Below are 52,772 nucleotides of genomic sequence, written 5' to 3'. Positions count from 1 at the left end.
GAGCGGGCGAACCTGGCCGGGCACCTGTCGGTGCTCGAGGCCGCGCGCCATGCTGAGGGCTTCGAGCACCTGGTCTACGCCTCCTCCTCCAGCGTCTACGGCGACCGGCCGGGGGCGGGCGAGGGCTTCACCGAGGACGATGCGGCGGCCGAGCCGGTCTCGCTCTACGCGGCCACCAAGCGGGCGGGGGAGCTGATGAGCTTCTCCTATGCGAAGCTCTACGGCCTGCCGCAGACGGGCCTTCGGTTCTTCACCGTCTACGGTCCGTGGGGCCGGCCGGACATGGCCTACTTCTCCTTCACCCGGAAGATCCTCGCCGGCGAGCCGATCGAGGTCTACGGCCAGGGCCGGATGGCCCGCGACTTCACCTATGTGGACGACATCGTCGACGGGATCGTCGGCGCGCTGGACCGCCCGCCCGAGCCGGGCGTCAACCGCATCCTCAACATCGGCGACTCCCGGCCGGTCGGGCTGATGGACATGATCGCCACCCTCGAGACGGCGCTGGGCCGCGAGGCGGAGAAGATCCTCCGCCCGATGCAGCCGGGCGACGTGACGACGACGTACGCGGACGTCTCAAAGCTCGCGGCGCTGACCGGCTACGCGCCCAAGGTGCCGATCGAGGAGGGGCTGCCGCGGTTCGTCGAGTGGTACCGGGGGTTCTACGGCGCTTAGGCGCTCGTTCGGTTGTCCCGCGGCGAACAACTCCCGTCATCCCGGGCGGCCTGCAAGGCCGATCCGGGACCCAGACTCGCGGCTGTGAGGCTGGGTCCCGGCTCTCCGGCCCGCTGGCGCGGTCCTCCGGCCGGGATGACGGTCAGAGCAATTCCTCGATCGCCTTCCTGGCCGCCTCGGCCATGCCCGGGCGGCGCAGGGCGAAGGCGATGTTGGCGCGGAGCAGGCCGATGGGGTCGCCGCAGTCGTAGGTGGTCCCGTCGTACTCCAGGGCGTGGAAGGCCTGCTGCGCCATCAGCCGGACCATGGCGTCGGTGAGCTGGATCTCGCCGCCGGCGCCCTTCTCCTGGTCGGCCAGCAGCTGGAAGATCTGCGGCTGCAGGATGTAGCGGCCGGAGATGAAGAGGTTGGACGGCTCGGTCCCCGGCGCAGGCTTCTCCACCATGCCGGTCATCTTGTTCAGCCGGCCCTCGCGGCCCTCAAGAGCCACGATGCCGTACTTGTGGGCCTCGCCCTCGGGGGCGGGCTCGACCACGACGATGTTGCCGCCGACATCGTCGTGGGCGGCCACCGCCTGGGCCAGCGCCGGGGGATCGGCGGCCATCAGCATGTCGGGCAGGATCACGGCGAACGGCTCATCGCCCACCAGGTCCCTCGCGCACCAGACGGCGTGGCCGAGACCCAGCGGCGCCATCTGGCGCACGAAGCTCATCTCGCCGGGGCGGGGCAGGTCCGCCCGCACCTCGGCCAGGATCTCGGTCTTGCCCTTGGCCTCGAGCTGGCTCTCCAGCTCCGGGTTGTGGTCGAAGTACTCCTCGATGGCCCCCTGGCCGCGGCCGACGACGAAGATCAGGTGCTCGATCCCGGCGGCCCGGGCCTCGGCCACGATGTAGGACAGGATCGGCCGGTCGAAGACGTTCAGCAGGTTCTTCGGGGTCGCCTTGGCCGCGGGCAGGATGCGTGTCCCGAGCCCCGCCACCGGCAGGACCGCCTTTCGAACCTTCCTCGTCATCCGCATCTCCGTCTCGCCCGCCACGCGCTCAAAGCCCCGCCCGGCCGGGTTCGTCAAGCCGGCGGGGCGGGGCCGCAGCCGTAACGCCCAAGGCAAGGCCAAGCTCCCGGGCGCTGTTACGGAAAAGTGTGATCACAACTTCGGGAACAGCGAGAGGTGCGCTAGAGTTGGCGTGCGTCGGGGGGATCCTCCAGGGGAGCCTGATCCTAATGAAGCTACGTATCCTCACTTCGGCCGCGGTCGCGGCGGTTCTGGTCACGTCCTTGTCGGCCTGCCAACGCAACGAAGCCGAAGAAGGCACTGCTGCTGACACGGCCACGACGGCGCCGACCGACACGATGACCACTACGCCGCCGCCGGCCGATCCCATGGCGACGACCCCGCCGGCGACCACCACGCCGACGGATCCGACCATGACGACGCCGCCGGCCGACACGACCACCACCCCGCCGGCCACGGGCACGACGACGCCGCCGGCGACCACGCCGTAACGCGCGTTCTTGAAGGCGGCGGCCCTTCGCGGGGCCGCCGCTATTCCACGGTGACGGACTTGGCCAGGTTGCGCGGCTGATCGACGTCCGCGCCCTTCTGCACGGCCACGTGGTAGGCCAGCAGCTGGATCGGCGCGGCGAACACCAAGGGCGCGATCAGCGGGTCGGCGGTCGGCGCGACGATGGTCCGCGCCCCCTTGGGCGCGTTGCGCGCGCCCGCCTCGTCGGTGATCAGGATGATCTTCCCGCCGCGCGCGGCGACCTCGCTCATGTTCGAGATGGTCTTCTCGAACAGGTGGTCGGTGGGGGCGATGACGATCACCGGCGTGCCCTGGTCGATCAGGGCGATGGGGCCGTGCTTCAGCTCGCCGGCGGCGTAGCCCTCGGCGTGGATGTAGCTGATCTCCTTCAGCTTCAGGGCCGCTTCCAGGGCCAGCGGGAACATCGCCCCGCGCCCGAAGTAGAGCACGTCCCGGGCGGCGGCGAGTTCGGGCGCCAGCGCCCGTACGGCCTCCTCCACCTGGATCGAGTCGGCGATCAGCCGCGGCGCCTCCATCAGGATCTTGGTCAGCCGCCTCTCCTCGGCCGCATCGATGCAGCCGCGCGCGACCGCGGCGCTGATCGCCAGGGCGGTCAGGGCCGAGACCTGCGAGGTGAAGGCCTTGGTGGAGGCGACGCCGATCTCGGGGCCCGCATGGGTCGGCCACAGCACGTCGGCCTCGCGGGCCATGGTGCTCTCGTGCACGTTGACCACGGCCGCGGTCTTCAGCCCCTGCGCCTTGCACCAGCGCAGGGCGGCGAGCGTGTCGGCCGTCTCGCCCGACTGGGAGATGGCCACGCCCAACGTGCCCGGCGTCACCGCCGGCTCGCGGTAGCGGAACTCGGAGGCGGCCTCGACGTCGGTGGGCAGCTTCGCCAGCCGCTCGAACAGGTAGCGGCCGATCTGGCCGGCGTACCCGGCGGTGCCGCAGGCGACGATCTGCAGCCGGTCGACCTTGGCGAAGTCGACGCCGCCCGGGGTGTGGGTGTGGTCGGTGACCGGGTCGACATAGGCCGACAGGGTGTGCTGGCAGGCCTCCGGCTGGTCGTGGATCTCCTTCTCCATGAAGTGCCGGTAGTTGCCCTTCTCCATCAGGGCGACGGAGGCGGCGACGGTCTGGACCTGGCGGCTCACCGGCGCGCCGGCGGCGTCGAAGATCTGCGCGCCGTCGTGGGTCAGGGCCACGAAGTCGCCGTCCTCGAGGTAGGCGACGCGGTTGGTGAAGGGGCCGACCGCCAGGGCGTCGCTGCCCAGGTACATCTCGCCCTTGCCGTAGCCGACCACCAGGGGCGGCCCGTGGCGGGCGCCCAGCATCAGGCCGTGCTCGCCCTCGATCAGCGCCACGATGGCGTAGGCGCCGGTGAGCCGGCCGAGCGTCGCCTTCATCGCTTCGATGGGCGGCAAGGTCTCCAGGTGCTCGTCCAGCAGGTGGGCGACGACCTCTGTGTCGGTCTCGCTGGCGAAGGTCCGGCCCTTGGCGGTGAGTTCGGCCTTCAGCTCGGCGAAGTTCTCGATGATGCCGTTGTGGACCAGCGTCACCCGGCCGGCCGCGTGCGGGTGGGCGTTGCCCTCGGTCGGGGCGCCGTGGGTCGCCCAGCGGGTGTGGCCGATGCCGACCTCGGCGGCCAGGGGCTCGGCCGCGATCACCTCCTCGAGGTTGCGCAGCTTGCCGGCCGCGCGCCGCCGCTCGATCCGGCCGTCCATGTGGCCGGCGATCCCCGCGGAGTCGTAGCCGCGGTATTCGAGACGTTTCAGGCTCTCGATGAGACGGCCCTGGACGGCCGATTTGCCCACGATGCCGATGATGCCGCACATGCGCGATGCGTCCTTTGACCTGCGGGCCTGCTCAACTAATCTCCGCCCGCGCCGCCTTTAGCATTCGCAAATCCGGCGTCGACTAAATCTGGGTTTCGCATCGTTTCTCCCTGAAGGACCGGCATGAGCAAACGCGCCTACTTCGGCACCGACGGCATCCGCGGACAGGCGAATCGGCACCCGATGACCGCCGAGGTGGCTCTGCGCGTCGGGATGGCCGCGGGCAAGCTGTTCATGAGCCAGGACGAGCGTCGCCACCTGGTGGTGATCGGCAAGGACACGCGGCTCTCCGGCTACATGATCGAGCCGGCCCTGGTCGCCGGCTTCACCAGCGTCGGTATGGACGTGCGCCTGTTCGGGCCGCTGCCGACCCCGGCGGTGGCGATGATGACCCGCAGCCTGCGGGCCGACCTGGGCGTGATGATCAGCGCCTCGCACAACGGCTTCGAGGACAACGGCATCAAGCTGTTCGGCCCCGACGGCTACAAGCTCTCCGACGAGCGCGAGCTGGAGATCGAGGCCCTGATGGACCAGGGCCTGGAGGAGGGCCTGGCCGGCCCCCGCGGCCTCGGCCGCGTGCAACGGATCGACGATTCCCAGGCCCGCTACATCGAGATCGCCAAGGCGAGCTTCCCGCGGCGCATGAGCCTGGCGGGCCTGCGCGTGGTGATCGATTGCGCCAACGGCGCGGCCTACAAGGTCGCCCCCGAGGTGCTCTACGAGCTCGGCGCCGAGGTGATCCGCGTCGGGGTCGAGCCCAACGGCTTCAACATCAACGAGGAATGCGGCTCGACCCATCCCGAGGCCATGGTCGCGATGGTGCGCAAGTACCGCGCCGACCTGGGGATCGCCCTCGACGGCGACGCCGACCGGCTGGTGCTCTGCGACGAGCGCGGCGTGGTCGTCGACGGCGACCAGATCATGGCCCTGATCGCCGACCACTGGGCGGCCCGCGGCCGGCTCGCGGGCGGCGGCGTGGTGGCCACCATCATGTCCAACCTCGGCCTGGAGCGGTTCCTGGCGCAGCGCGGCCTGAAGCTGGAGCGCACGCCGGTCGGCGACCGCTCGGTGATGATGCGGATGCGCGAGGGCGGCTTCAACGTCGGCGGCGAGCAGTCCGGCCACATCATCCTGTCGGACATCTGCACCACCGGCGACGGCCTGGTCGCGGCCCTGCAGGTGCTGGCGGTGCTTAAGGAGACCGGCAAGCCGATGAGCGCCTTGGCCCGCCAGTTCGAGCCGGTGCCGCAGAGGCTGGAGAATGTCCGCTTCGCCGGCGGCAAGCCGCTGGAGAGCGAGCAGGTGCAGGGCGTCATCGCCCAGGCGACCGAGCGCCTGAACGGCTCCGGCCGCCTCGTCGTGCGCGCCTCCGGCACCGAGCCGCTGATCCGCATCATGGCCGAGGGCGACGACGAGAAGCTGGTGAACCAGGTCGTCCGCGAGGTCGCCGGGGCGGTGAAGAAGGCCGCGGCCTGAGTCCGGCCAAGGTCAGGCCGTGGTCGGCTCCAGGAACCGCGCCGGCATGTCCTCGCGGTAGGGATAGTACTGGAACCAGGGCCGCGCCTCGTCGATCGCCCGGCCCACGGACGGCCGGGCAAGCAGGCGCTCGAAGTAGGCGGCCAGGTGCGGGCGCTCGGCCGGGAAGGGTTCCACGATCGCCGCATAGAACAGGGCCGGTGCGGCGGCGCAGTCGGCCAGGCTGAAGGCCTCGCCCGCCGGCCAGTCGCGGCCGGCCATCCGCGCGTCGATCATGCCGTAGGCCATCTGCAGCGTGGCGCGGGCCTCCTGGACCCCGTGAGGATCGCGCACCCCCTCCGGCCGCAGCCGGTCAGCGACGATCTTCTGCATCGGCGTCATGACGTAGTTGTCGAACAGCCGGTCCCAGAGCCGGGCGTCCAGGCGCGCGTCGGCGTCCTCCGGCAGCAGCCGCGCCGGCCCCGCCGAGCGGGCGTCGACGTATTCGAGCATCACGGTGGTCTCCGGGATCACGCGCCCGGCCCCCGTGTCCTCCAGCAGCGGAATCTTGGCCGTGGGCCACAGCGCCGCGAAGGCCGCACGGTCGGCGGGATCTCCCAGGTTGGCCATCCGCGGCTCGAAGGCGGTCCCCAGCTCGTAAAGCCCGATCAGGACCTTCCAGCAGTAGGAGGACAGGGGGTGCAGGTGCAGGACCAGGCTCACGGGACCCTCGTGTGGTTGCGAAATGCAATCATGAGGTCTTCGGCCGGGCGCCGCAAGGCCTGGGCCGAAGTGACACCTTCGTGAGCGCCGGCGGCCCGGGATCCAAATGGCTACCCAACCCTTAAGAGTCGTGACAATCTTGTAATGTTCGCGCCGCTCGACCGGCGCGGATGCAACGAGACCATGGGAGTGAAACATGCGGGCATCCGCGGCAGGCTCCGGCCATCGCGCCCCCAGCCAGGCGCTCAGCGCGCTGATTCTGCTGGCGTTCGTGATGCTGCTGGCGATCGGCTTCTGGGCCGGCGCCGTCTGGATCGGCCAGTCCCTGATCGCGCTGGCGGTCTAGGAGCTAGGGCCGTCCGACGCTCACGTAGGTGAAGCCGCGGACACGCATGTCCTCGGGCCGGTAGACGTTGCGCAGGTCGATCATCAGCGGCTGGTTCATGAGCAGCTTCAGCCGGTCCAGGTCCAGGGCGCGGAACTGGTCCCATTCGGTGATCAGCACCAGGGCGTCGGCCCCGGCCGCGACCGCGTAGGGGTCTTCCTTCAGATCGATGTCCCGCAGCAGCTGGCGCGCCTCGGTCGCGCCGGCCGGATCGAACGCCTGCACCTTCGCCCCCATGGCCTGCAGGGCCGGCACGATGTCGAGGGACGGGGCGTCGCGCATGTCGTCGGTGTTGGGCTTGAAGGTCAGGCCGAGCACGCCGACCGTCTTGCCCTTCAGGTCGCCTCCCATGGCGGTCATGATCTTGCGGGCCATGGCCTTCTTGCGCTGATCGTTGACCCGCACCGTGGTTTCGATCAGCTCGACGGGCGAGCCGTAGTCGGTGGCCGTGCGCACCAGGGCCAGGGTGTCCTTCGGGAAGCAGGAGCCGCCGTAGCCGGGGCCGGCGTGCAGGAACTTGCCGCCGATCCGGTTGTCCAGGCCGATGCCGCGGGCCACGTGCTGGACGTCGCCGCCGACCGCCTCGCACAGGTCCGCCATCTCGTTGATGAAGGTGATCTTCATGGCCAGGAAGGCGTTGGCCGCATATTTGGTCAGCTCGGAGGTGCGCCGGCTGGTGAAGACGATCGGCGTCTCGTTCAGATAGAGCGGCCGGTAGAGCTCGCGCATGATCTCCCGGGCCCGGTCGTCGTCGGTCCCGACCACCACCCGGTCCGGCCGCTTGAAGTCCTCGATGGCCGCGCCCTCGCGCAGGAACTCCGGGTTGGAGACCACGGCGAAGTCGGCGTCGGGGCGCTTGGCGCGCAGGATCTTCTCGATCTCGTCGCCGGTGCCGACCGGAACGGTCGATTTGGTGACCACCACCGTGAAGCCGTTCATCAGCCCGGCGATCTCCTCGGCCGCGGCGTAGACGTAGGAGAGGTCCGCGTGGCCGTCGCCGCGCCGCGAGGGCGTGCCCACGGCGATGAACACCGCGTCCGCCTTCTTCACCGCCTCGGCCGCCTCGGTGTCGAAGAACAGTCGTCCGGCCTTGACGTTCTGGGCGACCAGGGTGTCGAGGCCGGGCTCGTAGATCGGGATGCCGCCGCTCTTGAGCTGCTCGATCTTGGCGCCGTCCTTGTCGATGCAGGTGACGACGTGGCCGAAGTCGGCGAAGCAGGCGCCGGACACCAGGCCCACATAGCCGGTCCCGATCATGGCGACGTGCATGGATGCTCCCGTGCGGAGGGTTTCAAGGCGCAGCTTTGAGCACGGCCGGCGGGCGGCGCCAACCGGCTGGCGGCGTTAGATTTCCTGGTTGTAGGCGCCGACTTCCGGGCGCTTGGCCAGGCGGGGTTTGACCTCCTCGCGGAAGAGGGCGCGCATGTCGTCCTCCGAGCGGCTGCTCTCCACCACGACGACGATCTCGGGCTTGTTGGACGAGGCGCGCACCAGCACCCAGGAGCCGTCCTCCAGCGCCACGCGCACGCCGTTGACGGTGATCAGGTCGGTGATCTTGCGGCCGAGGATGGTCCCCCCGGCGGCCCTCAGTTGCTCGTACTCCTTCACGACGCCCTCCACGACGCCGTACTTCACCTCGTCCCCGCAGTGGGGCGACATGGTCAGCGAAGTGTAGGCGACGGGCAGCGCCCGCTTCAGCTCCGAGAGCTTCTTGCCGGGATTGCGGTCGAGCATGGCCAGGATGGCGGCGGCCGCCACCAGCCCGTCGTCGTAGCCGCGGCCGAACGGAGCGTTGAAGAAGAAGTGGCCGCTCTTCTCGAAGCCGGCCAGGGCGCCCAGTTCGGCGGTCTTGCGCTTGATGTAGCTGTGGCCGGTCTTCCAGTAGACCGTCTTGGCGCCGTTCGACTTCAGCACCTCGTCGGTGGAGAACAGGCCCGTCGACTTCACGTCGACGATGAAGGTCGCGTCCTTGTGCAAGGCCGACAGGTCCCTGGCCAGCATCAGGCCGATCTTGTCGGCGAAGATCTCCTCGCCCTCGTCGTCCACCACACCGCAGCGGTCGCCGTCGCCGTCGAAGCCCAGGGCCACGTCCGCGCCGGTCTCGCGCACCCGCTGGGCCATCGCCTGCAGCATCACGTGGTCTTCGGGGTTCGGGTTGTACTTGGGGAAGGTGTAGTCGAGCTGGGTGTCCATCTCGATGAGCTCGGCCACGCCCATGGCCCGCAGCGCCTGGGGCGCGAAGGCGCCGGCCGTGCCGTTGCCGCAGGCGGCGACCACCTTCAGCGGCCGGCTCAGCTTCACGCGCCCTGCGACATCGGCGATGTAGCGCTCGGCCACGCCCGGGACGCGCCGCAGGATCCCGCCTTCGCGTTCCTTCCAGGCGCCGGTGAGCACGATCTCCTTCAGCCGGCCCATCTCGTCCGGCCCGAAGGTCAGCGGCCGCTGGGCGCCCATCTTGACGCCGGTCCAGCCGTTCTCGTTGTGGCTGGCGGTGACCATGGCGACGCACGGCGCGTCCAGGTCGAACTGGGCGAAGTAGGCCATCGGGGAGACGGCCAGGCCGATGTCCAGCACCTCGCAGCCGGCCGAGACCAGGCCCAGCGTCAGGGCCTGTTTGATGGAGGCCGAATAGCTCCGGTAGTCGTGACCGACGACGATCTTCCGCTGGCCGAGTTCGTGGATGTAGGTCCCGAGCCCCAGGCCCAGCGCCTGGACGCCCAACAGGTTGATCTCCGGCCCGAACAGCCAGCGCGCGTCGTACTCGCGAAAGCCCGTGGGCTTGACCAGCGGCAGGTCCTCGTACGGCGCGGTGTTGGGAAGGAGGTCGGCGCGCGGGGCAGGGAACATCGGCACTCCGTCAGGCGTGGTCAGGGCTCCGTCATAAGCGGCTTGGCCCCCAAGAGCCAAACGAACGCTACAGCGCCGCTAAAGTTCGCCGGCCGGACGCCGCCACGTTCGTAGGCAACATTGATCGCAAAAGTGTCGCACTTCGAATTCGCACTTCGTTAGCCATGCCCGTCCGAAGTGGCCTTCGATGCGGGCCCGCGTCCGCACTTGGGGTGGGGAAGTTTGTGAATATTCTCAACAGCATCACCGTCTCGCGAAAGCTGGCGATGGCTTTCGGTGCGATGATCCTGACGCTGGTGATCGTGGCCGCCGTCGTCGTCTCGAATCTGCAGGTTGTGGAGGCGGCGCGCCGCGACAACGACCAGTCGCACCGGGCGATCGCGGCCATCGGGGCGGCGAACTTCTACACCCTGCGCCAGGAGAACAGCTTCCGCGGCCTGCTGCTCTCCGGCGACGCCTACTACTCCGAGCGGGTCCGCAAACACCGCGCCAGCCTGAAGGCGACCCTCGCCAAGCTGCGCGAGCTCGAGGCCGGCTCGCCCGAGGACCTGAAGCTGATCGACGACGCGGAGGCTGCCGCCGACATCTGGTGGCGCGACATCGTCGAGGCCGGCGAGCTGCTGGCGGCGGACCCGGCGACGCACGCCCAGGCGGTGGCCATGGTCAGCTCCGACGGCATCGCCGACACCAAGATCGCGCCGCTCGAGACGGCGCTGGAGACCCTGCAGAAGCGCGAGGACGCGCGGCTGGCCGAGCGGTCGGCGCGCATGGAAGCGGCCGCACTTCAGCTGAAGCTGGCCCTGGCGATCGGCCTGGCGGCCGCCGCGCTGCTGGGCCTTGTGGCCTGGTTCAGCCTGACCCGCGCGATCGCGGCGCCGGCCAAGGGGCTGACGGTGGCGATGCGCAAGCTGGCCGGCGGCGACAACACCGTCGAGATTCCGGCGACCGACCGGGGCGACGAGATCGGCCTGATGGCCAAGGCCGTCCTGACGTTCAAGGAAGCCGCCATCGAGAAGATCCGGCTGGAGGGCGAGGCGCGCCGGCAGCGCGACGCCGCCGAGGCCGAGCGCGCCAGCCGCCTGGAGGCCGAGGCCGCGGCGGCGCGCGAGCAGTCGGTGGTGGTCGACGCCCTGGCCGGCGGCCTGGAGCGGATGGCCGAGGGCGACCTGACGTTCCGCATCGCCGTTGAGTTCCCGGGCCAGTACGGCAAGCTGAAGGCCGACTTCAACGCCGCCATGGGCCAGCTGCAGAACGCCATGACGGGCGTCGTCCAGAGCGTGCTGGCGATCCGCAACGGCGCCGCCCAGATCTCCGAGGCCGCCGACAACCTCTCGCGCCGCACCGAGCACCAGGCCGCCAGCCTGGAAGAGACCGCCGCGGCGGTGAAGGAGATCGCCGGGACGGTGAAGCGCACCGCCGACGGGGCCAAGACCGCCGCCAATATCGTCGCCGAGGCCAAGGCCGCCGCCCAGGAGAGCGGCGGGGTGATGCAGGAGGCGACCGCCGCCATGGCCGCCATCGAGACTTCCTCGAGCTCCATCGGCCAGATCATCGGGGTCATCGACGAGATCGCCTTCCAGACCAACCTCCTGGCGCTGAACGCCGGGGTCGAGGCCGCCCGCGCCGGCGAGGCCGGGCGCGGCTTCGCGGTGGTCGCCTCGGAAGTGCGCGCGCTCGCCCAGCGGTCCGCCGACGCGGCCAAGGAGATCAAGTCGCTGATCAACAGCTCGGCCACCCAGGTGGGGACCGGGGTGGAGCTGGTCTCCCGCAGCGGCGAGGTGCTGGACCAGATCGTCGCCCGCATCGCCGAGATTCACGGCCTGGTGACCGAGATCGCCGCCTCCGCGCAGCAGCAGGCCTCGGGCGTCCAGGAGGTGAACCTGGCCGTCCAGCAGATGGACAGCGTCACCCAGCAGAACGCGGCCATGGTCGAGGAGAGCACCGCCGCCAGCCGCGCCATGGCCCAGGACACCGACCAGCTGGCGCGCATCGTCAGCCGGTTCAAGATCGAGGAACGCGCCGCGGCGAGCCGGCCGCAGCTCGAGGTGGTCGCGGCCCGTCGCGGCGCCGCCTGAGGCCTCGCTTTACCGCCAACCGCGGCGGCCGTAACCTCCTTCCCGAGGAGCGGCCGACACGGTGCGGAGCGGGCGACGGCGCAGGTTCTATGGCTCGGCCGGCGGGGAGCTGATCCACGGCCCGGTGCACCATGCCGCGTTCGAGGGGACGGCCGGCTACTCCCTGAAGTACTTCGAGGGGGCGCCGGCGCGGTTCTGGCGGACCGGGCGTCCGCTGCAGCTCGACGGCCTGGCGTTCGTGGTCGTCAACGCCGGCGAGCCCTACGCCTTCGAAGTGACCGATCCGGCCCGCACCCGCATCACCGCGGCCTTCTTCGCCGAGGCCGAGGTGCGCAGCGCCTGGGCCGGCGCCCTCACCCCCGAGGCGCGGCTGCTGGATGCGCCCGACACCGCCGCCTCGCCGGCGTTCTCCGACTTCCTTCACCGCCCCGGACCGGGGCTGGCGCGGGCGCTCGCCGCGCTGCGCGCCCGGCGCGACGCCGGCGCCCTGGAGGGCTCCCAGGTCGACGAGGTCCTGGCTGATCTGCTGTCGGTGGCGGTCGGCGCCGAGGCCGGGATCGCGCACTTGCGGATCGCGGGCCTGCGCAGCCGTCAGCGGGAGGAGCTGCTGCGGCGGCTGTCCCTGGCCCGACGCTTCATCGAGGCGCGGGCGGATGGCGAGCTCAGCCTCGACGAGATGGCCGCGGCCGCCAACCTCTCGAAATACCACTTCCTGCGCAGGTTCCGCGACGTGTTCGGGATGGCGCCCGGCGCCTATCATCGGCGGGTCCGGCTCGAGCGGGCGGCGGAGCGGCTGGCCCGCGGGGCGCCGAGCCTCACGAACCTGGCGCTGGACGCGGGCTATCGGGACCTGGCCGCCTTCTCGCGGGCCTTCCGCCGGCGGTTCGGCGTTCCGCCCAGCCAGTGGCGCGCGAAACCGCAATTGCGGACAAGCTGAGCCGCCGTCCGCGGGCCATCCTGGCGCCTCTCTGGAGGAGCCGATGCGCCGCCCACACCTTCTCGGCTTGACCGCTGCTGTCTCGCTGAGCGCCGGCCTCGCCCAGGCCGAGCCGCAGGCCGAACTGTTCGCCGCGATCCGCGCCGGCGACGCGGCCGGGGTCGAACGCCTGATCGGCGCCGATCCGGCCCTGCTGCGGGCGCGCGATGCGAGCGGCGCAACGCCCCTGGTGGCGGCCGCCTTCAAGCGCCTGGGGATCGGATTCCAGCGGCCGGAGGACAACCCGGTGTTCGCCCTGATCGCCCGGCGGATCAGCGAGCCCGACCTCGTCGAAGCCTGCCTGCTCGGCCGCCGGGCGCAGGTGGTCTCGGCGATCGCCGCGGACCCGCAGCTCGTCAAGACAGCCACGCCGAACGGCCGGACGCTCCTGCACTACGCCGCCTACGTCGGAGATGCGGCGCTGGTGGATGCGCTGGCGGACCGGGGCGCGGACCTCGATGCGCCGGCGGCCGGCGTCTTCCTCTCGCCGCCGATCGTCCAGGCCATCCTCGGCGGCCGGATGGCGACGCTGGAGCGGCTGATCGCCCGCGGGGCGAACGTCAACGCGCGCCTGGACGACGGGTCGACACCGCTGCACGAGGCGGCGCAGTTGGGGGAAGAGGCGATGGTCCGGGCGTTGATTCAAGCGGGCGCCGACCCGAAGGCGCTGCGCCGCGACGGCCGCTCGCCGCGCGACCTGGCCGCCGCGCGCGGCCATGCCCGCATCGCAGAGCTGCTGGACGGCCTGGGGTAGTCCGCTACATCACCCCGGCGCGGACCAGGTCGTGGATCTGCAGGAGGCCGACAGGGCGGCCCTCCTCGACGACGAACAGCACGGTCACGGCCGGCGGCGGGTCGCTCATCAGGGCCAGGGCCTCGGAGGCGAGCATGCTGGTCGGCGCGATCTTGCGGGGCCCACGGGTCATCACCTGCTCGACCGTGGCGGCGAGCAGGCCGTCCACGTGGCGGCGGATGTCGCCGTCGCTGATCACGCCCGAGAGCCGGCCCGCGGCGTCGGTGACCCCGATCACGCCCCAGTTCTTCTCGCTCATCACCTGCAGTGCGCGAGGCATCGGCGTGCCTTCGGCGACCAGCGGCAGTTCGTCGGCCCGGTGCATCAGGTCGCCGACGGTCTTCAGCATGGCGCCGAGCTTGCCGCCGGGGTGGAAGACGTGGAAATCGCTCGCCTTGAAGCCGCGCCGCTCCAGCAGCGCCACGGCCAGGGCGTCGCCGAGGGCGATCTGCAGGGTCGTCGAGGTGGTGGGGGCGGACAGCTCGGCCGTCGCCTCGGGCGCGTCCACCAGCTGCAGCACCACGTCGGCGGCCTTGCCCAGCGCGCTGTCGGGGCGCGCGGTCAGCGCGATCAGCGGGATGTGGAACCGCTTGGCGTACGCCAGGACGTCGGCGAGCTCGCGGTTCTCGCCCGATTTCGACAGGCACAGGATGGCGTCGTCGGCGCCGATCATGCCCAGGTCGCCGTGGCTGGCCTCGACCGCGTGGACGAAGATGGCCGGCGTTCCGGTGGAGGCGAAGGTGGCCGCGATCTTGCGCGCCACGTGGCCCGATTTGCCGATGCCGGTGCAGATGATCCGGCCCCTGGCGGCGAACAGGGCGTCGACGGCGGCCGAGAAGGCGCCGTCCAGCGCCTGGGCCTGCGCCCGCAGCGCGTCGGCCTCGGTCCCCAGGACCCGGCGCGCCACCGCGCCTGCGTCGAACCCGCTCATTCGGTCGGGGCCACGGCCTGGGCCTGGAGGTCGCTGACCGCCTGGCGGGCGCGCTCGGCCTCGGCCATGGCGGCCTCGTGCTGACGCCGGATCGCGGCCTGGACCTCCGGGCGCTGCTGGTAGGGGGTCTCGCCGAAGGGGCCGGGCGAGCGGGCGCCGAGACCCTGGGGCCAGACCATGGCCAGGCCGATCAGGCCGGCGGCCACCAGGCCGATCATCGGGAAGAACAGGCGGGAGAACATGGGCGGGATATAGCCGCTCCGCGTGCGTCGCACCAAGCCGGGCCTTGACCCCTGCGCCATCGGGCCCTAGGCCGCGAGGCCTCGAACCACCCCCGGAGGTCGCGAAGCCTTGCCCACCCTCGTCCTGCTCCGTCACGGCCAGAGCCAGTGGAACCTGGAAAACCGCTTCACCGGTTGGGTGGACGTGGACCTGACGCCCGAGGGCGAGGCCCAGGCGAAGAAGGGCGGCGAGCTGATCAAGGCCGCCGGCATCCACATCGACCGGGCCTACACCTCCGTGCTGACGCGCGCCATCCGCACGCTGTGGCTGGCGCTGCAGGCCGCCGGCCAGGTGTTCGTGCCTGTCGTCAACGACTGGCGGCTGAACGAGCGGCACTACGGCGGCCTGACCGGCCTCAACAAGGCCGAGACCGCCGAGAAGCACGGCGAGGAGCAGGTGAAGCTCTGGCGCCGCTCCTACGACATTCCGCCGCCGCCGCTGGCGCCGGGCGGCGAGCACGACTTCTCCAAGGACCGCCGCTACGCCGGCGCGAGCCTGCCCTCGACCGAGAGCCTGAAGACGACGCTGGAGCGCGTGCAGCCCTACTGGGACGCCGAGATCGCCCCGCACCTGAGGGCCGGCGAGACGCTGCTGATCGCGGCCCACGGCAACTCGCTGCGGGCCATCGTCAAGCTGCTATTCAACCTCTCCGACGAGGCGATCATCGGGGTCGAGATCCCCACCGGCAATCCGCTCGTGATCGAGCTCGACGAGAGCCTGAAGCCCCGCTCGGCGCGCTACCTCGACGAGGCCCGCGCCCAGCCGCTGCCGCAGGCCGCGTGAGCGGCGCCGACGAGGCCTTCATGCGCCGCGCCATCGCCGTGGCGCGGGCGGCGCTCGGCACGACGGGCGTGAACCCCTCGGTCGGCTGCGTGATCGTCAAGGAGGGCAAGGTGGTCGGCGAGGCCGCCACCGCCGCCGGCGGGCGCCCGCATGCGGAGGAGCAGGCCCTGGAAGCCGCCGGCGAGGCTGCACGGGGCGCGACCGCCTACGTGACCCTGGAGCCCTGCGGGCGGCGCTCGACGCCGATCGCCTCCTGCTCCGAGCGGCTGGCGCAGGCGGGGGTGGCCCGGGTCGTCGTGGCCTGCACCGACGCCTCCGACTACGCCGCCGGGCGCGGCGGGCAGCGGCTGACGGCGGCCGGGATTCCTGTCGAGATCGGCCTGCTGGCGGCGGAAGCCGAGGCGGCGCTCTACGCCGACTACGCGCCGCGCACCCTCGAGCCGTGAGGGAGGCGGGCGGAGCGCCTGCGCGCCCCGCCCTGTTCCGTTTAGCGGGCGGCCAGCTGTTCGGTCGGGGCCTTCGCCAGCTGGGTGTTCTGCCAGTCGGCGAGCGCGGTGCGGTAGGCCTTGCGCGCGCAATTGGCGTTCAGCTGCATTTCCAGCGGCGAGGGGCCGTCGGCCTTGTCGCGCTTGCAGACCGCCTGGGCGGCGGCGCGCAGCTCGGCCTGGACGGCGTCGGCCGACTTGCCGGCGACGCTGACGCGGATCTCTTGCGCCTGGGCCGGAAGGGCGGCGGCGGCGAGGAGGAGGGCGGAAAGGGTGATGGACTTGATCATATCTGGAGTTCCCAACTGCTGTTGAAACTCCTCCCTACGGACGCTTCTTAAGCGGACTGAGCGTCTGGAGCTCTGAATAGACGATTCAGGCGACAAATCCATGAAGTCCTTGTTTCGTTATTGAAAGAAAAGGCGGGTGATCAACTGATCATCACCTTTCAAGGCAAGAGATCATTTTGGCTACATTCTGACGCTGGCGCCGACTTACTTCATCCGGCTCTGACGTAACCGCCAAATTCAGCGCGAGCGTCAAAAACGTCGGCGGGACCCCAGCGCCGTAACCGAACGCCGCTTTGCGAACGGCCGCGTGAGCGTGCAATGCTTCTCCCCTGGAGGCCCGCAAAGAGGCCGCGCCGGGGGGAGATCCGCGCCGATGATCGCAGCCAGCCTGCCCGCCGAGCGATCGGCCGGCTACCGCTACCTGGTGGTGACCATCCTGATGGTGGTCTACACCTTCAACTTCCTGGACCGGCAGATCCTGTCGATCCTGGCCGAGCCGATCCGCAAGGACCTGGGGCTGTCGGACACCCAGCTCGGCGTGCTCACCGGCCTGGCGTTCGCGATCTTCTACACCGGCTTCGGCATCCCGGTGGCCTGGCTGGCCGACCGGGCGAACCGGGTGCGGATCATCGCCGCCGCCTGTGCGATCTGGAGCCTGTTCTCCGCCGCCTGCGGCCTGGCCAACAACTTCGTCCAGCTGCTGATCTACCGGATCGGGGTCGCGGTGGGGGAGGCGGGCGGCTCGCCGCCGTCCTACTCGCTGATCTCGGACTATTTCGCCCCTCAGGATCGCGGCAAGGCGCTGGCCCTCTACTCGCTGGGGGTGCCGTTCGGCTCGATGGTGGGCTCGGCTGCGGGCGGCTGGATCGCCGCCAACTACGGCTGGCGCACGGCCTTCTATGCGGTGGGTCTGCCCGGCGTGCTGCTGGCGCTGCTCCTGCTGATCGTCGTGCGCGAGCCCAAGCGCGGGGCGCTGGACGCCCTGGCGGAGGGGCAGACGGCGCACGAGCCGACGCCGCCGCTGTTCGCCGCCGTCGGCCGCTTCTTCCGCAACCGCACGCTGGTGATCACCGCCCTCTCCAGCGGCCTGTCGGCCTTCGTCGGCTATGCGGTGCTGACCTGGGCCCCGCCGTTCCTGATCCGGGTCAAGGGCATGGGGCTGGAGGAGGTGGCCCTCTACTACAGCCTGGTCCTGGGGATCACCGGGGCCATCGGGACCTTCGGCGCCGGCTGGATGGTGGACCGGCTGAGCCGGCTCAATCCGCGCTGGTACGCCTACGTGCCGGCCCTGGCCTTCGCCGCCTCAATCCCCTTCTTCATCGGCTTCCTGCTGGCCCCGACCTGGCAGCTGGCGGTGCTGTGCTTCGCAGGCCCCGCGCTGCTCAACAACATGTACCTCGCGCCGGCCCTGGCGGTGGTCCAGAACGCCGTGCCGCCGGCCATGCGCACCGTCTCCGGGGCCATCCTGCTGTTCATCCTCAACATCATCGGCCTGGGCGGCGGGCCGGTGTTCGTCGGCATGGTCAGCGACCGGGCCGCGGGCGCGTTCGGCGAGCGCTCGCTGCAGGTCGGGCTGGCGGCCCTCGTGCCGGTGATCGCCCTGACCATCCTCGCCCACTACCTGGCCTCGCGCTCGATCCAGCGCGATCGGAGGCTGGCCGCCGCCTGAGCCGTGCCTTGACAGGGGGAATTACATGCGTAATCTCTGGCTGAGACTACGCATGTAAGTTCCTGCGAGGCCGCCATGAAGGCCCACCTGCTGATCGCCGCATCGTCGCTCGTCCTGGCGCTCCCCGCCGCCCCGGCGCTCGGCCAGACCGCCGTCGCCGAGACCGTCGCCCTGTCCGATCTGGACCTCGCCACGCCGAAGGGGCAGGCGATCGCCGGCCGCCGGATCCGGGCGGCGGCGTCGCGGCTCTGCGCCCAGCCGCTGACGCCGCTCCTGCCGCGGGCGGCGGTGAACGCCTGGCGATGCCGCAAGGCGGCCCAGGCGAGGGCGCAGGCCCAGCTCACGCCCGCCCCGCGCAGCTACGCCGCCGCCGACTGATTTCGCGCCGGCCCTCCCGGCGCGGAGCAAGGCCCCCAACAGGGCTCGACTCGAAGGGGAGGCGACGGTCGCCGGCCGACCGCCTCCCCACCTTTTGGGCGCCGCATGGTTAAGGCGTCAGCAGACCGTTAATCGCCTGCCGCTAAAACGGGACCGTCTCGCCCTCGATGGACCGGAACCCGTGCTCGACGCCAGGCCCAGCCCGACCCAGCTACGACGCCTGACCCAGGCGGACGTCGAGGTCATCTGCGCCAAGCACGACCGGCTGTGGACTTCGCGGCCCGGCGGCGCCCGCGCGGTGTTCGCCTGGATGGACCTCTCGGGCCTCGACCTCTCGGGCAAGAACCTCTGCGACGCCGACATGACCGGCGTGATCCTGGCCGACTGCAACCTCAAGGGCGCCCGGTTCGACCACGCCAATCTGTTCGGCGCGGACATGCAGAACGCCGACCTGACCGACGCCTCGCTGCGCCGCGCCGACCTGCGCGGCGCCTGCCTGCGCGGCGCCAACCTGACCGGCGCGGACCTTTTCGAGGCCGACCTGCGCGAAGGCTCCATCGCCCTGCCGGACCGCGAAAAGGGCCTGCGGGTGCTGGAGGCGATGCCGCGGGCCGGCGAGGTGCAGGGCGCCATCCTGGCCGGCGCCAATCTGGAACGCTCGCGCCTGTCCGGCGTCGTCGCCACCAAGGCCGACTTCACCGACGCGGTGCTCAAGGACGCCAAGCTCGTCCGGGCGAACCTGAAGCAGGCCAACTTCACCGGCGTGAACTTCGCCGGCGCGGACCTCTCCGGCGCGGACCTGGCGGGGGCCAACCTCACCGACGCGGTGCTGGTGGGCGCCAAAACCCTGTCGTGGAACGTCACCCAGGCGGACATGACCGGCGTGCTGACCGACGCTCCGGCCGGCAAGGCGGTCGAGGACCTGCCTTACAAGACCATGATCCGCGACCACGCCCGCTGGTGCGAGACCGGCGGGGCCGAGGGCAAGCCGTCGGTGTTCGACGGGGCCGACCTGCGGGCCCTGGAATCGATCCGCGGCTTCAACCTGACGGCGCTCTCGGCCAAGGGTGCGACCTTCTACGGCCTCGACATGGGCGGGGTGCAGCTGCAGGGGGCCCACTTGGAGAACGCCGACCTGCGGGCCTGCAACCTGCGCCGGGCGGACCTGCGCGGGGCGCGGCTGGTGGGCGCCAAACTGGCCGGCGCCGACCTTAGGGAGGCCCAGATGGGGCCGCTGCTGATCACCGCCGACCGGGTGCTGCCGTGCAACCTGACCGGCGCCAGCCTGAAGAACGCCGACCTCGCCCGCGCCGACCTGCGCCAGGCGGTGCTCGCCGAGGCCGACCTGTCGCGCGCCAACTTCAGCGGCGCAATGCTGAAGCTGGTGGACGTCACCGGCGCCCGCCGCGACGGGGCCCGCGGCCTCGACGGCGTCATCTGAGATCAAGACAAAAGGGGCGAGGCCTTGCGGCCCCGCCCCTCGACAGTCATCCGGAGCGCTAGGCTCAGGCGGCCTTTTCGGCCGTTTCCCCTTCGATCAGGGTCGGCTGCTCGGGCCGGCCGGTGCTGATCTGGATCGTCCGCGGCTTCAGGGCTTCCGGCAGCTCGCGGCGAAGCGAGATCGACAGCAGGCCGTCGGCCAGGCTGGCGTCGGTCACCACCACATAGTCGGCCAGCTGGAACCGGCGCTCGAAGTTGCGCTCGGCCAGGCCCCGGTGGAGGAAGCGGCGCTGGTCGTCGTTGGCGGCCTTGCGGCCCTGAACGGTCAGGAGGTTCTCCTTGACCTCGATGTTCAGTTCCTCAGGGCGGAAGCCGGCGACCGCGATCTCGACGCGGTAGTCGTTCTCGCCGGTGCGCTCGATGTTGTAGGGCGGATAGCCGCTCGCCGCGTCGGCCGCGGCGGTCTCGAGCAGGTTGGCGAGCCGGTCGAACCCGACCACGGAACGATAGAGGGGAGAGAAGTCGAGGGTACGCATCAGGTCACATCCTTCTTCATAAGCAAGGTTGCGTTGACCGGGCTTGAGACGAGCCGCATCGGCCTCGTCGGCGCCCGAGAAGGCCCGGACATCCAGCGCCTTCGACGGTACAGGTGGGGAGGGGTCCCGAGCGTTTCAAGGGGCGGAAAGCCGAGCGAAAACAACCCTTCCCTCCCCTTCAGGGGAGGGCCGGCGATGCGAAGCCTCGCGGGGTCGGGGAGTGTCGAGCCGAGCAGGCGCTGGTCGTCTAGCCTGCCGCAGGGGCGTCGCTCCCCCACCCGTCCGCTTCGCTGCGCTCGCGTCCACCCTCCCCGGAAGGGGAGGGAAAGGACCTCGCCACCTCGGCCGCATCGCAATATCACTGCAACGCCGCGCCGGAATGGTCGCGCCAGAACAAGACAACCGGGAGAGGCCCACAATGTCCCTACGCACCCTCGCCGCCGCCGCGTTCGCGGGCGCGCTGATCGCCGGCGCGCCGCCGGCGATGGCCGACGATGCGCTGAAGGCGGCGATCGCAGGTCCCCAGCGCTCGGCCGAGCACAAGGCCCGCGACGAGCACCGCCATCCCTACGAGACGCTCACCTTCTGGGGCCTGAAGCCGAACCAGACGGTGGTCGAGGTCTCGCCCGGCTCCGGCTACTGGACCGAGATCCTGGCGCCCTACGCCAAGGCCACCGGCGGGACCTACGTCGCCACCGCGGCCGACCTGTCCAACCCCAACCTTCCGGAAGCGGCCAAGAAGGCGCGCGCCGCCTTCGAGGCCAAGTACGCGGACGAGGCGACGTTCGGAAAGATCCAGTACGCCGGCTTTGGCGCCCAGTCGGGCCCGCTCGGCCGCGCCGGTTCGGCCGACATGGTCATCACCGCCCGCAATATCCACAACTGGATGTGGCAGCCCGGCATGCTCGACAAGGCGATGAAGGACTTCCACGCGGTGCTGAAGCCCGGCGGAATCCTGGCGGTCGAGGAGCACCGGTCCGATCCCCAGCCCCAGGTCGAGGGCGCCCGCGACGGCTACGTCTCGGTGGCCAACGTGGTGGCCGCGGCCGAGAAGGCCGGCTTCAAGCTGGAGGCCCAGTCCGAAGTCAACGCCAATCCGAAGGACACCAAGGGCCATCCCTTCGGCGTCTGGACCCTGCCGCCGAGCCGGCGCTCTTCGGGCGAGGGCAAGCCGGCCCTCACCGAGGCCGAACGCGCCAAGTACGACGCGATCGGCGAGAGCGACCGTATGACGCTGCGGTTCCGCAAGCCTGGCTGATGACCCTGCCCCGCTCGGGCGTTAGTTCCGGGCGGGGGCGCCGAACATCAGGAGACGCCATGCGACGTCATTGGGCGCCCGGCCTGTCCCGGCGCAGCCTTGTGCTTTTCGGAGCCGCGGCCCTGGCCGCCTGCGGCCGTCCGGCCGAGGAGGCGAAGTCCGCGCCGGACAAGGCGCCGGCGCCGAAGCGGGGCGGGATGAGCCTGGCCGAGGCGGTGGCCGGCGACTGGCGCAGCGCCCAGGACAAGGGGCGCGACGCCTGGCGCCATCCGCGAGAGACGTTGGAGTTCTTCGGGCTGAAGCCGGGGATGACGGTGGTCGAGTTCTGGCCGGGCGCCGGCTGGTACACCGACATCCTCGCCCCCTTCCTGGCGGCCACCGGCGGCAAGCTCTACGCCGCCAACCTGCAGCCGACCGACGAAGCCTCCCGCGAGGTGGTGAACGCCTTCCGCCGCAAGCTGGAGGCCGACCCCAAGCTCTACGGTCAGGTGGAGGTCACCGCCTTCGGCCTGACCAGCGGGCCGGTGGCCCCGGCGGGCTCGGCCGACATGGCCCTCTTCCTGCGCAACCTGCACAACTGGATGGCCGCCGGCATCGCCGAGAAGGCCTTCCGTGACGCCTTCCTGGCCCTCAAGCCCGGCGGCGTGCTGGGGATCGAGGAGCACCGGGCCAATCCCGGCGGCGTGCAGGACCCGCTGGCCGCCGACGGCTACGTCCAGCAGGACTACGTCGTCCAGCTCGCCCAGGAGGCCGGCTTCGTGCTGCAGGCGGCCAGCGAGATCAACGCCAACCCGAACGACACCAAGGACCATCCCTTCGGCGTCTGGACCCTGCCGCCCGTGCGCCGCACCTCGCCGCGCGGCCAGCCGGACGATCCGGCCTTCGACCGCACCAAGTTCGACGCCATCGGCGAGAGCGACCGGATGACCCTGCGGTTCGTGAAGCCGGGGTAGAAATGGGGCGCTGACGCTTCCCGCGAGCCGGGCTATTGCTTCCTTCAGTCTATTGAGGAATCGACATGCCGACGCTCGAAGAGCTCACTGATCGCCTGAAGACCGCGATGGCGCAGGGCGAGGGGCTGGGGCACAGCGTGAAGCTGAACCTGAAGGACGCCGGCGTCATCCACGTTGACGGCGCCCAGGTGACCAACGAGGACCGGCCGGCGGACCTGACCGTCACCATCAGCCTCAAGGACCTCGAGGCGCTGGGCAAGCGCAAGCTCGACCCGATGGCGGCGATCATGACCGGCAAGATGAAGCTGTCCAACATGGGCCTGGCGATGCAGCTGCAGCCCAAGATCCAGGCGCTGTTCTCCAAGCTCGCCTAGAGGAGGCCGCATGGCCGAGCCGGCTCCGCTGCTCGAGACGCCCGACAACCCGGCCCCGCCGGGCGGCGCGGCCGAATGGTTCGCAGGCGCCGGCGGCGCGCGCATGCGCGCGGCCCTGTTCACGCCCAACGGCCCGCCGCGCGGCTCGGTGGTGCTGAGCGGCGGCCGGACCGAGGTCGTCGAGAAATACTACGAGACCATCGGCGAGCTCTTGGATCGCGGCTTCGTGGTGCTGGCCCACGACTGGCGGGGCCAGGGTCTTTCCGAGCGGCTGCTGCCGGACCGGCTGAAGGGCCACGCCGCGGGCTTCGACGATTTCGTGACCGATTTCGACTGCCTGCTGGCCGCCTACGGCCAGAGGCTGCCGAAGCCCTGGCTCGCAGTGGGACACTCGATGGGCGGCTGCCTGACCCTGCTGGCGCTGGCCAAGGGCCAGGCGGCCAAGTTCGCCGGCGCCGTGCTCTCCGCGCCCATGCTGGCGCTGACCACCAAGCCTGCGCCGCGATTGCTGGTGGATCTGCTGCTCGGGCGGCGGGTGCGCCTCAAGCGGCTGGAGGACTACGTCGGCGGGCCGGGCGATCCGTTCGAGAACGACTTCGCCAAGAACAAGCTGACCCACGATCCGGCCCGCTACGCCCGCAACTGCGCCCTCATCAAGACGCACCCGGACCTGGCGCTGGGGCCGGTCACCTGGGGCTGGCTCGACTTCGCCTTCAAGGCCACCGCCTACCTCCAGAAGCCGGAGAACCTGAAGGGCGTCACCATCCCTGTCACCATCTGCCAGGCCGGCGAGGAGAAGGTGATCGACAACCGCGGACAGGACATCGTCGTCCGCGGCCTGCCGAAGGGGCGGCTCGTCCGTGTTCCCGGCGCCTTCCACGAGATCCTGCAGGAGACCGATGAGCGGCGCGCGGTGTTCTGGCGCGAGTTCGACGCGCTGGCCGACCAGGTGGCGGCCCGGCCCCTGGCGGCGGCGGGGGAATAGCAATCCTTGCTGGCGCTCCTACCTCCCGCCGTTTCGCGGGTGAGGTAGGGTGGAGCGCTATTTCGCGCTGCGCTTCAGCGCCACCAGCGCCTCCTCGAGGCAGCGGCGGTCGCCGGCGATGGCGACCTGGCCGCCGTCGTTGCCCAGCGGGGCGCCGCGCCAGTCGGTGACCAGGCCGCCGGCCCCGGCAATCAGCGGGATCGCGCAGTCGATGTCCCAGGACTTCAGGCCGGCCTCCACGACCAGGTCCATCGTCCCGGCGGCCACCATGGCGTAGGCGTAGGCGTCGCAGCCCAGGCGGGCGAGGCGCGCGGCGGCCCGCACCTGGCGCCAGGCGCCCAGCTCGGCGCCGTCGAAGCAGCCTTCGGGGTCGGTGGTGGCGATGATCGCGTCGGTCAGGTTCGGGCACTCGCGCACCCGCAGCGGGCTCGTCCCCTCCCGCCCGATGCGGCGCGCGCCGCCGGCGTGGCCTACGAACACCTCGCCCAGGTACGGCTGGCCGATCGAGCCCAGCACCGGCCGGCCCTGGAAGCGCAGGCCGATCAACGTGGTCCACAGCGGCAGGCCGGAGATGAAGGCGCGGGTGCCGTCCACCGGATCCAGCACCCAGACCCATTCGGCGTCCGGCCGGTCCTCGCCCCACTCCTCGCCGATGACGCCGTGGTCGGGGTAGCGCTCGGCGATCAGCTTGCGGATCGCCGCCTCGCCGCCCTTGTCGGCCTCGGTGACCGGATCGAACCCCTTGGCCCCGCCCTTGTCGACGAGGCCGTGGGCGGCCCGGAACAGGGGCAGGATCACCTCCGCCGAAGCCCGGTTCAGCTCCAGCAGGAAGGCGTCGAGTTCGGCGAGTTGGTCGGGGGCGGGATCAGCGGGCATGGGCCCGCTTTACCCCACCTCCCGGCGCGGCGTCAGTGGCCTTCGGTCTCGCCGTGCAGCGACTTGGCCAGATCCAGAAGCCGGCGGCGCGGCCGCTCGTCGAGCTGGTAGTAGGCGCGGATCAGGTCGAGGGTCTCCTTGCGGGACAGCACCTCGCCGGCGTCCTCGGCGATCTTGGCCTCGGCGGCGTTGCGCTCCTGCTCGGACAGACCGTCGTAGAAGTAGGCCACCGGCACCTGCAGCGCTTCGGACAGCTGCCACAGGCGGGCGGCCGAGATGCGGTTCGCGCCGCACTCGTACTTCTGGATCTGCTGGAAACGCACGCCGCAGGCGCCGGCCAGCTGCTGTTGGGTCAGCCCGAGCAGCCGCCGGCGCCGGCGCAGCCGCTTGCCCAGATGGATGTCGATCTCGCTACCCATGTTCTTCGGACGCATATCGGTTACTTCCCTGCCCTCGTCCCAAACCGGGACGGTCCGGGCTTTCGGCGGCAAGTCGCGCGCCACGCGAGCGCGGGTTCGCGTTGCGCGGCGCATCGGGCGGCGCCACCTAAGGGGCGATGGCCGAACCGCGCCCCTCCCTCGCCCAAGACCTGCTGTGGCGCCTCGAGGCCCTGGCCTTCGACATCTTCGTGGGCCTGATCCGGCTGCTGCCGGTGGATACGGTGTCGAATTTCGGCGGCTGGCTGGTGAAGACCATCGGCCCGCTGACCGGCACCCAGCGGATCGTCGAGCGGAACATCGAGCTGGTGTTCCCCGACATGCCGCCCGACCGTAAGGCGAAGCTGATCGCCGAGCAGTGGGAGAGCCTGGGCCGGTTCTTCTTCGAGCACCCGATGCTCGACCGGATCATCGGCGATCCGTCGCGGGTCGAGATCGTCAACGCCGAGCGCCTGCGCCAGATCGCCGACGGCGCCGGGCCGGTGGTCTTCATCTCCGGCCACTTCTCCAACATGGAGGTGATGAGCGCGGTGATCGTCAACTCCGGCGTGAAGTGCCAGATCACCTACCGGGCGGCCAACAACCCCTACATCGAGACGCGCTTCCGCAAGAGCCGCTGGCGCTACGGCGTTCGGGACTTCGCGCCGAAGGGCGAGGAGGGGGCCCGCGACATCATCAAAGCCATGGGCCGTGGCGAGTCCGTCGCGCTGATGAACGACCAGAAGTTCAACGGGGGGATCGCCGCGCCGTTCTTCGGCCACCTGGCCCACACCGCCCCCGGGCCCTCCAAGTTCGCCCTGCGCTTCGGCGCCCCGCTGCAGCCGATGAGCGTCCAGCGCACGAAGGGGGCCCGCTTCCGCGTTGTCGTGCACGAGCCGATCCACCTGGCCGAGACCGGCGACCGCGCCGCCGACCTCGAGGCCGCGGTCCGCCAGGTCAACGCCTTCATGGAGGCGCGCATCGTCGAGCGGCCGCACGAGTGGTGGTGGGTCCACAAGCGCTGGCCGAACGAGGTGTATCGGAAAAATGCTCCCCCGCAGGGGGAGGGGGACCGCGAAGCGGTGGAGGGGGTTCACACCCCCTGAGCTGGTCGGCCGCGCTGAGTCAGCGCCTTTGAACCCCCGCGGTCGCTTCGCGACAGCTCCCCCTGTGGGGGAGCATCTGCACTACGCCCCGTTCAGTTCCTTCCACCGCTGCAGGGCCTCGGCCGGGCCGGCGTAGGCTTCCTGGGTTGCGGGGTTCCAGTAGCGGAGGGCTTCCAGAGGGATCTTCACGCCGCTGACGGCGCAGACCACGTAGCGGCCCGGTTTCAGCACGACGAACTCGCCGTCGCCGTAGTGGACGGTGGCGATGTCGCCGGCGGAGAGCTCGCGGTCGTGGGCGTTCATGGGCCGCTATTTAGTCCTTCGAGGCGTCTCAGAACAGATCGCCCTGCGTGGCGGGCGCCGGCGGCGCCTTCGGGCGGGCGGCGCGGGCCGGCTTGGGCTCGGGCGCGGCCCCGTCCACGACGGCGTGGCGGACGTTCTCCTTGTCCTGGAAGACCAGCGCCACCGGGTCGCCGGCCGAGAGCTGCGCGCCGGCGGTGACCAGCGAGCCGTCCGGCCGGTGGACCCGAGCGAAGCCGAGCCGCAGCGGCCGGTCGGGGTTCAGGGAGACCCTGAGCTTCTCCAGGCTCGCCAGTCGCTCCACCGCGCGGTCCAGCTTGCGCTCCACGGCCGGCGCGAGGCGCGATGAGAGGGCGTTCAGCCGGTCGAGCTGCACCCGCTGCGGCCGCTCCAGAAGGTGCGGCGACAGGCGCGAGGCGACGCGCACGAGGTCCCGTTCGTGGGCGTCGACGTTGCGCGTCAGGCCGGCCGAGAGCTTGGAGGCTGCGATGTTGAACCGCTGGCCGGCCATCTCCACCAGGTCGGGGATGCGCGCCAGGCTGCGGCCCGCCGCCTCGACGCGGCCCTTGCGGTCCTCCACCACCCGGCCGCCGCAGCGGTGGATTCGCGCCGACAGGTCGTTCACCGCCGCGCGCAGCTCGGCCAGCACGGGCGTGGCCATCTCGGCCGCCGCCGTGGGCGTCGGCGCCCGCCGGTCGGACACGAAGTCGATCAGGGTGGTGTCGGTCTCGTGGCCCACGGCCGAGATCAGCGGGATGGCGCACGCAGCGACCGTGCGGGCCAGCTGCTCGTCGTTGAAGGGCCACAGGTCCTCCACCGAGCCGCCGCCGCGGGCGACGATCAGTACGTCGGGCCTGGGGATCTTCCCCTCGCCCCCGTGGGCGCAGAAGCCGTTGATGGCCGCGCAGACCTGGGCGGCGGCCGCATCGCCCTGCACCACCACCGGCCAGACCACCACCCGGCAAGGCCAGCGGTCGCGGATGCGGTGCAGGATGTCGCGGATCACCGCGCCCGTCGGACTGGTGATCACCCCGATGGTCGCCGGCATGGCCGGGATCGGCTTCTTCCGCTCGCGCTCGAACAGTCCTTCGGCGGCCAGCCGGCCCTTCAGCTTCTCGAGCTGGGCCAGCAGGGCGCCGACCCCGGCCGGCTCCATGGTCTCGATGACGATCTGGTAGCGCGAGCCGGCCGGGTAGGCGGTGATCTTGCCGGTGACGATCACCTCCAGCCCCTGCTCGGGCCGGCACTTCAGCCCCCGCACCGAGCCCTTCCAGACGACGCCGTCGATCGCCGCCCGCTCGTCCTTGATGGTCAGATAGACGTGGCCGTTGGAGTGGTGGGTGACCTTGGAGAGCTCGCCCCGCAGCCGCACGAAGCCATAGGCGTCCTCGAGCGTCCGCTTCAGCGCGAAGGCCAGCTCGGAGACGGAGTAGGGGCGGGCGTTGGAAGAGGCCTCGTCGGCCGCTGCGTCGGTCATGGCGCCAGGGTAGCCGCTCGCCCGCTTCGGCCCAAACGGGACGGGTCGCCGCGGGCGAAGAACCAATCGCGGTAAGTTGATCGAACGTTGTTATCGGACCTGGGACTCCCGGGCAGCTCAAGCATAGCGTGCCGCCGACGCGTGTTCCGTTTCTGGCTTCTGTCCAAGGGAGTTGACGACATGGCGTTGATCACCGGCACACCCGGGGCGGACATCCTGCCCCTCACCAACGGCGATACGGTCGTCGGCCGCGCAGGCCACGACACCTTCGTGTTCGATCCCAGCGGCGGGTCGAGTTTCACCACCATCGCCGACTTCGGCAGCATCTACTTCGGCGGGCCGATCACGGGGGCGCAGGAGACGACCCCGCCCGGCGGCACCGGTTCGGCGGCGACCGGCACGGTGGAGGCGCACCTGCTGCGCGGCGGGACGGCGCTGCTGTTCACCGCCACCGTCCAGGGCCTGGACTTCACCGGCGCCCAGACGCCGGACAACCCCAACGACAACGTGGGCGCCGCCCACCTGCACGATGCGCCGGCGGGCGCATCCGGCGGCGTGGTCTACGGCTTCCGGGGCCTGCCGTTCAACGACCTCGACGGCGACACCGTCACCGTCAACGGCCCCGGCGTCGGCGGAACGATCAGCGGCGAATGGGACGCCAACGAGGGCTTCAACACCACCCTCACGGCCAAGATCCCCGACCTGTTGAACGACGAGATCTACATCAACTTCCACACCCCGGCCTTCCCGGCCGGTGAGATCCGCGGCCAGCTGATCCAGCAGGACGAGGGGCTCGACCGCATCGACGTCAGCGCCGCCGGCATCGGCGACTGGGCGACGATGCAGGTCCTGCTCGCCGACGTGAACGGCTCGGCGCAGTTCACCGTCTGGCGGGGCGGGCAGTCGCACACCGTGCGGCTGGACCGGGTGAGCGAGGCCGATCTCGAGGCGGCGGACTTCATCTTCTCCACCTCGACGGCCGCCCAGCGGCTGTCCGGCACGTCGGCCCGCGACGATCTGTTCGGGGCCGGCGGGAACGACACCCTTGGCGGCGGCGCCCACAACGATCGGCTGTTCGGCGAGGCGGGGAACGACGATCTTCTGGGGGACTCCGGCAACGACACCCTGGTCGGCGGCGAGGGCGACGACGAGGCCGACGGCGGGTCCGGCGCCGACTCCCTGGCCGGCGGGACCGGGAACGACTGGCTCTCCGGGGGCTCGGGCAACGACACGCTCGACGGTGGGGCGGGGAACGACACCTACCTCGGCGGATCCGGCGCGGACGCCTTCGTGGCCGGGACCGGCGCCGACGTGATCGTGAACTTCAGGGCCGGGGAGGGGGACGAGGTCCGGATCGCCGCGGGAACCCAGTTCACCCTCAGCCAGGGGGCGGGCGGCGCGGTCGTCGATTTCGGCGGCGGAAACACCCTGACGCTGCAGGGCGTCTCGGCGGCCAGCCTGCCGAGCGACTGGTTCGTCTACGTCTGAGGCGTCCCATACGAAAAAGGGCGCTCCGGCCCGAAGGCTGGAGCGCCCAGTCTTGGAGGACGCGACGCTACTAAAGGTAACGGCGGAGCGAGCGGGCCAGCTCGGTGGCGGTCGCCTTCTTCTTGCCGGTCTGGGCCGGCTGGTAGGCGACCCGCTGGTGCTCCACGCAGTACGGGCTGTCGGACGCGCGGCGCCCGCAGAAGGTGAATTCTTCGCTGGCGGGATCGCCGATCGGCCACTTGCACATGTGGGCGCCCAGGGTCAGCACGGTGGCCGTGCCGGGCGCTTCGTCCACGTAGCGCACCGGCTCCGGGGCCGGCCGGGCGACCGCCAGCGGCTGGGCGATGCGGCGCGGGGCGGCGGGCGCGGCGGCGCGCGGCGCCGGACGGGGCGCCTTGAAGGCTGGCCGGGCGGGCTTGGAGGGCGCCGCGCGGCCCGACAGGCCCAGGCGGTGCACCTTGCCGATCACAGCGTTGCGGGTGACCCCGCCCAACTGCTTGGCGATCTGGCTGGCCGAAAGGCCGTCCTGCCAGAGCTTCTTCAGAATCTCGACCCGCTCGTCCGTCCAGCCCATGTCCGCCTCCCAGCGATCTACTCGAGCCCCCAGGCGCCGCCCCGCGCAGCCCCCTGGATCAACATCTTGTGGCGCCGATCCAATTCATCTCTCAGCAACCACTAGATATCGTAAACAAGCCGTTAACGACCACAATAGGCGCCATGCTGTTCATCCACAGGAACAAGATGTTGCGGCGCCCTGCCGCACTCTTGCGGCGCGGCCTGCTTGGGCGCACATCAGCCTCATGAAGGACGTCCCCGACGACGTGGCCCTCGTGGAGGCCGTCATCCCGCCCGCGCCGCGCGACTATCACGGCGTCAACTGGGCCGGGTTCCGCACCCTCTATCTCCGGGAGATCCGGCGGTTCTGGAAGGTGGGGATGCAGACGCTGGCCGCGCCGGTGGTGACGGCGCTGCTCTACATGATGATCTTCGTGGTCGCGGTGGGCGCCAGCCGCCAGCCGGTCCCGGGCATCGGTTTCGCGACCTTCGTCGCGCCCGGCCTGATCATGATGAGCATCCTCAACAACGCCTTCGCCAACTCATCGTCGAGCCTGCTGCAGGCCAAGATGAACGGGCTGATCGGCGACTTCCTGACCCCGCCGCTGTCGCCGCCGGAGCATGTGGCCGCCTTCGCCCTGGGCGCGGCCACCCGCGGCATCGTCGTGGGGGCGGTGACCTGGGTCTCGGTGCTGCCGTTCACCGGCCTGCCCATCACCCACCTGTGGGCGGTGCTCTACTTCGGCGCCGGCGCCAGCGTGATCCTGGGCCTGCTGGGCATGATGGCCGGGCTGTGGGCCGAGAAGTTCGACCACATGGCGGTGGTCACCAACTTCATCGTCATGCCCATGACCTTCCTGTCGGGCACCTTCTACCTCGTCGAGCGGCTGCCCGAGCCGTTCCGCACGGCCAGCCACTTCAACCCCTTCTTCTATCTGATCGACGGCTTCCGCTACGGCTTCATCGGCCACGCAGAGGGCAGCCTGTTCACCGGCGTCGGCGTGACCGCCGGCCTGGTGATCATGCTGACCTGCCTGTGCCTGTGGATGTTCGAGACGGGGTACAAGCTGAAGACGTAGCGCTCGGCGCGGTGACAGGTAGCGCCGTGCCGGCGCAACCAGTCACCGAAGCGCGCCGGTGACTGGTTGGGCGAAGCCCTACCTGTCACCCATCTCCTAGCTCTCCCCCGCCGCCCAGCGCATCGCCGCCTCGCGCTCCTCGGGGGCGAAAGCTCTCGCTTCGACCTGGGGGATGACGGGGTCGAGGGTGGAGACCAGCGCCTTCAGCCAGGCCTTGTCGGTGACCAGGGCGGCCCGGCGGAAGCGGCTCCATTCGCGGAACTTCATCAGGCTGTAGCGGAAGTCCTTCATCATCGCCTCGGGGCTGATGTCGGAGAAGCCGGTCATGTCGGCGAACACGCCCACCGTCTCGTGGCCGCGCAGCTTCTCCTCCACCGTCTCGATGATCCGGTCGTAGTCGGCGGCGCTGACGTGGCCGGCGAGGCGGTAGGCCAGCACGTGGTCGGGCGCCGGCAGGACTTCGATCATGGCTCAACTCCGCATCTCGGACGCCAACCAGCGAAGCCGGCTCTCGAAACGGAAGGGGGCGGGCGCCCAGAACGAGCGTTCCGGTGTGGCCGCCAAGTCATTGACAGGCCGGCCCCGTGCGTCGAAAAGGTGCAGCCTTCCAGTCCCCGTCGCCACGCGGCGGGGATGTTCGTCTTTTGGAGGGCGTCTCCCGTGACCGAAAAGACCGCGACGCAAGCCGCGCCCGTTCCCAGCGACCACATCATGGGCGTGTACAACCGCGCTCCGCTGGCGTTCGAGCGAGGCGAGGGCTCGCGACTTTTCACGGCCGACGGCGAGGCCTACCTCGACTGCCTGGCGGGCATCGCGGTCAACGCGCTCGGCCACAGCCATCCCAAGCTGGTCCAGGCGCTGAAGGACCAGGCCGACAAGCTCTGGCACGTCTCCAACATCTTCACCATCCCCGGACAGGAGAAGCTGGCGGCCAAGCTCTGCGAGCTGACCTTCGCCGACATGGTGTTCTTCACCAACTCGGGCGCCGAGGCGATCGAGTGCGCCATCAAGACGGCGCGCAAGTATCACTGGGCCAAGGGCGCGCCCGAGCGGGTCGACATCATCGGCTTCGAAGGCAGCTTCCACGGGCGGACCATCGCGGCGGTGAACGCCTCGGGGAACGCCTCCTACCTGGAAGGGTTCGGACCGCGCCTGCCCGGCTTCATCCAGCTGCCGTACGACGACCTCGACGCGCTGCGCGCGGCGGTGGGGCCGACCACGGCGGCGATCATCATCGAGCCGGTGCAGGGGGAGGGCGGCGCTCGGGCCCTGTCGGAAGCCAGCCTCAAGGCCCTGCGCCAGCTCTGCGACGAGACCGGCACGCTGCTGATCTACGACGAGATCCAGTGCGGCCTGGGACGCACCGGCAAGCTGTTCGCCCACGAATGGGTGGAGGGTGCGGCGCCCGACATCATGGCCATCGCCAAGGCGCTCGGCGGCGGCTTCCCCGTGGGCGCGTGCCTGGCCACCGCCGAGGCCGGCGCCGGCATGAGCGTGGGCTCGCACGGCTCGACCTACGGCGGCAATCCGCTGGCCATGGCCGTGGGCCTGGCCGCCATGGAAGAGCTCGCCAGCCCCGAGCTGATGGCCCACGTCCGTGAGGTGGCCGGCTACTTCACCCAGCAGCTCTCCGGCCTGCAGGAGCGCTATCCCGACGTCGTCCTCGACATCCGCGGCAAGGGCCTGCTGATCGGCGTCAAGCTCGCCACGCCGAACCGCGAGTTCATGCAGCACGCGCGCGATGCGCACCTGCTGGTGGCCGGCGGCGGCGACAACTGCGTGCGCCTGCTGCCGCCGCTCGTCCTCACCCTCGAAGAAGCCCGCGAGGCCGTCGAGAAGCTCGAACGCGCCTGCGAGGCCGCCCGCCAGAAGGCCAGGGCCGCCGCCTAACGGCCCCGCTCAATCCCTCCGCTCTCCCCGCTTCGGCGGGGCGAGCGGCGTTGGGACGGAAACCCAAGACATGACCCAACCCGTCAGACACTTCGTCGACCTCTGGAAGCTCGAGGCGGCGGACATCCGCGCCATCCTCGACGACGCCCACGCCCGCAAGAAGGCCCGCCTGGGCTGGCCCAAGGGCCGCGTCGACGCCGACGCGCCGGCCAGGGACCGGACGCTGGCGATGATCTTCGAGAAGAACTCGACCCGCACCTGGTTCTCCTTCGACGCCGCCATGCGCCAGCTGGGCGGGGCGGTGATCATCTCCACCTCGGCCGACATGCAGCTCGGCCGCGGCGAGACCATCGAGGACACCGCCAGGGTGCTGTCGCGGATGGTGGACGCCATCATGATCCGCGCCAACCGGCACGAGGACGTGGAGCGGCTGGCCCTGTCGGGCTCGGTGCCGATCATCAACGGCCTCTCCGACCGCGCCCACCCGTGCCAGATCCTGGCCGACATCCAGACGATCGAGGAGCACCGCGGGCCGATCGCGGGCAAGACCATCGCCTGGGTGGGCGACGGCAACAACGTCTGCTCCAGCTTCATCCACGCCGCGCCCAAGCTCGGCTATAAGCTGAACATCGCCTGCCCGGCGGTCTACCACCCCGACCTGGTGGACCTGGCCCGCGCCGCCCAGGAGCAGGGCAAGATCGAGATGACCGACGACCCGCGCGAGGCGGTCCGCGGCGCCGACGTGGTGGTCACCGACACCTGGGTCTCCATGGGCGACACCGACCACGACGAGCGGCTGGAGGCGCTGGAGCCCTATCAGGTGGACGCCGCGCTGATGCGCGAGGCCAACTCCGACGCCGTCTTCCTCCACTGCCTGCCCGCCCACCGCGGCGAGGAGGTGACGGACGAGGTCATGGACGGGCCGCAGTCCCTCGTCTGGGACGAGGCCGAGAACCGCATCCACGCCCAGAAGTCCATCCTCGCCTGGTGCTTCGGCGCGATCTGAGCGCCCCCTCCGTCCCGGCGCTCACGCGCCGATCCACCTCCCCCGTATGCTGCGCTACGGGGGAGGATCTGACGCTCTCGCTCCTCCCCCGCAGCGCCGACTGCGGGGGAGGGGGACCGCGAAGCGGTGGAAGGGGCGCGACAGTCCCGCTCGAAACGGCGCACGCCGCACCCTATATGGCCGCCAATGTCTGACACCCGAATTCCCGACGACCTGGTCGGCGCCTTCCAGATCGAAGGCGAGCCCGTGCGCGGCCGCCTGGTGCGCCTGGGCCCCGCCATCGACAAGATCCTCACCGGCCACGCCTATCCGGAGCCGGTGGCCAACCTGCTGGGCGAGTGTTGCGCGCTCGCGGCCCTGGTGGGCTCCAACCTGAAGTTCGAAGGCCGGCTGATCGTCCAGGCCCAGGGCTCGGGGCCGGTGCGTTACGTGGTCGCGGACTACGACACCACCGGCGCCCTGCGCGGCTACTGCCGGTTCGACGAGGACGAGGTGGCCGAGGCGACCAAGGGCTTCGCCCGCCCCGGCGCCCGGACCCTGCTGGGCGACGGGGTGTTCATCATGACCGTCGACCAGGGTGCGGACATGGACCGTTACCAGGGCGTCACCGCCATCGAGGGCGAGACCCTGGCCCTGTGCGCCGAGCAGTATTTCGCCCAGTCGGAGCAGACGCCGACGCGGGTGCGGCTGGCGGTCGGCCAGGCCGACGTCGGCCACGGGATGGCCTTCCGGGCCGGCGGCGTGCTGATCCAGAACATCGCCGAGGACGACGCCCGCGGCTCCACGGCCGACGCCTGGGAGCGCACTCAGGCGCTGTTCGAGACCCTCGGCGAGGACGAGCTGATCGACCCGTCCCTGGCCTCGAAGACCCTGCTCTGGCGCCTGTTCCACGAGGACGGCGTGCGGGTGTTCGAGGACAAGCCGCTGAAGGCCTTCTGCCGCTGCTCGCAGGACCGGATCGAGACGGTGCTCCGCTCCTTCGGCCCCGACGAGCGCGCCGACATGGTCGAGCCCGACGGCAAGATCCGCGTCACCTGCGAGTACTGCAGCCGCGTCTACGCGGTCGAGCCGAAGGCGCTCGAGAACGCTTAAAGAGAAGATCCTCCCCCGCAGGGGGATGGGGACCACGAACTGGTGGAGGGGGTTCCCACGCACCGAGTCAGCGGGCGTGAACCCCCTAAGTCCCTTCGGGACAGCTCCCCCTGAGGGGGAGCGCCGTTGCGCCTACGCCGCGTCCAGCGCCCGCTCGACGTCGCGCGTGAGGTCCTGGGCCGCTTCCAGGCCGACGCTCATCCGCACCCAGCCGTCCGTCAGGCCGATCTCCAGCCGGTCGGCCTCGGGCATCGAACGGTGGGTGGTCGTCCAGGGATGGGTGGCCATCGACTTGGCGTCGCCGAGGTTGTTGGAGATGTCGACGATCTGCAGGGCGTCCAGGAACCGCCAGGCGGCGGCCTGGTCGCCCAGGTCGAAGGCCACGACGTTGCCGCCGCCGCTCATCTGATTGGCGACGATCCCGGCTTGCGGGTGGTCCGGCCGGCCGCAGTAGACGACCTTCCGCACCTTGGAATGGGCGGCGATCGCGTCGGCGACCCTGGCCGCGTTCTCGGTCTGGCGGCGGACCCGCAGCTCCAGCGTCTCCAGGCCCTTCAGCAGCACCCAGGAATTGAACGGCGACAGCGCCGGCCCGGTGTGGCGCAGGATGTCGCGGTAGGCCTCGTCGATCAGCTTGGCGCCGGCCAGGATCGCCCCGCCAAGCACCCGGCCCTGGCCGTCGATGTGCTTGGTGGCCGAGTAGACGACCACGTCGGCGCCCAGCGCCAACGGCTTCTGGTAGATCGGCGTGGCGAACACGTTGTCGACCACCAGCTTCGCGCCGATCTCCTTGGCGATGTCGGCCACGGCGCCGATGGGCGTGACCTCCAGCAGCGGGTTGGCCGGGCTCTCCACCAGGAAAGCCTTGGTGTTGGGCCGCACGGCGTTGCGCCACTCGGACGGCTCGACGGCGTCCACGAAGGTGGTCTCCACCCCGAACCTGGGCAGCCACTCGGCGACGATCCAGCGGCAGGACCCGAACAGCGCCCGGCCGGCCACGATGTGGTCGCCGGCGCGGACGAGGCCGGAGAGGGCCACCTGCACCGCGCTCATCCCCGACGAGGTCGCCCGGCAGGCCTCGGCGCCCTCCAGCAGGGCCAGCCGGTCCTCGAACATCTGCGTCGTGGGATTGCCGAAGCGCTGGTAGATGAAGCCCGGCGCAGCGCCGGCGAACCGGGCGTTGGCCGCCGCGGCGCTCTCGTAGGCGAAGCTCTGGGTGAGGAACAGGGCCTCGGAAATCTCGCCGTATTCGGTGCGCGCCATGCCGCCGCGCACCAGCCGCGTCTCGAGCTGCCAGTCCTTGGGGTCTTCGGCCATCGCACGTCTCCTTCGCCGCGGCTGGCATCAACGGCAGGCGCCCGCCTCCGTCAAGCTTGGCGATCTCATTGTCGGCTTAGGTTTTCTCGTCGCCTTGCCAGACTCAGGCGGAGCGGTGATCGTCGCCGGCCCATGATCCAGAACAGCCCGGCCGGCATCCTGCCCGCCCAGTCCATCGATGCCCTGCTGGAGACCGGCGCCGTCACTTCGGCGACCGCCTTCGATGCGGACCAGGTCCAGCCGGCCAGCCTGGACCTGCGCCTGGGCGCGCGGGTGTGGCGCGTGCGCGCCTCCTTCCTCCCGGGCCGCGGCCGCACCGTCGCGGAGCGGATGGCGGCCGTCGCCATGCACGAGCTGGACCTCACCCGCGGGGCGGTGCTGGAGCGCGGCTGCGTCTACATCGCAGAGCTGCAGGAGCGGCTGAAGCTGCCGGCCGGCGTCTCGGCCCGGGCCAACCCGAAGAGCTCCACCGGCCGGGTGGACGTCTTCGTGCGCCTGCTCACCGACAATGGCATCGCCTTCGACGACGTGGTCGAGGGCTACGAGGGCCCGGCCTTCATCGAGATCGCGCCGCAGACCTTCTCGGTTCTGGTGCGCACCGGCACCCGGCTCAACCAGCTGCGGCTGAAGCGCGGCGAGCCCGCCAAGCTGTCGATCCGCAGCGTCGGGGTGGACCTGTCCAACGGCGTCGCCGGCTTCCGCGCCCGCCGCCACGCCGGGGTCATCGACCTGGACCACGTCGACGGCCACGACCCGCGCGACTACTGGGAGGCGCTGAAGCCCTACCACGGCCAGCTGCTGCTCGATCCCGGCGAGTTCTACATCCTGGCCTCCAAGGAGCCGATCGAGATCCCGGTGATGGAGGCGGCCGAGATGACGCCGATCGACCCGTCCGTCGGCGAGTTCCGGGTGCACTACGCCGGCTTCTTCGATCCGGGCTTCGGCACGGAGGAGGCGCGGGGGCAGGGGTCGAAGGCCGTGCTGGAGGTGCGCAGCCACGAGACGCCCTTCCTGCTGGAGGACGGCCAGACGGTCGCGCGGCTGGTCTACGAGCCCCTCACCGAGCGGCCGAGCCTGCTCTACGGCGACCGTGGGTCGCACTACCAGAGGCAGGGTCTGAAGCTATCCAAGCACTTCAAGCCGTGGATATGATCGCCCCGGGTGCGTGACCCAAGAACTGGGTCGCGGCGGACGGGTCGAGGTTACGGGTGCGATTTCGGGTGAGGGCGGCGCTTGCCGCCGTGGGCGCCGCTGCGGCGCTGGCGACGACGGGGGCGGCCGAGGCCGCGCCGGCCATGTGGGTGGTCCGCGACGCGGACTCCGAGATCTTCCTGTTCGGCACCATGCATGCGCTCAAGCCCGGCGCCGACTGGCGCACGCCGGCCTACGAGGCCGCCTACCAGAAGGCCGAGGCGGTCTGGTTCGAGGCGGTGGTCGACCCTATCGAACCGGGGGTGATCAGCGGCCTTGTCGAGCGCTACGGCGTCGATCGCGAGCGGCCCCTGAGCAGCCGGCTCTCGCCGCGCCAGCTGAAGGACCTCGAGGCCGTGCTGGCCGAGGGCGAACTCACCGTCGCCAAGATCGACCACCTGCGCCCGTGGGCGGCGGCGCTGGTGTTGTCGATGCAGCCGGTGCGCGGCGGCGGGGCGAGCGTCGAGGCCGGCGCCGACATGGTCGTGACCCGCCAGGCGCGCCAGGCGCAGAAGCCGATCCGCGCCTTCGAGACCATGGAGGACCAGGTCCGCATGTTCGCCGGCCTGCCGCCCGAGGTGGAGCTGCAGTATCTGGTGGACGTGATCGCCGAGCGGCGCGGCAAGGGCGTGCGCAAGGGCTCGCATGCGGACGCCTGGATCCGCGGCGACGTCGGCCGCCTGGGCAAGGGCGTGGTCGGGGCGATGCAGTCCGACATGCCCCAGTTCTACGACGCCCTGCTGAAGCGCCGTAACCACGCCTGGGCCGAGGCGCTCAGCGACCAGATGGCGGGCGAGGGCGTGCAGCTGGTCAACGTCGGCGCCCTGCACCTGCTCGGCGACGACGGTCTGCCGGCCCTGATGAAGGCCCGCGGCTACCAGGTCGAACGCATCCAGTAGCAAGCAGGCTCGACGTTTTGTCAGGTTTGCTTGACATGACCCGAGGTGTCATGTTTCCTTGTCATAAGGACAAGGAGGCAAGACATGCCTGGTCTGCGACACCTGCCGACGCCCGTCTTCTGGATTGCGACGCTGGCGCTCGGCCTGGTCATGGGTATGGCCCTGAGTTCCTTGAGGGGCGCGCCGCCGCTCCTCGGCGCTCTCCTCGGGCTGCTGATCCTGCTGGCCGGCGGCTCGCTCGCGGTGCTGCTCTGGCGCCGGCTCGACGAGGTCGCGCGGGAGGCCCACAAGTGGGCCTGGTACTGGGGCGCGCCGATCGCGCTGCTGCTCGCGGCGCTGACGCTGTTCCTCGAGATCGTGCCGAGCGAGCGGCTGCTCGCCGCCGAGAGCAGGCAGGAGCTGTTCTTCCTGGGCTTCGGCTACTGCGCCGCCGCCCAGATGGGCGGCTACCTCATCGCGTGGATCGGCTGGTGGATCAGCCGCAGCTTCGACTTCGGCACGGGGCGCTGAGCCATGCGGACCGTTCGCACGCGGCTTCCCCTGGGCCTCGTCATCCTGCTTGCGGCGGCGACGCTGCCGGTCTCCGCCGAGGGACGGGCATTGGCCACGGCCTACCGCGCCTCCGCCGCCGCTCTCCTGGCCGACGCGCTCGTCGAGGAGGTCAAGATGGTCGTCCTCAGCCGCCTTGCCCTGCCCGTCGCCGCCAGCTGGCGCGCGGAGCCGGAGGCGCGGCCATGAAGAACCGCCTGAGGGTGCTGCGCGCCGAGCGCGACTGGAGCCAGGCGGATCTGGCCGAGCGGCTGCAGGTCTCCCGCCAGAGCGTCAACGCCATCGAGACCGGCAAGTACGACCCGTCCCTGCCGCTGGCCTTCAAGATCGCCCGGCTGTTCGGCCAGCCGATCGAGGCGATCTTCCAGGACGACTAGGCTCAGCGCTGCTGGAACAGCTGCAGGATGATCGAGGGCTGACGGTTGGCCATGGAGAGGGCCATGATGGCCAGCTGCTGGCGCACCTGCAGCGCCTGCCAGCGGGCGCTCTCCTTGGCCAGGTCCGCGTCCACCAGCCGGCCGATGGAGGCCTCCATGGTGTCCTGCAGCTTCCCCACATACTCGAGGTGGGTCTGCAGCGCCTTGTGACCGGTGCCCAGCCGTCCGAGCGCGCTGTTGACGTTGGACAGGCCCGTGCTCAACGCCTCGATGGTGGTGCTGTCGACCGTGCCGGTCAGGTCGGTCGGCAGGCCGCTGAGCGCGGAGCCCGTTGTCGACAGGTCCACATGGGCCACGCTGATCCTGCCCCCCTTGGTGTCGGCCAGCGCCTGGACGCTGTCGCTCCCGCCTGCGGAGATCAGGTTGATGCCGTTGAAGTCCGATGTGTTGGCGATCTGGTCGATGCGCCGGCGCAGCGACAGGTATTCTTCGTTGACCGCAGCCCGTTCGGTGCTGCCGGCGGGGAAGTCCATGGCCGCCACGGCCTTGTCCTTCATCTGCAGGACGAGGTCCGAAATGTTCTCGCCGGCCATCATGGCCACGTCGACCACGGCCTGACCGCGCTGAATCGACAGCGACACCTGCTTCAGCCCGCCCAGCTCCGAGCGCTGCATCTGGGCGATGGCCCAGGTGGACGGATCGTCCTTGGCGCTGGCCACGCGCAGTCCCGTGGTGATGCGCTGCTGGACGACGGCCAGCTCGCGATTGATCGCGTTCAGCGTCGCCAGGGCCGACATGGCCCACACGTTGGTGTTGACGCTCAGCATCGCCGCCGCCGTCCGTTCGGATGGCCCGCGCTTTTGCGCAGGCGGGACCTTTTGTCCCGCCCTCACCCTGCCACATCAGGATTAGCCGAAGGTTAGCACCCTGTGCGGGTCTACGCCTCGGCGTTCTCCTTGCGGTAGATCGACCGTTTCGGCTGGGCCATCACCCGCCGCAGCATGGGCTCGAAGGCCTCCAGCGGCATGGACTCGTAGTTCGGGTCGAAGCTGTTCTGGTCGTAGAGGTGGCAGAACTGGGCCGTGTATTCGAACCACGGGTGGCCGCGGAACTGCTCGCGCATGTCCCTGTCTAGACCCAGGTGATGGAAGAAGTAGTAGCCCTGGAAGATGCCGTGCTTGTCCAGCATCCAGTGGTTCTGCTCGGAGACGTAGGGCTTCAGGATCACCGCCCCGATCTCAGCGTGGTTGGACGGGCCCAGCACGTCGCCGATGTCGTGTAGCAGGGCGCAGACGACGTACTCCTCGTCGCGGCCGTCCTTGAAGGCGCGGGTGGCGGTCTGCAGGCTGTGCTCCAGCCGGTCGACCGCGAAGCCGCCGTGGTCCGACTTCAGCAGGTTGAGGTGGGCCAGGATCCGGTCCGGCAGCGTGCCGCGGAACGGCGCGCCGGCCTGGCCGATGGCCATCCAGTCTTCCTTGGTCCCGTCCACCATCGCGTGGAACTTCGCCCGGGGCAGGGCCTCTCCGTCGGCCATGGCGGCGTCTCCTCTTGTGCTTATTGGCCGATGGTGCGGCGGCCCGTCGCGGGCGTCAACGCAGCTCCGGCGCCGGCGGCCTTGCGCCTGCCGGGGCGGAACGCTAACTGAGACGGCCTGCCGCGACCCGCTCGCGGCCCGGCGCGGGTGTAGTTCAGAGGTAGAACGTCAGCTTCCCAAGCTGAATGTCAGGGGTTCGATTCCCCTCACCCGCTCCAAGCTTTTCCGCACGAGAGACCTAGCCGATCCGCACCTTCGGGCCGTCGCAGGCGATCCAGCCGTCGCGGGTGGTCCGGTAGAGCGTCAGGTCGTAGGCGCCGGCGGCGAGGGCCGCGGTAAGCAGCCGGACGTCGAACCCGTTCGGCTGGCCGACGGGACGCTGGAAGGCGGCGGCCAGGTCCGGCCTCGGCCGGGAGATCTCGATCTCCTGCACCACGTCGGCGCCCGATCCGCGGAGTCGGACCGCCGCTCGCCCATAGCCGGGTTCGGCCCGAAGGTCGGAGATCCAGCCGGCGAGCTGCAGCTGGCCTTGGCGCCATGCCGCGCGATCCACCGCGCACGCGCCCGTCCTCGCAGCCGCGGCGAACGCCGCGCGCTCGTCGGCGCGCACGGGGCGAAGCGACCTGCGCTTGTCCAAGGCCGTCTCGATGGCCGGATAGGCGGGCCGAGCCGGCGGCGGCGCGAGCCGCAGCGCAGCGCCCAGTCCGGCTTCCTGGACCTGGAGGATGACGAAGTCCGGGCGATAGGTCTCGACCAGGTCCGGCCGCCACAGGCCGTCGTCGATGTGCGTCAGGACGACCCTGCTGAAGTGGCCCGTCAGGAACGGGAGCAGGGCGTTGGAGAAGGAGTCCCGCTGCATCAGCAGGACCGGCTTGCCGACCTCGCCGGTGTCGACGACCTGCGGCGCGGTGAAGTCACGGCGGCCGCCGCGCAGCCACGTCGTCCGCCACCCGGCCGCGGCAGGATCTTCATAGGCCCGGTAGCGGATCGGAACGAAGCTGGCGACGCCGATCATCCTGGCGAGATCCCGAGGGCGCTTCGGGTCGCTGACGTTCGGCCTGAAATCGCTGAGCGGCCGCGTCGGCTCCCGCAATCCCTGGGCCCGTAGCGCCTCCATGATGGCGACATAGCCGGCGTAGGCGCCGTCGCCGGTCCAATGGGTGTCGTGACGGCTGAACGTCGTCACGCCGGCCGCCTTGGCCGCGGCCAGCGCGGGCTCCAGGTGGAGCATCCGCCCCGGCACGGCCTCTGCGGCGAGATCGGCCAACGCCCGGCCGTATCGCGTCGGGTCGAGGCGGAACCATCCAGGGGCGTACTCGGGGTAGATGGTCTCCTGCAGCGGGGGCGCGACGACCAGATAGGCCGCCCCGCGGGCCTGAAGGTATTCGGCGCGGGCCTGCAGATTGGTCAGCTGCGAACGGGCCTCGGGCTCGGTGAGCCGGCGCACGCCGCGCCCGTTTCCCAGCAGGCTGCCGTCGTTGAAGTAGAGCCAGCCCTCGCGCCCGGCCAGGACCTTGTCCGAACCGCTCACGCCGAACTGCAGGCGCACATAGTTGAGCGTCGAGATCAGGTGCCGCCGGGCCGGAAAGTTGTCCGCGACGTAGGCGTCGGCCTGGCGGCGCACCTCGGCCAGGTCGGCGGTCAGCTCGGGCGCCGGCGCCAGCCTTCGGCCCTCGCGCAGGTCAGGTTTCGGAAGAAGGCCGGGCAGGGCGAACGCGGCGATCACCAGCGCAGCGGCGCCGGCCGTGAGAGCTCGCCGGGGCAGAGGATGGCTCATGCTAGAAGCGGAAGTACAGGAAGGGGTTGAGCGACGTCCCCGCGAGCACCGCGACGCTGAGGGCGAACCCGGGCAGCAGAAGCGCAGCCGGGATGGCCGCGACCCCTCTCGTGTCCAGATGTGGCGGCAGGTCGGGCGACGGCGCGTCGGAGGGCGGCGCCTTCAGACGCCGCAGGAGGGCAGGCGCGAGCGGGACCGAGAGCAGCATTCCCGCGACGAAGGCGGTCACGACCTCGGCGTTGACGAGGTGCTGCAGCTGAAGGCTCGAGGACTCGAAGCTGCGGACGTTCAGCATGGCCCTTACGTACGCGATGGCCTGGGGAAGCGTCTCGGCGCGGAAGATCACCCAGCCGACGATGACGACCGCCAGCACATAGGCATGGCGGCCGGCGGCCGGCGCCTTCTCGAGGATGCGACCAAAGCCGACGCGCTCGATGACGAGGAAGGCGCCATGGAAGAGCCCCCACACGACGAAGGTCCAGGCGGCGCCGTGCCACAGGCCGGTCAGCAGGAACACGATGGTGAGGTTGCGGAGCGTCTTCACCTGGCCGCCGCGGTTCCCGCCGAGCGGGATGTAGACGTAGTCGCGGAACCAGGATGACAGGGAGATGTGCCAGCGCCGCCAGAAGTCGGTGATCGAGGTGGCCGCGTAGGGAAAGTCGAAGTTCTTGGGAAAGGTGAACCCCAGCATGAAGGCCAGGCCGATCGCCATGTTGGAGTAGCCGCAGAAGTCGAAGTAGATCTGCAGCGTGTAGGCGACCGCGCCCAGCCATGCCGTCGTCGCATCGATCGAGCCCGCGGGCAGCCCGAAGGCGAAGTCGGCCACGGGCGCCACGGTGTTGGCGATCAGCACCTTCTGGCACAGTCCGACGATGAAGTACTGGACGCCGAGGCCGATGCGTCCGGACCGCTTCCGGTCGGCGTGAAGCTCATCGGCGATGTGGGCGTAGCGGACGATCGGTCCGGCGATGAGGTGCGGGAACATCAGCACGTAGGTGGCGAACCGGGTGAGCGAGCGCTCGGCCGGCAGGACGCGCCGGTAGATGTCGACGGCGTAGCTGATCAGCTGGAAGGTGAAGAACGAAATCCCCAGCAGCAGATGATGCGACGGTTCCGGGAGAGGATCGTCCGGCAGCAGGTCGTTCAGCGAGGACGCGAGGAAGCCTGCGTACTTGAACCAGCCCAGCACGCTAAGATCGACGGCCACGACGCCGGCGAGGAGCGCCTTGCGTCTCGCCCCCCCGCTGCGGTCGATGAGCCGCACGCCGACGTAGTTGAGGACGATCAGGCCGCCGAGAAGGGCGAGGTATTTGCCTTCGCCCCATGCGTAGAACAGCGCGCTGCCGGCAAGAAGGACGGCCGTGCGCCAGCCGCTGACGTAGTAGGCGAGCAGGAAGAGCGGCAGAAAATAGAAGATGAAAATGATGGAGGAGAAGACCATGCCGCCCCACGGATCCCGCGCGCGCTCTTCAGACGCCAAGCGCGACAGGCCGGTCAAGCGATTCGGAGCGGTCTAGACGTCGGTCTGCGGCCGGAGCGGACTCAGAGCTTTCCAGAGCGGTACGTCAGGGGGCCGATTTCCCTCACCTGCTGCAAGCTTGGCCTAGCTCCTTGCCGAGCCTCGAAGATCGGTGGCGTCCGCGTCAGGCGCCGGTGGGGGCGGCGCCCAGTCGCCCATCGGGACGGAATGTCGGACGGCCGCGTGATCGTCCTGTCGGACTTCACCGCCTCGACGGCGGGGATGATCGTCCTCGCCTGAGGCTCCGGCCTCAGCCGCCCGCCGCCCGCGCCATCGCCCGCAGCTCGGCCTTGGTGTGGGCGGCGGTCACCGCGCCGTCGGTGACCGTGAAGCTGGTGGCGGGGGCGGAGACCAGGTCGCGGCCGATCCGCAGCACGACGCGGTCGGCGCCGTCGGGAACGTCGACCACCCGTTCGATCCGGCCGACCGTCGCGCCGCGGGCGTCCTTGACCACCGAGCCCGCCGTCAGCGGGCTGGAGCCGTCGACGGCGGCGTTGGCGTTGACGCCCGCCTGGTCGGCGCTGGGGGCCGCTTGGGCCGAGGCGTCTGCGGCCGCGCCCGCGGATAGGGCCGCCGCAAGGCAGATGAACACCAGCCGGGTCCGCATGGTCTTTCTCCTCGAGCTTGTCCGAGGAAGCGAACCCCTTGACCGGGCTCAGGTTCCGCCCGGGCGGGGCGGCGCGGGGCCTGCGACGCCAGCGCCCGGCGCGTTCCGGCGCAACCGGAGTATCGTCAATCGCGGCGCCGGGGGGACGCCGATTCGAGGCTGGTGGGCATCCATGAGCGAGTCTGCGGACGCGAACCATTCTGCCGAGGCCGCGGCCGCGCGCGCCGCCTCGGAGATGCGCCACCGCGCGGCCAACATCTTCCAGCTGCTCGCCGCCCTGGCGCGCATGCGCAGCCAGAAGGCCGCCGATCCCGAGCTGAAGCGCCAGCTGGCCTGGATGGCCGACGCCATCGGCTCGCTCGGAGCCCTGGAGCGGCACCGGCAGGCCGAGGGCGTGGACTTCGCCGGCTACCTGGCGGAGATGGCGCCGGTCTGGCGCCGCCGGCACGGGCTGAACGCCGCGGAGGTCGCGCTGGAGGCCGAGAGCTTCCTGCTGGGCGACAACGCCGCCGCGGCGGTGGCGGTGATCGCCCAGGAACTGGTCGGCAACTGCCTGGCGCACGCCTTCCCGGACCGGCCCGGCCGCGTGGTCGTCCACCTGGCCCGCGCCGGCGAGGGGCGCTGCCAGCTGACCGTGACCGACGATGGCTGCGGTTTCGACCCCGGCTCGGAGGAGGGCCGCGACGGCTTCGGCCTGTGGCTGGTCAGGAGCCTGGCCAGCCAGGCCCGCGGCGAGTTCGAGCTCGCCACCTCGCCCGGCGGCACGGTCGGCCGGCTGGTGTTCGCGATCTAGCCCGCCGCCGCCTGCGGCAGCGGCAGCAGCCGCTCGTAGGTCCGCCGGATCGAGGCGTAGCACTCGCAGGCGATGGCCTCGAGGCCCGCCCGATCGATGATGTCGACGATCCCGCGCCGATAGCGGATCACGCCCTTCTCCTGCAGCGCCCGGGCCACGGCGGTCACGGTGGTGCGCTGCACGCCCAGCATGTCGGCCAGGAACTCCTGGGTCAGCGCCACCCGGTCCTCGCTGATCCGGTCGTGGCAGGTGAGCAGCCAGCGGCAGAACCTGGCCTCGACCGAGTGCAGGGCGTTGCAGGCGACCGACTGGATGGCGTGCCCGAACAGCGCCTCGGCGTGCCGGTCGACGAGTTCGCGCAGGCGCGGGCTCTTCTCCCAGACCTCGTGCAATTGGGCCGCGCTGATGCGGCAGGCGCGGCAGGGGGTCTGGACGATGGCCCGGCCCAGCGACTGTCGCGGGGCGACAGCCGCGGTCAGCCCCAGCGCCCCCTCCGGACCGATGGTCGCCGATTCGATCGCCGCGCCGTTCTCCATCAGCGTCATCAGCGAGATGACCCCGTCGAGCGGGAAGTAGACCGTGTCGATGCGGTCGCCGGGATCGTACAGCAGCCGCCCCCGCTCCAGATCCACCAGAAGCAGATGGGGGGCGATCAGGGCGTAGTCGTCGCGCGGCAAGGAGGCGAGCAGACGGTTTTGCAACGGACGGACTGGCCTTTGCATGACGAATCGAAACGCCGCCCCCACGGCGACGGTTGCAAGTTATCGGGGGCAAAGGCGGCGGGCTGTCGAGAACTCGACACAAGCTTCACTAAAAACTGCCAGAAGCAGTTGTGTGATCGCGAAATCGAGTTGAGGTTCGAAGACCTCGTTCGTTTGACTATGTGTCGGAAAGTCGACCCAGCGGCGTCGTGTCCGCCGGATTAGATTAATGGAAGTTAGGCTTGTTTCAGCATTTCGCGGCGTCGCGCCCCGGCGGCCGGAGCCGCCGCCGGAGTGCGCAGAACCAGGCCCGAGGGGCGGACGTCAGTGGAGGTTGAGGTCCGCGCGCCCGCCCAGGTCCGGCTGCCGGCCACGCGCATTGGCCTTGGCGATCTCCCAGGCGAACTTGGCCGGGCCGGCGTCGGAGACCCACACCTGGGCGTCCTCCGCATCGAGGCGCAGCAGGGTCAGGCGCGGATCGTCCTTCCCTTCGGGGTACCAGGCGGCGACCACCGGGTTCCAGAAGCGGTCCATCCGCTCGCGGTCGTGCTGCTGGGTCAGCCGCCCGCCGATGGAGGCCCATAGCTTCTTGGCCTGGAACACGAACATCGCCTGGGCGCCCTGGGCCACCTGCTCGGCCAGTTCGGTGTCCTTGTAGGTGAAGAACCAGATCTGGCCGGTCTCCGGCTCGGCGAAGGCGGTCATCGGCTGGAAGTGATGCGGCTCGCCGCCGACGACGGCGAGCATGCCGATCTGTTCGTCGGCGATGTCTTTCCAAAGCCGCTTCTCGACGGCTTCGCGGTCGTTGGGGTCGGTCGCCATGTCAGCTCCTGGGTTGAGGGATTCGACACCCCTCAACCCGAAGCCGTCCGGCCGGTTCCGGCGGGCCTCAGCGCGGCGACAGGGCCGGCGAGGTGACCCAGCCGCGGTTGCCGGTCTCGTCGTCCACTTCCCACCAGATGCCGTTCCGCTGGCCGGTGGGATAGACCATGTCGCCGGACTGGAAGCTGCGCACCGACGGCGCCTGCGGGTTGGGCTGGCGGCGCATGACCACCGACGAGGTCACCGAATAGGCCTGGATGCCGGCGTTGGCGCTGGCTTGCTCGCCGGTCGGGGCCGAGTTCTGCAGGTAGCCGATCAGGTCGACGAAGGCGTTGTAGTAGGCCGCGCTGATCACCTTGCCGATGTCGGTGTCGGAGTAGCCGCCGCCGGCCAGCGCCGCGAAGCCCGACCAGCCCCAGCCGCCGACCCCGCCGCCGATCGAGACGTTGGTCTTCTGGGCCACGCCCTCGGCCACGTAGAGCTGCTCGGTGGTGCGCGCGTCGACCAGGGTCACCAGGGCCTGGGCCTGGGCGCGCTGGGTGCGGATCGAGCCGGCGATGGCCCCCGCCCGGCCGCCGATCAGCGAGCCGGCCAGGGCGCCGAAGTTGTTGCCGCCGGCGTCGGAGTCGGAGTTGGCGATGTCGGGGATGATGAAGAAGTCCGCCGCCGCCACCTGGCCGCGGCCGACGTTCGAGCCGCGCCGCAGGTCGCCGGAGGCGGCGAGGTCCGCCTCCTGGTTGCGCATGGCCAGGCCGGCGTTGCGGTCCACGACCCGCAGGCAGTTGGAGCGCGAGGCGAACAGCTTGATCAGCACCTCGGGGTTGGAGAGGCCGAGCTCGGTCCACCAGCGGGTCTCCGGCTCCTGGATGGCCACGCGGCCGAGCGGCTGGGCGCAGCGCGGCATCTCCGGCGTCGCCGCGTTCTTCGGCTGCTTCTTGTCCATGCCGTACTGGGCGGCGGCGGGGCTCGCCGACAGCATGGAGGCGGCCAGGCCAAGAGCCATGGCCGCGGAAAGGATGGCGCGCATTGAGAAGTCCCCCCCAAGGGATAGAGTCGGCCGAAGTTAATTCGGCGCCCATTACCGATCAATGATGCTCAAGGTTCGCCCGCCCCGGGAAGAAACTTCCGACGCTATAGTCGCAAGGTCCCCACGTAGCCGGTGAGCTCCAGGTAGCCCCGCGCCCCGTCCTGGCTGGTCACCGCCCCTTCCCAGTAGATCGGCCCGCCCGAGGCGCGGCTGTCGAGCTCCTGGTCGTCCATCAGCGGCGACAGCCGCCAGCGCCGCTCACCCTCTGGCGTGCGCACCGCGACCTCCTGTTCGACCGGGTAGACCCCGCCGGTCCGCGGCGAGCGCCAGCGGCGCAGCGGCGCGAAGCGGACGTCCTGCGGCGCGAAGCGGACGATGCGGCCGTCGGCGGTGCGCAGCGAACCGCCGGCCCACAGGGCGCCGCCCTGAGCATCCCGCACCTGGAAGGCCATCAGGGCGCCGCCGTCCGGCAGGTTGAGGCCGGTCCAGTCCCAGCCGACGGCGCGCGGGTCGAGGAGGGTGGAGGACCACTCGCGGTCCAGCCAGGCCTGGCCGGTCACCTTCTGGACCTGGCGGCCCCGCCTCAGCTCGCCGGCCGCCTTCAGTTGCGGGAGGCTGTAGTACCAGCTGGCCTGCGAGGCCTGCGGACCCTTGCGGCTGAACCCGGCCTCGCCCTGCAGCAGCTCCGGCTGGGTGGGGGCGAGCGTCAGGGTCAGCGCGAAGGCCTCGCCGCCGACGGTGGTGCGGAAGGATCCGTCGGGGGCGCGCCAGAGCCGCCAGTCGTCGATGACGAGGTCCGCGTCGCCGACCTTGGCCTCGGCGAGGCCGAAGCCGGCGCGGGCGATCCGCTGGTCGTGGATCAGCCGGCCGACCTCCGGATCGGAGACGGCGGCGTGGGCGAACAGCACCTGCTGGGGCGAGAAGAGGCTGGGGTTGGCCGGATCGGCGCCCGTCCGCGAGCGGAAGAAGGTGACCTGGAAGCCGAGGGGGCGGCCGCGCTCGTCCTGCAGCCAGCCGGTGACGTACCACCACTCGGTGCGGAAGGCCGGGTGGGCGCCGTGGTCGGCCGGGAAGCTCAGGGGCCGCCCGGGCGTGACCGGCGCAAAGCCGCCGTCGCCGCCGGCCTGCGGCGGGTCGGCCGGCGCACCGCCGACGGCGGCCGGCAGGGCGGGCGAAGAGCCGTTCTCGGCCTGCGGCTCAGCGGCCTCGTCGGGATCGGAACAGGCGGCCAAGGCCAGCACGGCGAGCGCCAGGAGAAGGCGGCGCATCACCAGTCCTCCCGCACGGCCTGCACCGCCTCGGCGGAGAGGGCGCGGCGGCCGGCCAGGAGGGCGGTCCCGGCCGAGGCGGCGACCAGGGCGACGGCCACCGTGGCGAACAGGCCGAGCGGCAGTCGGGTCTGCATGGTCCAGTTGAACGACTGCGGATTGATGACCCCGATCAGCACCTGGCTCATGGCCAGCCCCAGGCCGATGCCGGCGATGCCGCCCACCAGGCCCAGCAGGGCGCCCTCCGCCGCCAGCATGGCCGCGATCTCGCGCTTCAGGACGCCCAGGTGGCGCAGCATGCCGAACTCCTTGGTGCGGGCGAGCGTCTGGGCGGAGATGGTGGCGGCCACGCCCGCCAGCCCCACCAGGATGGCGATGGCCTCCAGCAGGTAGGTGACCGCGAAGCTGCGGTCGAAGATGGAGAGCGCCAGGCGCCGGAGCTCGCCGGCCTGGGCGAGCATCATCCGCTGGCCGACGCCCGGCGGGACCGCGCCGCGGATGGCGGCGATGGCGGCCTCCGCCTGGGCGCCCGACGCGAGCTCGACGGCCGCCTCGGTCCGCCGCGCCTCGCCGGTCAGGCGCGTGAAGTCGCGCACGTCCATGGCCAGGGCCCCGGACTGGCGGGCGTAGTCGCGCCAGACGCCGGCGACATAGACCTTCGCCGGCGGGCCCGCGCCGATGGGCAGCTCCAGGGTGCGGCCCGGCCGCCAGCCCAGCACCCGGACGGCGGGCTCGGAGGCCCAGACCGGCGTCAGGCCGTCCGGCGCCGGCCGCTCGGCGCCGATCAGCGGCAGGGTGCGGGCCGGGTCCTCGCGGGCGGTCAGGATGACGGGCGGCCGGTCCGGCGAGACGCTGAACGAGGTGCTGTAGGAGAAGTCGGCGCGCGCCACGCCGGGCGCGGCCGCGATGGCGGCCTGGGCCTCGGGCGAGAAGCCGCCGCCGTCCTCCAGGCGCAGGTAGAGGTCGGCCGGCAGCACCTGGCCCAGCCACTCGTCCACCGAGCCGCGGAAGCTGGTGACCATCACCGCCATGGCGATCATCAGGCTGGTGCTGGCGACGATGCCGCACAGGGCGATGGCCGCCTGCGAGGGGGCGCCCCACAGCCGCTTCAGCGCCAGGTCCAGCGGCGCCCGGCGGGTCCCGATCCGCTGCAGCGGCGAGAGCAGGACGCGGGCCAGCCAGGGCATGGCCGCCACCCCGCCGGCCAGCAGCAGGGCGATGGACGCGTAGCCGAACAGCGGAAGGCCGCCGACCGCCGGGGCGAAGGCCGCCAGCGCGCCGGCGGCGAGCAGGGCCAGCGCGATGCGGCCGCCCGGCGGCGCCCGCGGGTCGATGGCGTCGCCGACGTTCTTCAGCGCCTGGGCCGCCTGGACACGGGCGGCCTGGCGGGCGGGCAGCAGGCTGCCGAGCAGGGCGGCGGCCAGGCCCAGGCCCACGAACACCAGCGCCGCCCCGGGGGCGAAGACCAGCTGCGGGGGCGGGCCTTCGAAATAGCCGCCGCCCAGGTCGCCGCCGAGCAGGGCCAGCCCCGCCCAGGCAAGCCCCACGCCAAGCGCCAGGCCCGCCAGGGCGCCGGCCATCCCGATGACCGCCCCTTCCGCCGCGACCTGGACCAGCACCGCGCGGCGGGTCAGGCCCAGCACCCGGGCCAGCGCGAACTGCGGCCGGCGCCGCGCCACCGCCAGCGACTGGGCCGAGAAGACCAGGAAGCCGCCGGTCACCAGGGCGACGAGGGCCAGCATGTCGAGGTTCACCCGGTAGGCGCGGGAAAGCGCGTCGCTGCGCCGGGCCTCGGTCTGCGGATCGCCCAGTTCGGCCTGGGCGGGCAGCAGGGCGGAGATCCGTCGGCGGGCCTCGCCGGCGTCGGCGCCCTGATCCAGGCGCAGGTCGAGGCGGTCGAGCGCGCCGAGCCGGCCGAACCGCCACTGGGCGGCGGCGATGTCCATCACCGCCAGGCGCTGGCCCTCCGGCGCGGAGGGCAGGGTGCCGGCGATGCGCAGCCGCGCCGTCCGGCCGTTGGCGGCGACCTCCAGCGTATCGCCGACGGCGAGCCCGGCCGCCTGCAGCGCCGCCGGCGAGAGGAACACCGCCTCCGGGTCGAAGGCCGCGGGACCCGCGGAGGCCTCGCCCAGCAGGGCCGGGGTGACCTGGGCGGCGCGCAGCACGTCCAGGCCGATCAGCGTGGCCGGCGCGCGGGGCCCGAGGCTCGCGTCCATCTCCAGCGCCGGGCTGACGCCGGCGACGCCCGGCAGGCGCGCCAGCCGCGGGTAGAGCTGCTCGTCGAAGCCGGCGGGCGTGCGGCCGCGCACCTGCAGGTCCGCATCGCCGCTGACGGTACGCACTGCCTGGGCGAATTCGTTCAGCGCGGAGGCGTTGATCAGGTGGACGGCCAGGCCCAGGGCCACGCCCACGGCGATGGCGATGGCGCCCGCCAGCGCCCGGGCCGGGTGGGCGCGCCATTCGCCGAGGATCAGCCAGCGCAGGGCGGTGGGGCTGGCCAGCCCTTCAGCCGTCATCGCGGGCCTCCAGGCCCCGGCTGGTGAGCCTCAGGACCCGGTCGGCCGCCGCCGCCGCGGCCTCGGAGTGGGTGACCAGGATGGCGCCGGCCCCGGCCCGGCGCACCTCGCCTTCGAACAGCGCCAGCACCTTCTCGGCGGTCTCGGGGTCGAGGTTGCCGGTGGGCTCGTCGGCCAGGATCACCGCCGGCCGGTGGGCCAGGGCGCGGGCGATGGCGATGCGCTGCAACTCGCCGCCGGAGAGCTGCTGGGGATAGTCCTCGGCGCGGCCGTCCAGGCCGACGGCGGCGAGCATCTCCCGGGCCCGCGCCAGCGCCTCGGCGGCCGGCCGGCGCTGCAACACCAGCGGCAGGGCGATGTTCTGGGCCAGCGTCAGGTGGGGCAGGATGTGGAAGGCCTGGAAGACGAAGCCGATCCGGTCGCGGCGCAGCCGGGTGCGCGCATCGTCGGTGAGCCTCGAGAGGGCGACGCCCTCGATCTCCACCTCGCCGGCGTCGGCGACGTCGAGGCCGCCGATCAGGTTGAGCAGCGTGGACTTGCCGACCCCGGACTCGCCCATCACGGCCACGAACTCGCCGGGCTCCAGCCGCAGCTCGAGGCCCTCGAACAGCCGCCGCCCGCCGGGCACGGACTTGGAGAGGCCGGAAAGGCGGACCAGCGGCGCGCCGGCGGGGGAGGGCATGGCCGCCAGCCTATCCCGGCGGGCGATCCCTTCGCCAGCGCGGCGATGGTTAAACTATTCGCAATAGATTACATTGTCGTAACTTCCTTAAATCGGCGTCATTACGCCTCTTTAACAAGACTTCTCCGGAGCGCCTGAGTATCCATCAGGTCATAGACGAACACGTCAACAACACCGCTGCTCAGGAGAAACGCAGATGACCAACTACACCAACAAGATCGCCGGGATCGCCGCCATCGCCCTCGCCGCCCTGCCGC

At 71.0% G+C, this 52,772-nt stretch carries 55 protein-coding genes and 1 tRNA gene (1 of these 56 only partly in view); 29 read left to right on the top strand and 27 right to left on the bottom strand.

All coding sequences use genetic code 11. From position 1 onward, the window contains the following. Positions 1–675, top strand: the 3' portion of a protein-coding gene (locus tag ACFSC0_RS04145) for an NAD-dependent epimerase/dehydratase family protein (protein WP_377280373.1). Its footprint begins 297 nt before the window's first position; the window shows 675 of its 972 coding nt (coding positions 298–972); its start codon lies beyond the left edge, outside the window; it ends in the stop codon at positions 673–675. 142 nt (positions 676–817) lie between these two features. Here the strand turns inward: ACFSC0_RS04145 and ACFSC0_RS04140 are convergent, their stop codons facing one another. Continuing rightward, on the bottom strand, positions 818–1,687 hold the full coding sequence (locus ACFSC0_RS04140) for a UTP--glucose-1-phosphate uridylyltransferase (RefSeq protein ID WP_377280374.1): 870 nt from the start codon (positions 1,685–1,687) through the stop codon (positions 818–820). A 338-nt stretch (positions 1,688–2,025) separates the two neighbouring features. Between ACFSC0_RS04140 and ACFSC0_RS04135 the strand changes: the two genes are divergently transcribed. After that, a complete protein-coding gene (locus ACFSC0_RS04135) occupies positions 2,026–2,178 on the top strand; it encodes a hypothetical protein (RefSeq protein ID WP_377280375.1) in 153 nt (50 codons plus the stop codon). A 40-nt stretch (positions 2,179–2,218) separates the two neighbouring features. On the opposite strand, the gene glmS is transcribed toward ACFSC0_RS04135, so the two are convergent. Continuing rightward, complete coding sequence (gene glmS, locus ACFSC0_RS04130) at positions 2,219–4,033, bottom strand: glutamine--fructose-6-phosphate transaminase (isomerizing) (protein ID WP_377280376.1); 1,815 nt, start codon at positions 4,031–4,033, stop codon at positions 2,219–2,221. Positions 4,034–4,156: 123 nt separating this feature from the next. Between glmS and glmM the strand changes: the two genes are divergently transcribed. Next, the gene (gene glmM, locus ACFSC0_RS04125; protein ID WP_377280377.1) at positions 4,157–5,509 is read left to right on the top strand and encodes a phosphoglucosamine mutase; all 1,353 of its coding nucleotides are present in this window, start codon (positions 4,157–4,159) and stop codon (positions 5,507–5,509) included. Between the two features lie 12 nt (positions 5,510–5,521). Here the strand turns inward: glmM and ACFSC0_RS04120 are convergent, their stop codons facing one another. Beyond that, positions 5,522–6,211: a glutathione S-transferase family protein gene (locus ACFSC0_RS04120; RefSeq protein WP_377280378.1), complete on the bottom strand. Its 690-nt coding sequence runs from the start codon at positions 6,209–6,211 to the stop codon at positions 5,522–5,524. A 196-nt stretch (positions 6,212–6,407) separates the two neighbouring features. Between ACFSC0_RS04120 and ACFSC0_RS04115 the strand changes: the two genes are divergently transcribed. After that, positions 6,408–6,557, top strand: a complete 150-nt coding sequence (locus tag ACFSC0_RS04115; protein ID WP_377280379.1) for a hypothetical protein — start codon at positions 6,408–6,410, stop codon at positions 6,555–6,557. 3 nt (positions 6,558–6,560) lie between these two features. Here ACFSC0_RS04115 and ACFSC0_RS04110 read toward each other — a convergent pair whose 3' ends face one another. Further along, a complete protein-coding gene (locus ACFSC0_RS04110; RefSeq protein WP_377280380.1) occupies positions 6,561–7,865 on the bottom strand; it encodes a UDP-glucose dehydrogenase family protein in 1,305 nt (434 codons plus the stop codon). 75 nt (positions 7,866–7,940) lie between these two features. Next, positions 7,941–9,443 carry a phosphomannomutase/phosphoglucomutase gene (locus tag ACFSC0_RS04105; protein WP_377280381.1) on the bottom strand — a complete coding sequence of 501 codons (1,503 nt, stop codon included), beginning with the start codon at positions 9,441–9,443 and terminating at the stop codon, positions 7,941–7,943. A gap of 266 nt (positions 9,444–9,709) precedes the next feature. On the opposite strand from ACFSC0_RS04105, the gene ACFSC0_RS04100 reads away from it, so the two are divergent. The 3 genes from ACFSC0_RS04100 (at position 9,710) to ACFSC0_RS04090 (ending at position 13,248) form a co-directional block, all read left to right on the top strand. Beyond that, entirely contained in the window at positions 9,710–11,518 is a 1,809-nt protein-coding gene (locus ACFSC0_RS04100) for a methyl-accepting chemotaxis protein (protein ID WP_377355077.1), read from the top strand. A 61-nt stretch (positions 11,519–11,579) separates the two neighbouring features. Next, complete coding sequence (locus ACFSC0_RS04095; RefSeq protein ID WP_377280383.1) at positions 11,580–12,455, top strand: helix-turn-helix transcriptional regulator; 876 nt, start codon at positions 11,580–11,582, stop codon at positions 12,453–12,455. A 67-nt stretch (positions 12,456–12,522) separates the two neighbouring features. After that, a complete protein-coding gene (locus tag ACFSC0_RS04090; protein ID WP_377355076.1) occupies positions 12,523–13,248 on the top strand; it encodes an ankyrin repeat domain-containing protein in 726 nt (241 codons plus the stop codon). 4 nt (positions 13,249–13,252) lie between these two features. Here ACFSC0_RS04090 and ACFSC0_RS04085 read toward each other — a convergent pair whose 3' ends face one another. Then, positions 13,253–14,218 (bottom strand): KpsF/GutQ family sugar-phosphate isomerase, encoded by a 966-nt coding sequence (locus ACFSC0_RS04085; RefSeq protein ID WP_377280385.1) that lies wholly within the window; start codon positions 14,216–14,218, stop codon positions 13,253–13,255. Further along, entirely contained in the window at positions 14,215–14,460 is a 246-nt protein-coding gene (locus ACFSC0_RS04080) for a hypothetical protein (RefSeq protein WP_377355075.1), read from the bottom strand. Before ACFSC0_RS04080 ends, ACFSC0_RS04085 begins: the two co-directional genes overlap by 4 nt. Positions 14,461–14,569: 109 nt before the next feature. Here ACFSC0_RS04080 and gpmA point away from each other — a divergent pair, with 109 nt between their 5' ends. Together gpmA and ACFSC0_RS04070 are read left to right on the top strand one after the other, a co-directional pair. Beyond that, positions 14,570–15,283 carry a 2,3-diphosphoglycerate-dependent phosphoglycerate mutase gene (gene gpmA / locus ACFSC0_RS04075; protein ID WP_377280387.1) on the top strand — a complete coding sequence of 238 codons (714 nt, stop codon included), beginning with the start codon at positions 14,570–14,572 and terminating at the stop codon, positions 15,281–15,283. Continuing rightward, positions 15,280–15,729: a deaminase gene (locus tag ACFSC0_RS04070; protein WP_377280388.1), complete on the top strand. Its 450-nt coding sequence runs from the start codon at positions 15,280–15,282 to the stop codon at positions 15,727–15,729. The genes gpmA and ACFSC0_RS04070 overlap by 4 nt, the downstream gene beginning before the upstream one ends. Positions 15,730–15,770: 41 nt before the next feature. On the opposite strand, the gene ACFSC0_RS04065 is transcribed toward ACFSC0_RS04070, so the two are convergent. Next, complete coding sequence (locus tag ACFSC0_RS04065) at positions 15,771–16,058, bottom strand: hypothetical protein (RefSeq protein WP_377280389.1); 288 nt, start codon at positions 16,056–16,058, stop codon at positions 15,771–15,773. Positions 16,059–16,431: 373 nt separating this feature from the next. On the opposite strand from ACFSC0_RS04065, the gene ACFSC0_RS04060 reads away from it, so the two are divergent. The 3 genes from ACFSC0_RS04060 to ACFSC0_RS04050 all read left to right on the top strand — a co-directional run bounded on the left by ACFSC0_RS04060 (position 16,432) and on the right by ACFSC0_RS04050 (position 19,546). Beyond that, on the top strand, positions 16,432–17,727 hold the full coding sequence (locus ACFSC0_RS04060; protein ID WP_377280390.1) for a spinster family MFS transporter: 1,296 nt from the start codon (positions 16,432–16,434) through the stop codon (positions 17,725–17,727). 75 nt (positions 17,728–17,802) lie between these two features. Continuing rightward, the gene (locus ACFSC0_RS04055) at positions 17,803–18,105 is read left to right on the top strand and encodes a UrcA family protein (RefSeq protein ID WP_377280391.1); all 303 of its coding nucleotides are present in this window, start codon (positions 17,803–17,805) and stop codon (positions 18,103–18,105) included. Between the two features lie 181 nt (positions 18,106–18,286). Further along, positions 18,287–19,546 carry a pentapeptide repeat-containing protein gene (locus tag ACFSC0_RS04050; protein ID WP_377280392.1) on the top strand — a complete coding sequence of 420 codons (1,260 nt, stop codon included), beginning with the start codon at positions 18,287–18,289 and terminating at the stop codon, positions 19,544–19,546. Positions 19,547–19,610: 64 nt separating this feature from the next. Here ACFSC0_RS04050 and ACFSC0_RS04045 read toward each other — a convergent pair whose 3' ends face one another. Next, on the bottom strand, positions 19,611–20,081 hold the full coding sequence (locus tag ACFSC0_RS04045; protein WP_377280393.1) for an Hsp20 family protein: 471 nt from the start codon (positions 20,079–20,081) through the stop codon (positions 19,611–19,613). A 418-nt stretch (positions 20,082–20,499) separates the two neighbouring features. Between ACFSC0_RS04045 and ACFSC0_RS04040 the strand changes: the two genes are divergently transcribed. The 4 genes from ACFSC0_RS04040 to ACFSC0_RS04025 all read left to right on the top strand — a co-directional run bounded on the left by ACFSC0_RS04040 (position 20,500) and on the right by ACFSC0_RS04025 (position 23,651). Further along, complete coding sequence (locus ACFSC0_RS04040) at positions 20,500–21,339, top strand: class I SAM-dependent methyltransferase (protein WP_377280394.1); 840 nt, start codon at positions 20,500–20,502, stop codon at positions 21,337–21,339. 59 nt (positions 21,340–21,398) lie between these two features. Further along, the gene (locus ACFSC0_RS04035; protein WP_377280395.1) at positions 21,399–22,292 is read left to right on the top strand and encodes a class I SAM-dependent methyltransferase; all 894 of its coding nucleotides are present in this window, start codon (positions 21,399–21,401) and stop codon (positions 22,290–22,292) included. A gap of 65 nt (positions 22,293–22,357) precedes the next feature. Next, entirely contained in the window at positions 22,358–22,666 is a 309-nt protein-coding gene (locus tag ACFSC0_RS04030; RefSeq protein WP_377280396.1) for an SCP2 sterol-binding domain-containing protein, read from the top strand. A gap of 10 nt (positions 22,667–22,676) precedes the next feature. After that, positions 22,677–23,651, top strand: a complete 975-nt coding sequence (locus tag ACFSC0_RS04025; RefSeq protein ID WP_377280397.1) for an alpha/beta fold hydrolase — start codon at positions 22,677–22,679, stop codon at positions 23,649–23,651. A gap of 57 nt (positions 23,652–23,708) precedes the next feature. Here the strand turns inward: ACFSC0_RS04025 and hisN are convergent, their stop codons facing one another. Together hisN and ACFSC0_RS04015 are read right to left on the bottom strand one after the other, a co-directional pair. Continuing rightward, positions 23,709–24,527: a histidinol-phosphatase gene (hisN, locus tag ACFSC0_RS04020; protein WP_377280398.1), complete on the bottom strand. Its 819-nt coding sequence runs from the start codon at positions 24,525–24,527 to the stop codon at positions 23,709–23,711. A gap of 32 nt (positions 24,528–24,559) precedes the next feature. After that, the gene (locus ACFSC0_RS04015; protein WP_377280399.1) at positions 24,560–24,961 is read right to left on the bottom strand and encodes a helix-turn-helix domain-containing protein; all 402 of its coding nucleotides are present in this window, start codon (positions 24,959–24,961) and stop codon (positions 24,560–24,562) included. Between the two features lie 122 nt (positions 24,962–25,083). On the opposite strand from ACFSC0_RS04015, the gene ACFSC0_RS04010 reads away from it, so the two are divergent. Further along, on the top strand, positions 25,084–26,049 hold the full coding sequence (locus ACFSC0_RS04010; protein ID WP_377280400.1) for a lysophospholipid acyltransferase family protein: 966 nt from the start codon (positions 25,084–25,086) through the stop codon (positions 26,047–26,049). A gap of 81 nt (positions 26,050–26,130) precedes the next feature. On the opposite strand, the gene ACFSC0_RS04005 is transcribed toward ACFSC0_RS04010, so the two are convergent. Both ACFSC0_RS04005 and xseA read right to left on the bottom strand, forming a co-directional pair. Continuing rightward, a complete protein-coding gene (locus ACFSC0_RS04005; protein ID WP_377280401.1) occupies positions 26,131–26,352 on the bottom strand; it encodes a DUF2093 domain-containing protein in 222 nt (73 codons plus the stop codon). Between the two features lie 28 nt (positions 26,353–26,380). After that, a complete protein-coding gene (gene xseA, locus ACFSC0_RS04000; protein WP_377280402.1) occupies positions 26,381–27,826 on the bottom strand; it encodes an exodeoxyribonuclease VII large subunit in 1,446 nt (481 codons plus the stop codon). A gap of 180 nt (positions 27,827–28,006) precedes the next feature. Between xseA and ACFSC0_RS03995 the strand changes: the two genes are divergently transcribed. Beyond that, the gene (locus ACFSC0_RS03995; RefSeq protein WP_377280403.1) at positions 28,007–29,314 is read left to right on the top strand and encodes a CHRD domain-containing protein; all 1,308 of its coding nucleotides are present in this window, start codon (positions 28,007–28,009) and stop codon (positions 29,312–29,314) included. A 70-nt stretch (positions 29,315–29,384) separates the two neighbouring features. On the opposite strand, the gene gcrA is transcribed toward ACFSC0_RS03995, so the two are convergent. After that, entirely contained in the window at positions 29,385–29,888 is a 504-nt protein-coding gene (gene gcrA / locus ACFSC0_RS03990) for a cell cycle sigma 70 cofactor GcrA (RefSeq protein WP_377280404.1), read from the bottom strand. Positions 29,889–30,114: 226 nt separating this feature from the next. Here gcrA and ACFSC0_RS03985 point away from each other — a divergent pair, with 226 nt between their 5' ends. After that, complete coding sequence (locus ACFSC0_RS03985; protein WP_377280405.1) at positions 30,115–30,948, top strand: ABC transporter permease; 834 nt, start codon at positions 30,115–30,117, stop codon at positions 30,946–30,948. Positions 30,949–31,044: 96 nt separating this feature from the next. Here the strand turns inward: ACFSC0_RS03985 and ACFSC0_RS03980 are convergent, their stop codons facing one another. After that, entirely contained in the window at positions 31,045–31,416 is a 372-nt protein-coding gene (locus tag ACFSC0_RS03980; protein WP_377280406.1) for a SpoIIAA family protein, read from the bottom strand. A 243-nt stretch (positions 31,417–31,659) separates the two neighbouring features. Between ACFSC0_RS03980 and ACFSC0_RS03975 the strand changes: the two genes are divergently transcribed. The 3 genes from ACFSC0_RS03975 to ACFSC0_RS03965 all read left to right on the top strand — a co-directional run bounded on the left by ACFSC0_RS03975 (position 31,660) and on the right by ACFSC0_RS03965 (position 34,936). Further along, positions 31,660–32,838 (top strand): aspartate aminotransferase family protein, encoded by a 1,179-nt coding sequence (locus ACFSC0_RS03975; RefSeq protein WP_377280702.1) that lies wholly within the window; start codon positions 31,660–31,662, stop codon positions 32,836–32,838. A gap of 70 nt (positions 32,839–32,908) precedes the next feature. Beyond that, on the top strand, positions 32,909–33,844 hold the full coding sequence (gene argF, locus ACFSC0_RS03970; RefSeq protein WP_377280407.1) for an ornithine carbamoyltransferase: 936 nt from the start codon (positions 32,909–32,911) through the stop codon (positions 33,842–33,844). Positions 33,845–34,030: 186 nt separating this feature from the next. Beyond that, positions 34,031–34,936, top strand: coding sequence for an Hsp33 family molecular chaperone (locus ACFSC0_RS03965; protein WP_377280408.1), 906 nt, complete (start codon positions 34,031–34,033; stop codon positions 34,934–34,936). A 132-nt stretch (positions 34,937–35,068) separates the two neighbouring features. On the opposite strand, the gene metZ is transcribed toward ACFSC0_RS03965, so the two are convergent. Next, positions 35,069–36,253 carry an O-succinylhomoserine sulfhydrylase gene (gene metZ, locus ACFSC0_RS03960; protein WP_377280409.1) on the bottom strand — a complete coding sequence of 395 codons (1,185 nt, stop codon included), beginning with the start codon at positions 36,251–36,253 and terminating at the stop codon, positions 35,069–35,071. A gap of 132 nt (positions 36,254–36,385) precedes the next feature. On the opposite strand from metZ, the gene ACFSC0_RS03955 reads away from it, so the two are divergent. The 5 genes from ACFSC0_RS03955 to ACFSC0_RS03935 all read left to right on the top strand — a co-directional run bounded on the left by ACFSC0_RS03955 (position 36,386) and on the right by ACFSC0_RS03935 (position 39,269). Next, on the top strand, positions 36,386–37,405 hold the full coding sequence (locus tag ACFSC0_RS03955) for a 2'-deoxycytidine 5'-triphosphate deaminase (RefSeq protein ID WP_377280410.1): 1,020 nt from the start codon (positions 36,386–36,388) through the stop codon (positions 37,403–37,405). Positions 37,406–37,473: 68 nt separating this feature from the next. Next, a complete protein-coding gene (locus ACFSC0_RS03950; protein WP_377280411.1) occupies positions 37,474–38,343 on the top strand; it encodes a TraB/GumN family protein in 870 nt (289 codons plus the stop codon). Between the two features lie 84 nt (positions 38,344–38,427). Beyond that, the gene (locus ACFSC0_RS03945) at positions 38,428–38,853 is read left to right on the top strand and encodes a hypothetical protein (RefSeq protein ID WP_377280412.1); all 426 of its coding nucleotides are present in this window, start codon (positions 38,428–38,430) and stop codon (positions 38,851–38,853) included. Positions 38,854–38,856: 3 nt separating this feature from the next. Next, positions 38,857–39,081, top strand: a complete 225-nt coding sequence (locus ACFSC0_RS03940; RefSeq protein ID WP_377280413.1) for a hypothetical protein — start codon at positions 38,857–38,859, stop codon at positions 39,079–39,081. After that, positions 39,078–39,269 carry a helix-turn-helix transcriptional regulator gene (locus ACFSC0_RS03935; RefSeq protein WP_377280414.1) on the top strand — a complete coding sequence of 64 codons (192 nt, stop codon included), beginning with the start codon at positions 39,078–39,080 and terminating at the stop codon, positions 39,267–39,269. The genes ACFSC0_RS03940 and ACFSC0_RS03935 overlap by 4 nt, the downstream gene beginning before the upstream one ends. A 2-nt stretch (positions 39,270–39,271) precedes the next feature. Here the strand turns inward: ACFSC0_RS03935 and ACFSC0_RS03930 are convergent, their stop codons facing one another. Continuing rightward, complete coding sequence (locus ACFSC0_RS03930) at positions 39,272–40,096, bottom strand: flagellin (RefSeq protein WP_377280415.1); 825 nt, start codon at positions 40,094–40,096, stop codon at positions 39,272–39,274. A gap of 110 nt (positions 40,097–40,206) precedes the next feature. Further along, positions 40,207–40,803 (bottom strand): HD domain-containing protein, encoded by a 597-nt coding sequence (locus tag ACFSC0_RS03925; protein ID WP_377280416.1) that lies wholly within the window; start codon positions 40,801–40,803, stop codon positions 40,207–40,209. Positions 40,804–40,946: 143 nt separating this feature from the next. Here ACFSC0_RS03925 and ACFSC0_RS03920 point away from each other — a divergent pair. Then, positions 40,947–41,021, top strand: a tRNA-Gly gene (locus tag ACFSC0_RS03920). A 20-nt stretch (positions 41,022–41,041) separates the two neighbouring features. On the opposite strand, the gene ACFSC0_RS03915 is transcribed toward ACFSC0_RS03920, so the two are convergent. The 3 genes from ACFSC0_RS03915 to ACFSC0_RS03905 all read right to left on the bottom strand — a co-directional run bounded on the left by ACFSC0_RS03915 (position 41,042) and on the right by ACFSC0_RS03905 (position 44,706). Continuing rightward, on the bottom strand, positions 41,042–42,580 hold the full coding sequence (locus tag ACFSC0_RS03915) for an alginate O-acetyltransferase AlgX-related protein (protein ID WP_377280417.1): 1,539 nt from the start codon (positions 42,578–42,580) through the stop codon (positions 41,042–41,044). A 1-nt stretch (position 42,581) separates the two neighbouring features. Continuing rightward, positions 42,582–44,021, bottom strand: coding sequence for an MBOAT family O-acyltransferase (locus tag ACFSC0_RS03910; RefSeq protein WP_377280418.1), 1,440 nt, complete (start codon positions 44,019–44,021; stop codon positions 42,582–42,584). Positions 44,022–44,349: 328 nt separating this feature from the next. After that, positions 44,350–44,706 carry a hypothetical protein gene (locus tag ACFSC0_RS03905; RefSeq protein WP_377280419.1) on the bottom strand — a complete coding sequence of 119 codons (357 nt, stop codon included), beginning with the start codon at positions 44,704–44,706 and terminating at the stop codon, positions 44,350–44,352. A 172-nt stretch (positions 44,707–44,878) separates the two neighbouring features. Between ACFSC0_RS03905 and ACFSC0_RS03900 the strand changes: the two genes are divergently transcribed. Next, positions 44,879–45,499 carry an ATP-binding protein gene (locus tag ACFSC0_RS03900; protein ID WP_377280420.1) on the top strand — a complete coding sequence of 207 codons (621 nt, stop codon included), beginning with the start codon at positions 44,879–44,881 and terminating at the stop codon, positions 45,497–45,499. Here the strand turns inward: ACFSC0_RS03900 and ACFSC0_RS03895 are convergent. The 6 genes from ACFSC0_RS03895 to ACFSC0_RS03870 form a co-directional block, all read right to left on the bottom strand. After that, positions 45,496–46,200 carry a Crp/Fnr family transcriptional regulator gene (locus ACFSC0_RS03895; protein ID WP_377280421.1) on the bottom strand — a complete coding sequence of 235 codons (705 nt, stop codon included), beginning with the start codon at positions 46,198–46,200 and terminating at the stop codon, positions 45,496–45,498. The genes ACFSC0_RS03900 and ACFSC0_RS03895 overlap by 4 nt on opposite strands. Before the next feature lie 324 nt (positions 46,201–46,524). Continuing rightward, a complete protein-coding gene (locus tag ACFSC0_RS03890) occupies positions 46,525–47,022 on the bottom strand; it encodes a pyridoxamine 5'-phosphate oxidase family protein (RefSeq protein ID WP_377280422.1) in 498 nt (165 codons plus the stop codon). Positions 47,023–47,089: 67 nt separating this feature from the next. Beyond that, positions 47,090–48,049: a CsgG/HfaB family protein gene (locus tag ACFSC0_RS03885; protein WP_377280423.1), complete on the bottom strand. Its 960-nt coding sequence runs from the start codon at positions 48,047–48,049 to the stop codon at positions 47,090–47,092. Between the two features lie 104 nt (positions 48,050–48,153). Next, the gene (locus ACFSC0_RS03880; RefSeq protein WP_377280424.1) at positions 48,154–49,317 is read right to left on the bottom strand and encodes a lipocalin-like domain-containing protein; all 1,164 of its coding nucleotides are present in this window, start codon (positions 49,315–49,317) and stop codon (positions 48,154–48,156) included. Then, a complete protein-coding gene (locus tag ACFSC0_RS03875; RefSeq protein WP_377280425.1) occupies positions 49,317–51,833 on the bottom strand; it encodes an ABC transporter permease in 2,517 nt (838 codons plus the stop codon). The genes ACFSC0_RS03880 and ACFSC0_RS03875 overlap by 1 nt, the downstream gene beginning before the upstream one ends. Continuing rightward, positions 51,823–52,515 (bottom strand): ABC transporter ATP-binding protein, encoded by a 693-nt coding sequence (locus ACFSC0_RS03870; RefSeq protein WP_377280426.1) that lies wholly within the window; start codon positions 52,513–52,515, stop codon positions 51,823–51,825. Before ACFSC0_RS03870 ends, ACFSC0_RS03875 begins: the two co-directional genes overlap by 11 nt. Positions 52,516–52,772 lie beyond the last annotated feature (257 nt).

It is taken from the genome of Phenylobacterium terrae (assembly GCF_042681205.1).
In the GTDB taxonomy this organism is placed as follows: domain Bacteria; phylum Pseudomonadota; class Alphaproteobacteria; order Caulobacterales; family Caulobacteraceae; genus Phenylobacterium; species Phenylobacterium terrae.
The sequence above is the reverse complement of the archived record's forward strand: the minus strand, read 5'-3'. Positions and strand labels throughout refer to the sequence as shown.

Bases quoted from the DNA above. Each gene is read 5' to 3' on its own strand.
- ACFSC0_RS04140 (WP_377280374.1), bottom strand. From the start codon at position 1,687: ATGACGAGGAAGGTTCGAAAGGCGGTCCTGCCGGTGGCGGGGCTCGGG.
- ACFSC0_RS04135 (WP_377280375.1), top strand. From the start codon at position 2,026: ATGACCACTACGCCGCCGCCGGCCGATCCCATGGCGACGACCCCGCCG.
- glmS (WP_377280376.1), bottom strand. From the start codon at position 4,033: ATGTGCGGCATCATCGGCATCGTGGGCAAATCGGCCGTCCAGGGCCGT.
- glmM (WP_377280377.1), top strand. From the start codon at position 4,157: ATGAGCAAACGCGCCTACTTCGGCACCGACGGCATCCGCGGACAGGCG.
- ACFSC0_RS04115 (WP_377280379.1), top strand. From the start codon at position 6,408: ATGCGGGCATCCGCGGCAGGCTCCGGCCATCGCGCCCCCAGCCAGGCG.
- ACFSC0_RS04110 (WP_377280380.1), bottom strand. From the start codon at position 7,865: ATGCACGTCGCCATGATCGGGACCGGCTATGTGGGCCTGGTGTCCGGC.
- ACFSC0_RS04105 (WP_377280381.1), bottom strand. From the start codon at position 9,443: ATGTTCCCTGCCCCGCGCGCCGACCTCCTTCCCAACACCGCGCCGTAC.
- ACFSC0_RS04100 (WP_377355077.1), top strand. From the start codon at position 9,710: ATGGCTTTCGGTGCGATGATCCTGACGCTGGTGATCGTGGCCGCCGTC.
- ACFSC0_RS04085 (WP_377280385.1), bottom strand. From the start codon at position 14,218: ATGAGCGGGTTCGACGCAGGCGCGGTGGCGCGCCGGGTCCTGGGGACC.
- ACFSC0_RS04080 (WP_377355075.1), bottom strand. From the start codon at position 14,460: ATGTTCTCCCGCCTGTTCTTCCCGATGATCGGCCTGGTGGCCGCCGGC.
- ACFSC0_RS04065 (WP_377280389.1), bottom strand. From the start codon at position 16,058: ATGATCAAGTCCATCACCCTTTCCGCCCTCCTCCTCGCCGCCGCCGCC.
- ACFSC0_RS04060 (WP_377280390.1), top strand. From the start codon at position 16,432: ATGATCGCAGCCAGCCTGCCCGCCGAGCGATCGGCCGGCTACCGCTAC.
- ACFSC0_RS04055 (WP_377280391.1), top strand. From the start codon at position 17,803: ATGAAGGCCCACCTGCTGATCGCCGCATCGTCGCTCGTCCTGGCGCTC.
- ACFSC0_RS04045 (WP_377280393.1), bottom strand. From the start codon at position 20,081: ATGCGTACCCTCGACTTCTCTCCCCTCTATCGTTCCGTGGTCGGGTTC.
- ACFSC0_RS04040 (WP_377280394.1), top strand. From the start codon at position 20,500: ATGTCCCTACGCACCCTCGCCGCCGCCGCGTTCGCGGGCGCGCTGATC.
- ACFSC0_RS04035 (WP_377280395.1), top strand. From the start codon at position 21,399: ATGCGACGTCATTGGGCGCCCGGCCTGTCCCGGCGCAGCCTTGTGCTT.
- ACFSC0_RS04030 (WP_377280396.1), top strand. From the start codon at position 22,358: ATGCCGACGCTCGAAGAGCTCACTGATCGCCTGAAGACCGCGATGGCG.
- ACFSC0_RS04025 (WP_377280397.1), top strand. From the start codon at position 22,677: ATGGCCGAGCCGGCTCCGCTGCTCGAGACGCCCGACAACCCGGCCCCG.
- hisN (WP_377280398.1), bottom strand. From the start codon at position 24,527: ATGCCCGCTGATCCCGCCCCCGACCAACTCGCCGAACTCGACGCCTTC.
- ACFSC0_RS04015 (WP_377280399.1), bottom strand. From the start codon at position 24,961: ATGCGTCCGAAGAACATGGGTAGCGAGATCGACATCCATCTGGGCAAG.
- ACFSC0_RS04010 (WP_377280400.1), top strand. From the start codon at position 25,084: ATGGCCGAACCGCGCCCCTCCCTCGCCCAAGACCTGCTGTGGCGCCTC.
- ACFSC0_RS04005 (WP_377280401.1), bottom strand. From the start codon at position 26,352: ATGAACGCCCACGACCGCGAGCTCTCCGCCGGCGACATCGCCACCGTC.
- xseA (WP_377280402.1), bottom strand. From the start codon at position 27,826: ATGACCGACGCAGCGGCCGACGAGGCCTCTTCCAACGCCCGCCCCTAC.
- ACFSC0_RS03995 (WP_377280403.1), top strand. From the start codon at position 28,007: ATGGCGTTGATCACCGGCACACCCGGGGCGGACATCCTGCCCCTCACC.
- gcrA (WP_377280404.1), bottom strand. From the start codon at position 29,888: ATGGGCTGGACGGACGAGCGGGTCGAGATTCTGAAGAAGCTCTGGCAG.
- ACFSC0_RS03985 (WP_377280405.1), top strand. From the start codon at position 30,115: ATGAAGGACGTCCCCGACGACGTGGCCCTCGTGGAGGCCGTCATCCCG.
- ACFSC0_RS03980 (WP_377280406.1), bottom strand. From the start codon at position 31,416: ATGATCGAAGTCCTGCCGGCGCCCGACCACGTGCTGGCCTACCGCCTC.
- ACFSC0_RS03975 (WP_377280702.1), top strand. From the start codon at position 31,660: ATGGGCGTGTACAACCGCGCTCCGCTGGCGTTCGAGCGAGGCGAGGGC.
- argF (WP_377280407.1), top strand. From the start codon at position 32,909: ATGACCCAACCCGTCAGACACTTCGTCGACCTCTGGAAGCTCGAGGCG.
- ACFSC0_RS03965 (WP_377280408.1), top strand. From the start codon at position 34,031: ATGTCTGACACCCGAATTCCCGACGACCTGGTCGGCGCCTTCCAGATC.
- metZ (WP_377280409.1), bottom strand. From the start codon at position 36,253: ATGGCCGAAGACCCCAAGGACTGGCAGCTCGAGACGCGGCTGGTGCGC.
- ACFSC0_RS03955 (WP_377280410.1), top strand. From the start codon at position 36,386: ATGATCCAGAACAGCCCGGCCGGCATCCTGCCCGCCCAGTCCATCGAT.
- ACFSC0_RS03945 (WP_377280412.1), top strand. From the start codon at position 38,428: ATGCCTGGTCTGCGACACCTGCCGACGCCCGTCTTCTGGATTGCGACG.
- ACFSC0_RS03940 (WP_377280413.1), top strand. From the start codon at position 38,857: ATGCGGACCGTTCGCACGCGGCTTCCCCTGGGCCTCGTCATCCTGCTT.
- ACFSC0_RS03935 (WP_377280414.1), top strand. From the start codon at position 39,078: ATGAAGAACCGCCTGAGGGTGCTGCGCGCCGAGCGCGACTGGAGCCAG.
- ACFSC0_RS03930 (WP_377280415.1), bottom strand. From the start codon at position 40,096: ATGCTGAGCGTCAACACCAACGTGTGGGCCATGTCGGCCCTGGCGACG.
- ACFSC0_RS03925 (WP_377280416.1), bottom strand. From the start codon at position 40,803: ATGGCCGACGGAGAGGCCCTGCCCCGGGCGAAGTTCCACGCGATGGTG.
- ACFSC0_RS03915 (WP_377280417.1), bottom strand. From the start codon at position 42,580: ATGAGCCATCCTCTGCCCCGGCGAGCTCTCACGGCCGGCGCCGCTGCG.
- ACFSC0_RS03910 (WP_377280418.1), bottom strand. From the start codon at position 44,021: ATGGTCTTCTCCTCCATCATTTTCATCTTCTATTTTCTGCCGCTCTTC.
- ACFSC0_RS03905 (WP_377280419.1), bottom strand. From the start codon at position 44,706: ATGCGGACCCGGCTGGTGTTCATCTGCCTTGCGGCGGCCCTATCCGCG.
- ACFSC0_RS03900 (WP_377280420.1), top strand. From the start codon at position 44,879: ATGAGCGAGTCTGCGGACGCGAACCATTCTGCCGAGGCCGCGGCCGCG.
- ACFSC0_RS03890 (WP_377280422.1), bottom strand. From the start codon at position 47,022: ATGGCGACCGACCCCAACGACCGCGAAGCCGTCGAGAAGCGGCTTTGG.
- ACFSC0_RS03885 (WP_377280423.1), bottom strand. From the start codon at position 48,049: ATGCGCGCCATCCTTTCCGCGGCCATGGCTCTTGGCCTGGCCGCCTCC.
- ACFSC0_RS03880 (WP_377280424.1), bottom strand. From the start codon at position 49,317: ATGCGCCGCCTTCTCCTGGCGCTCGCCGTGCTGGCCTTGGCCGCCTGT.
- ACFSC0_RS03875 (WP_377280425.1), bottom strand. From the start codon at position 51,833: ATGACGGCTGAAGGGCTGGCCAGCCCCACCGCCCTGCGCTGGCTGATC.
- ACFSC0_RS03870 (WP_377280426.1), bottom strand. From the start codon at position 52,515: ATGCCCTCCCCCGCCGGCGCGCCGCTGGTCCGCCTTTCCGGCCTCTCC.